The 57,671-nt window shown below is 33.6% G+C and carries 42 protein-coding genes and 5 pseudogenes (1 of these 47 running past the window's edge); 25 read left to right on the top strand and 22 right to left on the bottom strand.

The window, feature by feature from the left end; translation table 11 throughout:
* The 3 genes from nheB to BAU28_RS20255 all read left to right on the top strand — a co-directional run.
* Positions 1-1,086, top strand: partial view of a non-hemolytic enterotoxin subunit B gene (gene nheB, locus BAU28_RS20265; RefSeq protein ID WP_071719746.1) — the 3' portion only. The gene continues 69 nt to the left of window position 1, outside the view; only the last 1,086 of its 1,155 coding nucleotides appear in the window; the start codon falls outside the window, past its left edge; the stop codon is at positions 1,084-1,086.
* A gap of 273 nt (positions 1,087-1,359) precedes the next feature.
* Entirely contained in the window at positions 1,360-2,508 is a 1,149-nt protein-coding gene (gene nheC / locus BAU28_RS20260) for a non-hemolytic enterotoxin subunit C (RefSeq protein WP_071719745.1), read from the top strand.
* 241 nt (positions 2,509-2,749) lie between these two features.
* A complete protein-coding gene (locus BAU28_RS20255) occupies positions 2,750-3,457 on the top strand; it encodes an IS6 family transposase (protein WP_071719744.1) in 708 nt (235 codons plus the stop codon).
* An 80-nt stretch (positions 3,458-3,537) separates the two neighbouring features.
* On the opposite strand, the gene BAU28_RS30490 is transcribed toward BAU28_RS20255, so the two are convergent.
* Positions 3,538-4,182 (bottom strand): TetR/AcrR family transcriptional regulator, encoded by a 645-nt coding sequence (locus BAU28_RS30490; protein ID WP_071719743.1) that lies wholly within the window; start codon positions 4,180-4,182, stop codon positions 3,538-3,540.
* A gap of 584 nt (positions 4,183-4,766) precedes the next feature.
* Between BAU28_RS30490 and BAU28_RS20245 the strand changes: the two genes are divergently transcribed.
* From BAU28_RS20245 to BAU28_RS20200, 8 genes are all read left to right on the top strand, one after another.
* Positions 4,767-7,916, top strand: coding sequence for a bifunctional cytochrome P450/NADPH--P450 reductase (locus BAU28_RS20245; RefSeq protein WP_071719742.1), 3,150 nt, complete (start codon positions 4,767-4,769; stop codon positions 7,914-7,916).
* Between the two features lie 1,249 nt (positions 7,917-9,165).
* Positions 9,166-9,408, top strand: a complete 243-nt coding sequence (locus tag BAU28_RS20230; protein WP_071719740.1) for a hypothetical protein — start codon at positions 9,166-9,168, stop codon at positions 9,406-9,408.
* A gap of 621 nt (positions 9,409-10,029) precedes the next feature.
* A complete protein-coding gene (locus BAU28_RS20225; RefSeq protein WP_071719739.1) occupies positions 10,030-11,016 on the top strand; it encodes an FTR1 family iron permease in 987 nt (328 codons plus the stop codon).
* A 192-nt stretch (positions 11,017-11,208) separates the two neighbouring features.
* Positions 11,209-12,486 (top strand): right-handed parallel beta-helix repeat-containing protein, encoded by a 1,278-nt coding sequence (locus BAU28_RS20220; protein ID WP_071719738.1) that lies wholly within the window; start codon positions 11,209-11,211, stop codon positions 12,484-12,486.
* Positions 12,486-12,992, top strand: coding sequence for a nitrous oxide reductase accessory protein NosL (locus BAU28_RS20215; RefSeq protein ID WP_071719737.1), 507 nt, complete (start codon positions 12,486-12,488; stop codon positions 12,990-12,992). Before BAU28_RS20220 ends, BAU28_RS20215 begins: the two co-directional genes overlap by 1 nt.
* An 82-nt stretch (positions 12,993-13,074) precedes the next feature.
* Positions 13,075-13,887 carry an ABC transporter permease gene (locus tag BAU28_RS20210; protein ID WP_071719736.1) on the top strand — a complete coding sequence of 271 codons (813 nt, stop codon included), beginning with the start codon at positions 13,075-13,077 and terminating at the stop codon, positions 13,885-13,887.
* Positions 13,884-14,579, top strand: coding sequence for an ABC transporter ATP-binding protein (locus BAU28_RS20205; RefSeq protein ID WP_071719735.1), 696 nt, complete (start codon positions 13,884-13,886; stop codon positions 14,577-14,579). Before BAU28_RS20210 ends, BAU28_RS20205 begins: the two co-directional genes overlap by 4 nt.
* Positions 14,580-14,802: 223 nt before the next feature.
* Positions 14,803-16,713 carry an FtsX-like permease family protein gene (locus BAU28_RS20200; RefSeq protein WP_071719734.1) on the top strand — a complete coding sequence of 637 codons (1,911 nt, stop codon included), beginning with the start codon at positions 14,803-14,805 and terminating at the stop codon, positions 16,711-16,713.
* Between the two features lie 308 nt (positions 16,714-17,021).
* Here BAU28_RS20200 and BAU28_RS20195 read toward each other — a convergent pair whose 3' ends face one another.
* Both BAU28_RS20195 and BAU28_RS20190 read right to left on the bottom strand, forming a co-directional pair.
* The gene (locus BAU28_RS20195) at positions 17,022-17,990 is read right to left on the bottom strand and encodes a DUF4046 domain-containing protein (RefSeq protein ID WP_071719733.1); all 969 of its coding nucleotides are present in this window, start codon (positions 17,988-17,990) and stop codon (positions 17,022-17,024) included.
* Between the two features lie 563 nt (positions 17,991-18,553).
* On the bottom strand, positions 18,554-19,321 hold the full coding sequence (locus tag BAU28_RS20190) for an ABC transporter ATP-binding protein (RefSeq protein WP_071719732.1): 768 nt from the start codon (positions 19,319-19,321) through the stop codon (positions 18,554-18,556).
* A gap of 136 nt (positions 19,322-19,457) precedes the next feature.
* On the opposite strand from BAU28_RS20190, the gene BAU28_RS20185 reads away from it, so the two are divergent.
* Together BAU28_RS20185 and BAU28_RS20180 are read left to right on the top strand one after the other, a co-directional pair.
* A complete protein-coding gene (locus BAU28_RS20185; protein WP_071719731.1) occupies positions 19,458-20,129 on the top strand; it encodes a response regulator transcription factor in 672 nt (223 codons plus the stop codon).
* Positions 20,126-21,151: a sensor histidine kinase gene (locus BAU28_RS20180; RefSeq protein ID WP_071719730.1), complete on the top strand. Its 1,026-nt coding sequence runs from the start codon at positions 20,126-20,128 to the stop codon at positions 21,149-21,151. The genes BAU28_RS20185 and BAU28_RS20180 overlap by 4 nt, the downstream gene beginning before the upstream one ends.
* An 848-nt stretch (positions 21,152-21,999) precedes the next feature.
* On the opposite strand, the pseudogene BAU28_RS20175 reads toward BAU28_RS20180, so the two are convergent.
* The 5 genes and pseudogenes from BAU28_RS20175 to BAU28_RS20155 all read right to left on the bottom strand — a co-directional run.
* Positions 22,000-22,214: pseudogene (locus BAU28_RS20175) on the bottom strand (DDE-type integrase/transposase/recombinase); the annotation flags it as partial.
* Positions 22,215-22,785: 571 nt separating this feature from the next.
* Positions 22,786-23,058, bottom strand: a complete 273-nt coding sequence (locus tag BAU28_RS20170) for a hypothetical protein (RefSeq protein ID WP_071719729.1) — start codon at positions 23,056-23,058, stop codon at positions 22,786-22,788.
* Between the two features lie 20 nt (positions 23,059-23,078).
* Positions 23,079-23,759 carry an autotransporter gene (locus BAU28_RS20165; RefSeq protein ID WP_071719728.1) on the bottom strand — a complete coding sequence of 227 codons (681 nt, stop codon included), beginning with the start codon at positions 23,757-23,759 and terminating at the stop codon, positions 23,079-23,081.
* Between the two features lie 41 nt (positions 23,760-23,800).
* Positions 23,801-25,114: a putative HlyD family type I secretion protein gene (locus BAU28_RS20160; RefSeq protein WP_071719727.1), complete on the bottom strand. Its 1,314-nt coding sequence runs from the start codon at positions 25,112-25,114 to the stop codon at positions 23,801-23,803.
* Positions 25,107-27,326, bottom strand: a complete 2,220-nt coding sequence (locus BAU28_RS20155; RefSeq protein WP_071719726.1) for a peptidase domain-containing ABC transporter — start codon at positions 27,324-27,326, stop codon at positions 25,107-25,109. Before BAU28_RS20155 ends, BAU28_RS20160 begins: the two co-directional genes overlap by 8 nt.
* A gap of 242 nt (positions 27,327-27,568) precedes the next feature.
* On the opposite strand from BAU28_RS20155, the gene BAU28_RS20150 reads away from it, so the two are divergent.
* Genes BAU28_RS20150 through BAU28_RS20135 form a run of 4 tightly spaced genes read left to right on the top strand, consistent with a single transcriptional unit; the run spans position 27,569 to position 28,471 of the window.
* Positions 27,569-27,775 carry a Blp family class II bacteriocin gene (locus BAU28_RS20150; RefSeq protein ID WP_071719725.1) on the top strand — a complete coding sequence of 69 codons (207 nt, stop codon included), beginning with the start codon at positions 27,569-27,571 and terminating at the stop codon, positions 27,773-27,775.
* Positions 27,776-27,800: 25 nt separating this feature from the next.
* Positions 27,801-28,007 (top strand): hypothetical protein, encoded by a 207-nt coding sequence (locus tag BAU28_RS20145; RefSeq protein ID WP_071719724.1) that lies wholly within the window; start codon positions 27,801-27,803, stop codon positions 28,005-28,007.
* 25 nt (positions 28,008-28,032) lie between these two features.
* Positions 28,033-28,239: a hypothetical protein gene (locus BAU28_RS20140; RefSeq protein ID WP_071719723.1), complete on the top strand. Its 207-nt coding sequence runs from the start codon at positions 28,033-28,035 to the stop codon at positions 28,237-28,239.
* Positions 28,240-28,264: 25 nt separating this feature from the next.
* Positions 28,265-28,471, top strand: coding sequence for a Blp family class II bacteriocin (locus BAU28_RS20135; protein ID WP_071719722.1), 207 nt, complete (start codon positions 28,265-28,267; stop codon positions 28,469-28,471).
* A gap of 302 nt (positions 28,472-28,773) precedes the next feature.
* Here the strand turns inward: BAU28_RS20135 and BAU28_RS20130 are convergent, their stop codons facing one another.
* From BAU28_RS20130 to BAU28_RS20120, 3 genes are all read right to left on the bottom strand, one after another.
* The gene (locus BAU28_RS20130; RefSeq protein WP_071719721.1) at positions 28,774-29,280 is read right to left on the bottom strand and encodes a DUF3278 domain-containing protein; all 507 of its coding nucleotides are present in this window, start codon (positions 29,278-29,280) and stop codon (positions 28,774-28,776) included.
* 2 nt (positions 29,281-29,282) lie between these two features.
* Entirely contained in the window at positions 29,283-29,477 is a 195-nt protein-coding gene (locus BAU28_RS20125) for a helix-turn-helix transcriptional regulator (protein WP_071719720.1), read from the bottom strand.
* Between the two features lie 601 nt (positions 29,478-30,078).
* On the bottom strand, positions 30,079-31,062 hold the full coding sequence (locus tag BAU28_RS20120) for a DNA-binding protein (protein ID WP_071719719.1): 984 nt from the start codon (positions 31,060-31,062) through the stop codon (positions 30,079-30,081).
* 359 nt (positions 31,063-31,421) lie between these two features.
* Between BAU28_RS20120 and BAU28_RS20115 the strand changes: the two genes are divergently transcribed.
* Positions 31,422-32,582, top strand: a complete 1,161-nt coding sequence (locus BAU28_RS20115) for a tyrosine-type recombinase/integrase (RefSeq protein WP_071719718.1) — start codon at positions 31,422-31,424, stop codon at positions 32,580-32,582.
* 430 nt (positions 32,583-33,012) lie between these two features.
* On the opposite strand, the gene BAU28_RS20110 is transcribed toward BAU28_RS20115, so the two are convergent.
* The 6 genes and pseudogenes from BAU28_RS20110 to BAU28_RS20085 all read right to left on the bottom strand — a co-directional run bounded on the left by BAU28_RS20110 (position 33,013) and on the right by BAU28_RS20085 (position 41,612).
* Entirely contained in the window at positions 33,013-35,544 is a 2,532-nt protein-coding gene (locus tag BAU28_RS20110; RefSeq protein WP_071719717.1) for a ThiF family adenylyltransferase, read from the bottom strand.
* Between the two features lie 648 nt (positions 35,545-36,192).
* Positions 36,193-37,272, bottom strand: a pseudogene (locus tag BAU28_RS20105) (RNA-guided endonuclease TnpB family protein).
* Positions 37,273-37,277: 5 nt separating this feature from the next.
* Positions 37,278-37,679, bottom strand: coding sequence for an IS200/IS605 family transposase (gene tnpA / locus BAU28_RS20100; protein ID WP_033733370.1), 402 nt, complete (start codon positions 37,677-37,679; stop codon positions 37,278-37,280).
* Between the two features lie 511 nt (positions 37,680-38,190).
* Positions 38,191-40,374, bottom strand: a complete 2,184-nt coding sequence (gene katG, locus BAU28_RS20095) for a catalase/peroxidase HPI (RefSeq protein ID WP_071719716.1) — start codon at positions 40,372-40,374, stop codon at positions 38,191-38,193.
* A gap of 722 nt (positions 40,375-41,096) precedes the next feature.
* Positions 41,097-41,306, bottom strand: a pseudogene (locus BAU28_RS20090) (catalase); the annotation flags it as partial.
* An 87-nt stretch (positions 41,307-41,393) separates the two neighbouring features.
* The gene (locus BAU28_RS20085) at positions 41,394-41,612 is read right to left on the bottom strand and encodes a hypothetical protein (protein WP_071719715.1); all 219 of its coding nucleotides are present in this window, start codon (positions 41,610-41,612) and stop codon (positions 41,394-41,396) included.
* Between the two features lie 431 nt (positions 41,613-42,043).
* Here BAU28_RS20085 and BAU28_RS20080 point away from each other — a divergent pair, with 431 nt between their 5' ends.
* Entirely contained in the window at positions 42,044-42,277 is a 234-nt protein-coding gene (locus BAU28_RS20080; protein WP_071719714.1) for a hypothetical protein, read from the top strand.
* Positions 42,278-42,752: 475 nt separating this feature from the next.
* Here BAU28_RS20080 and BAU28_RS20075 read toward each other — a convergent pair whose 3' ends face one another.
* The gene (locus tag BAU28_RS20075) at positions 42,753-43,976 is read right to left on the bottom strand and encodes an alpha/beta hydrolase (protein ID WP_071719713.1); all 1,224 of its coding nucleotides are present in this window, start codon (positions 43,974-43,976) and stop codon (positions 42,753-42,755) included.
* Between the two features lie 258 nt (positions 43,977-44,234).
* A complete protein-coding gene (locus tag BAU28_RS20070) occupies positions 44,235-46,445 on the bottom strand; it encodes an MMPL family transporter (RefSeq protein ID WP_071719712.1) in 2,211 nt (736 codons plus the stop codon).
* Between the two features lie 351 nt (positions 46,446-46,796).
* Between BAU28_RS20070 and BAU28_RS20065 the strand changes: the two genes are divergently transcribed.
* Positions 46,797-47,357, top strand: coding sequence for a TetR/AcrR family transcriptional regulator (locus BAU28_RS20065; protein ID WP_071719711.1), 561 nt, complete (start codon positions 46,797-46,799; stop codon positions 47,355-47,357).
* Positions 47,358-48,430: 1,073 nt separating this feature from the next.
* On the opposite strand, the gene BAU28_RS20055 is transcribed toward BAU28_RS20065, so the two are convergent.
* Positions 48,431-49,858, bottom strand: a complete 1,428-nt coding sequence (locus tag BAU28_RS20055; protein WP_071719709.1) for a serine hydrolase domain-containing protein — start codon at positions 49,856-49,858, stop codon at positions 48,431-48,433.
* A gap of 1,835 nt (positions 49,859-51,693) precedes the next feature.
* On the opposite strand from BAU28_RS20055, the gene BAU28_RS20045 reads away from it, so the two are divergent.
* The 3 genes from BAU28_RS20045 (at position 51,694) to BAU28_RS20035 (ending at position 52,651) form a co-directional block, all read left to right on the top strand.
* Positions 51,694-52,110 (top strand): DUF2178 domain-containing protein, encoded by a 417-nt coding sequence (locus BAU28_RS20045; protein WP_071719708.1) that lies wholly within the window; start codon positions 51,694-51,696, stop codon positions 52,108-52,110.
* 13 nt (positions 52,111-52,123) lie between these two features.
* Positions 52,124-52,324: a helix-turn-helix transcriptional regulator gene (locus BAU28_RS20040; RefSeq protein WP_071719707.1), complete on the top strand. Its 201-nt coding sequence runs from the start codon at positions 52,124-52,126 to the stop codon at positions 52,322-52,324.
* Positions 52,325-52,438: 114 nt separating this feature from the next.
* On the top strand, positions 52,439-52,651 hold the full coding sequence (locus BAU28_RS20035; protein WP_071719706.1) for a hypothetical protein: 213 nt from the start codon (positions 52,439-52,441) through the stop codon (positions 52,649-52,651).
* Positions 52,652-52,786: 135 nt separating this feature from the next.
* Here the strand turns inward: BAU28_RS20035 and BAU28_RS20030 are convergent, their stop codons facing one another.
* Positions 52,787-52,921, bottom strand: a complete 135-nt coding sequence (locus BAU28_RS20030; RefSeq protein ID WP_276327757.1) for an aspartyl-phosphate phosphatase Spo0E family protein — start codon at positions 52,919-52,921, stop codon at positions 52,787-52,789.
* 713 nt (positions 52,922-53,634) lie between these two features.
* Here BAU28_RS20030 and BAU28_RS31455 point away from each other — a divergent pair.
* A pseudogene (locus tag BAU28_RS31455) lies at positions 53,635-53,978 on the top strand (hypothetical protein); the annotation flags it as partial.
* 237 nt (positions 53,979-54,215) lie between these two features.
* On the opposite strand, the gene BAU28_RS20020 reads toward BAU28_RS31455, so the two are convergent.
* Positions 54,216-56,429, bottom strand: coding sequence for a M60 family metallopeptidase (locus BAU28_RS20020; RefSeq protein WP_071719704.1), 2,214 nt, complete (start codon positions 56,427-56,429; stop codon positions 54,216-54,218).
* Positions 56,430-57,428: 999 nt separating this feature from the next.
* Here BAU28_RS20020 and BAU28_RS20015 point away from each other — a divergent pair.
* A pseudogene (locus tag BAU28_RS20015) lies at positions 57,429-57,530 on the top strand (helix-turn-helix domain-containing protein); the annotation flags it as partial.
* Positions 57,531-57,671: the final 141 nt, after the last annotated feature.

Genomic DNA, 57,671 nt, shown 5'->3' with positions numbered 1-57,671 from the left:
CCATCATTTGCCTCGGCAGCGGAAAATACAACAAAACCAGCACCTATTTATGCAGATGCAGAAAATAACTACCCTGAGTATTCACTTGGACCAGAAGGACTTAAAGATGCGATAGAGAAAACTGGATCCAATATGTTGGTAATGGACCTGTATGCTTTAACTGTTGTTAAACAAGCAAATGTTAATTTTGATGGTTTAACTGTAATTAACAATGATTTACAAACAAGCATTAAGGGCAACCACGATGCTTCTAGAAATAATGCAAAGCAATGGTTAGATGGTTTGAAACCGCAAATAATCCAGACGAATCAAAATATTATCAATTATAATACACAATTTCAAAATTATTATGATGTTTTGGTAGAAGCTGTAGATAATAAAGACAAAGAAACACTAAAAGCTGTTCTTACAAGTTTAGATGATAGTATTTCAGAGAATAAAGATGCAGTTGACAAGTTAGTGCAAGATTTGAAGGCCTTTCGCGGCAAATTAGAACTGGATACACAAAATTTAAAAACTGATGCTGACAAAATCGCAGTTATTTTATCTGGTCAAGATGCTGGAATTCCATTGATGCAGAAACAAATTGAAACAAATCAAACATTAATTGATGAGAATAACAAAGTTTATATTGGATCGTCGGTTGCAACTGCTCTCGGTGCATACTTAACTGCTACAGTTGTCTTTGCGCCTATTGGTGCAGGTGCATTAGGAGGCGGGATATACGGAGTTATTACATCGAAGCAGCAGATAAACGCAGCACAAGAAGAGATTAAAAAGCTAACAGAAAATATTTCCATTGCAAAACAACAGGTAGCTCAGTTAACGATCTTGAAAAATAATACTAATAATTTAACAGGAACAATTGATGCAGCTATTACTGCCCTTGAAAATATAAAGTATAAGTGGGTGACAATGGGGACAAAATATAAATCACTGAATAACAATGTTGACAGAATTAACCCAGACAAGCTTAACCTTATAAAGGCAGATCTGAGGACAGCTAAAAATAGCTGGGAACAGGTTAACATGTATGCTGAAAATATGCAAAAGACTGAGATTTCATTCGTAGCAGAGAAAAAATAATATTACTTCAAGAAATTTCCGAAGTAATGAAAAATATAATATACCGAATTTCCCTTTTGAAGAACACATAATGTGAGTCTCCTGTTCAAGTTTGAGCAGGAGATTTCCTATATAGTTATGAAACTTGATAAAGATTATAGAATAAGAAAGTATGAAAATCTCTATTTTAATATGTTGTTTTATTTGCAATGATTGTAATTCATTTGAAGTAAATAATAGAAGCTTATGAATTTAATAAAATACGTGATACATTTGAGAGAATAGGTGAAAAAGGTGAATAAAAAATTGTATAAGAAGGTTATTTTATCAACGATCATTACTGGGATGGCAGCGAGTAATGTAATCCCACTTCATACTTTTGCAGCAGAACAAGTTGTACAAAATAGAGTGTCCCAACAGCAAGAGGATAGTAAGAGCTATGATTTGGGTCCTGATACATATAAAGAAGTAATCGAGAAAATGGGGACAAGTATCCTTACAATGGATTCATATGCTCAAACAATCCGTAATCAACAACAGACAGATTTAAGTAAAATAAGTTCTATAAATAGTGATTTCAAAGCAAACATGATTCAGCATCAAAAGGATGCACAAACGAATGCAATATATTGGTTAGATGATCTAAAGCCTCATATTATGAAAATGACTCAGAATAGTGTAAGTTATAATGATACCTTTCAAGCGAGTTATGATCAATTACTAGCTGCTATAGATAAAAAAGATATAGTGACATTTAAATTTAGACTGGTGAGGCTATATCGTAGTATTTTGGAAAATAGTCAAGAAGTGGATGGACTACTAGAAAAGTTGAAAACATTCCGAAATAAAATGGCTGAAGATACAAGCAGTTTTAAAAATGACTCAAATCAATTGTCAACTATTTTAGCGAGTACAAATGCTGGGATTCCACTTCTACAGAAGCAAATCGATGAATATAATAATAGAATTAAGAAAAATAATGATATGGTAATTTTCGGTGGAGTCATGGCTTTCTTTACTTTCGGGACTAGTGCAGCAGCGATTGCTATCGCTAAAAGCGATATTGCATCTGCAGAGCAAGAAATAGAACAATTAAAGTCCAGAATTTCTGGAGCAGAGGCTGAATTAGTTATTTTGACAGATGCCAAAAATAAAACGGAACATATGACTGCAACAATTGATACAGCTATTGATGCTCTTGAAAAGATATCGAATCAGTGGCATACAATCGGAGCAAAATATGATTCTTTACTAAATAATGTTGACAGAATTAATCCAGACCGTCTTGCTTTATTAAAAATAGATTTGAAGATAGCGAAGGATAGCTGGCAGGACCTTAAAAATTATGCAGATAAATTATATGAAGGTGTACAAAATGGAGAGATTGTCCAAGTAGGACAACCACAAATAAGACAACCACAAATAGGACCGGATTGCACCTGAATACATGTAAATAATATTAAAAACATACAACCTTATATTTGTTGGTAAGGTTGTATGTTTTTTTATAGAAATGTAACAACTTCAGGTACCTTCAATATTTTTGTGTAAATAAGGAATTCCTTTTCTTGTAGAGGAAAGGGTACTTTATTTGGTTCTGGTGCAAACACTCCAAAACGCTTGTAAGTAACCTCCTAAACTTGGACATATTGATACTAGTACTCTAAAAAAGGATATGATTGGTATGGAAAAGCAAAATCTATTCAAATGGAAACAGTATCAACCGGATATTATTTTATCAACCGTGAGATGGTACCTACGGTACAACCTCAGTTTTCGTGATTTAGTCGAAATGATGGAAGAACGCGGGCTATCCCTTGCTCATACAACTATCATGCGATGGGTTTATCAATATGGTCCCGAATTAGATAAGCGAGTACGACGTCATCTTAAGTCAACCAATGATTCTTGGCGAGTCGATGAGACGTATGTGAAAGTCAAAGGTCAATGGATGTACCTATATCGTGCTGTTGATTCAAAAGGAAATACAATTGATTTTCATTTAAGCAAAACAAGAGATCAGAGGGCTGCAAAGCGTTTTTTCAAGAAAGCTTTGCAGTCTTTTCATGTTTCAAAGCTCCGTGTGATTACAGTAGACAAAAATCTGGCCTATCCTATAGCGATTGAAGAGTTGAAGACAGAGAAAAAGATGCCTGTAGGTATCCAAATAAGGCAGTTAAAATATCTTAATAACATTGTAGAGCAAGATCATCGTTTTATTAAAAAGAGGGTTCGTTCAATGTTAGGATTGAAATCTTTTCGTACAGCTAAATCTATTCTTTCAGGAATAGAAGCGATGCATATCATTAAAAAAGGCCAACTTATTTTACGGGACAAGTCTGTCCAAAATGAAATGAAGTTTATTCATCAACTATTCGGAATGGCTGCATAAGAATAAATGCAATCTTTGCACCAGAACCTATGAGCCAGGGATAGCCCTCATTCCTCCATCATTTCCACCAATCATTAAATTCAGATGTGGTGGTTTATTTTTTGAATCACTACCGTATCCTTTTCAGATCCAATGATATTCACTTTATAAGGATGATTTGTCAGGATATTCATTAATTGATTGGCCATATATTGAGGGGTGTAAACTAGGTCGTTTTTAAACCAATAAACCAGCATTCCTAAGATGGAATAGGCTGTATAATAAGAATTTATTTCATGATTAATATGATGGTTTGGATTTATTCGTACCGCTCTTAAATTTTTTAAAAAATGGTTATTGATTGTTTCACACAAATACTCTTGAAAACCTGAATACACATGCTTATTCAGCATTAATTGATAATAATCAACATTATTCCAAAAGTGCGTAAATAGCGCCATTGCCGCAGAAGACATTTCTTCAAATAGGATATCCTTGTCGTTTGGGTATGAGTCAACTAATGCTTTAATCAAGTCTTCCATCTTTTCTTGAACTATTTCTTCTAATAAATTTTCTTTGCTTTCGTAATGGAAATAGAATGTTCCTCTATTACAATCCGCTCTTTCTGCGATCTCCGTAATGGATATTGACTTTAAATCTTTTTCTGCCATTAATGAGAAAAGAGATTTTTTTAAAGCTATTTTTGATCGCTTAATTCTTCTGTCCGTTTTCGGATTATTTTCCATCAAATTCCCCTCCAATGTTCAATATTTCATAAAAAAAAGACACATACAAATGATTTGGTTGATACTAGACAATACTAGATTTTTTGATTATGGTCATACTCTGTTCTCGATATTATAATATAACTAACAATTGAACAATAACAAACAACTGATTGATAATCAACAATTGTTTGTTATTGCAAATTTCAAACAAGAAAGAAAGGAAAGTACATGAGTACAAAACGAATACTATCACGTTTACGAATTCTCGACCAATTAACAGATATAATTGAATCCAATCATATTACTACCTAAAGTAATGAACGCTTATAATTAGGGTTTTGTGACTGATTAACGAAAACATATCTAAAACAGAAGTATACACAATGAATACAAAGCTAAAACTTCCAACGACAATGAAAACTTAGTTGTTTGAAGACGTTAGAAAAAATGAAATCTTGTTTGGAAGTTTTATGGAGATTTGTGAGCTCATTGAAAGCAAAAAGGGAGAATTAACAGACCAGTTGGTTCAAGATGTTGAGGACAGTTTATGGATAACTATCAGCAACAATTCATTAATTTACATAAAGGGGAGAGGGTTACAAATGGTCGTAAAGGAAATACCGCAACCTAAAACAGATGGAGATCTTGGAAATTTATTATTATTAAATAAAGAAAAACCACTTCAATCTTTAATGAAAATTGCTGATCAAATGGGAGAAATATTTAAGTTTGAAACACCTAATCAGGTTACGCGTTATGTATCTAGTCAACGATTAGTTAAAGAGGTATGTGATGAATCACGCTTTGATAAAAGCATAGGCCCAGCACTCAAAAATGTAAGAAGCTTTGCTGGAGATGGTCTTTTTACGAGTTGGTCATACGAAAAGAACTGGAAAAAAGCTCATAACATTTTATTACCAATTTTTAGTCAACAAGCAATGAAGGGGTACCATGCGATGATGGTAGATATTGCTATACAGTTGATTCAAAAATGGGGGCGCTTAAATGCTGATGAGCACATTGATGTACCAGAGGATATGACACGTTTGACACTTGATACAATTGGACTTTGTGGTTTTAATTATCGCTTTAACAGTTTCTATCGTGATCAGCCTCATCCATTTATTATGAGCATGGTGCGTGCACTAGATGAGTCAATGAGCCAATTACAACGTGTGAACCCAGATGATCCATCATATAAGGAGAAAAAATTTCAACTTCAAAAAGATATTCAATACATGAATGGGTTAGTGGATAAAATAATTGCAGATCGAAAAATAAGTGGTGAGCAAGGAGATGATCTGCTTGCTCATATGCTAAACGGAAAAGACCCGGAAACAGGAGAAGTGTTAGATGATGAAAATATTCGTTATCAAATGATTACATTTTTAATCGCGGGCCATGAGACGACGAGTGGTCTATTGTCGTTTGCACTTTATTTCTTAGTGAAAAATCCGCATATTTTACATAAAGCAACAGAAGAAGCAACTCGTGTATTGATAGATCCTGTTCCTACTTATAGACAAGTGAAGCAGTTGAAATATATTACTATGGTATTAAATGAATCCCTTCGTTTATGGCCCACTGCCCCTGCTTTTTCTCTATATCCAAAAGAAGACACTGTGCTTGGTGGAGAATATTTGTTAAAGCAGGGAGAAGAGATTAAGGTACTTATTCCACAGCTTCATCGTGATAAAACAATTTGGGGTGAGGATGTAGAGGAATTTCGACCAGAACGTTTCGAAAATCCAAGTACAATTCCACAGCACGCATTCAAGCCTTTTGGAAACGGACAGCGTGCATGTATAGGACAGCAGTTTGCAATTCATGAAGCGACTCTTGTACTTGGTATGATGTTGAAGCATTTTGATTTTTATGATCATGAAAATTACGAATTAGATATTAAAGAAACTTTAACGTTAAAACCAGAAGGGCTTACTGTAAAAGCAGTATCAAAAAAAATCCCTTTAGGTGGTATCCCTGCTCCTTACCGTGAACAACCAGAAAAAAATGTTCGTAAAGTAGTAGATAATGTTCATAACACGCCATTACTCGTACTATATGGTTCCAATATGGGGACAGCAGAAGGAATAGCACGTGAATTGGTAGATATCGCTCTTAGTAAAGGATTTGCAGCACAAGCTGCTTCATTAGATTCTCATGCAGGGAACCTTCCTAAAAAAGGAGTGGTATTGATTATCTCTGCTTCTTATAACGGAAATCCGCCTGATAATGCGAAGAAGTTTGTAGAGTGGTTGGAGAAAGCATCTGAGCATGAAGTGAAAGGTGTTCACTATGCTGTATTTGGCTGCGGCGATAAGAGCTGGGCCACTACCTATCAAAAGGTACCTTTCTTTATTGATGAACAACTTGCAATAAAAGGAGCAGAGCGTCTAACAGAGCGTGGTGAAGGAGATGCAAGTGATGACTTTGAAGAAGCTTATGAAGAGTGGCGTGAGCAGCTATGGAATGATGTAGCAGATTATTTCAATCTTGATATCAAAGGTAATGAAATAAGTGCTTCTACTCTTTCCTTTGAATATGTAGGAAGTGGAGCGGTAGCGACTTTAACAAAAGTGCATCCTACTTTTACAGCACAAGTTGACAAGAATAAAGAATTACAACAGCCATGTAGCGCAAGAAGCACAAGGCACCTTGAAATTTCTTTACCGAGTAATGTGACTTACAAAGAAGGCGACCATTTAGGTGTGATTCCAAGAAATTATCCTGAATTGGTGAATCGTGTGCTAACTCGTTTTCAGTTAAATGGGTCTCATTTTATCCGGTTAACTAGTGATAATAAAAAATTAGTACATCTTCCTTTAGGGCGCACTGTTTCAATTAACGAGTTACTGCAATTTGTAGAACTTCAGGAACCGGTCACAAGAAATCAATTACGTGCCATGGCAGCAAAAACTGTTTGTCCGCCACATAAAATAGAGCTCGAAGCACTATTAGAAAAACATGTTTATAAAGAACAAGTTTTATCCAGACGATTAACTATGCTTGAATTATTAGAGAGATACCCAGCATGCGAAATGGAATTTAGTAATTTTATAGAATTACTTCCAGCATTGCGCCCACGATATTATTCAATTTCTTCTTCGCCAAGAGTAAATGACCAGAAATTGAGTATTACCGTTGGTGTTGTGGAAGACAACGCATGGAGTGGAAATGGAAAATACAGAGGAATTGCTTCTACCTACTTAGCTCAGCTTAAAGAGGGAGATTCGATTACATGTTTTATTTCAAATTCACAGTCTGGCTTCGAACTTCCGAAAAATCCTAAAACCCCGATTATTATGGTGGGGCCGGGAACAGGAATTGCACCGTTTAGAGGTTTTCTGCAAGCTCGAAAATCAATGAAAATTAATGGTGAATCATTAGGTGAAGCGCATCTCTATTTTGGGTGTCGTTCACCTAAAGAGGATTATCTATATCAAGAAGAACTTGAGCAAACACAGAAAGAAGGAATTGTGGCTCTTCACACAGCTTTCTCCCGAATGAAGGATCAGCCGAAAATATACGTTCAGCATTTAATAAAACAAGATGCTGAAAAGGTGATTAATTTACTTAATCAAGGTGCGAATTTGTATATATGTGGTGATGGAAGAAAAATGGCGCCAGATGTAGAGAATACGCTTATTAAATGTTACGCTAACATTCACAACGTAAGCGAACAACAAGCAAGTGCGTGGCTACAACAGTTAGAAGAAAACCTGTATTATTCAAAAGATGTTTGGGCGGGATAATTAAAAAATGTATTAGGGTTCTGTTGCAAAGTTTAAAAAATCATTTAATTGTTCGTAATTCGAATAAAACAGGAAATAAGTTTTTTGGCTGTTCTCAATATCCCACATGTACACATACAGACCCAAATAACAAAAGAGCTGTGGTGAAAATCCAGCTCTTTTGTTATTTTTAGGAATTAACTAAAAAAATCATACTCTCATCAAAAACGGCTTCTCAGATTTCGATATAACCAATGTTTATTTAAAAGTGAATGAAATAAGACCTAAACAACAAAGGTTTTGTTGTAAGCGAAAATAAGTGGTTTAAAGTGAGTTAAGGATGTTATTAAGAATTTTCCTGTAAAATATCTGAAAAACAAACAAATAACCTTACAAGGTTATTTTATAAAGATAAGGAATGAAGAAATTGGCATGGAAGTAAGTAATCCGGCTTACTATCAGAGGTTTTGTAAAGTACTGGATGCAACAGATATGCGCTATGATTTACACATTCACGAATATGATGAGGATTCCCTAGTGGTTAAATTAGTGTAAAATACAAATGTTTTAAGGGGTTAATTTTTTTGAAGTATAAAAAGGGAATGGGGAGGATATGAAAATTGGTACATCTGAATGGCTTTCTCTTATTGACACTCCCACCCCTAAAGGGGCAAGCAGACTAACGTCAGTGGGATTCTTGCTACCAAAGGCGAAGTCCATTTCTGGTATCGCTGACGTGCAAGATTGCGGTGTGCCATCACCACTCTCACGACAGACCGTATAGGTTCGTGAGCTACGCTACTATCACCATACCGTACAGGTTCGTGTTCAGATGTTTTAGCGTCTTGTTCTTGACGGCACATATCATTTTACCGATAGCATGAATTTGGCTACCGAACTCCATATGATATCTTGTTTTCAAGGAACACAATGTCGTTTTAAAGACTTGTACTTGTCTATAGTTTCAGTATAACCAAAACACAAATGTTTTTCTATGAAATAGCGATCCTTTCATCCCATGCCTAAAGGCCGACTAAAGTACGATATGGGCTTTCCCGTATCGCAAAATCTGTAAGGATATTAAGCTGAAGTTGATCCGTTTGGCTGTCATAGATAGTAAATATAAACAAGCAAAATAAAAACCCTTCATTTGCTTAATAGCAAACAAAGGGCATAGTTAATGAGTGACTGAAGTAGAAGGAAATCTAGTCCATTTCCTTCTTTATTTATTGTAACATAAAAGGAAAAGCACAAACAAAGGAGAATTCCCATAAAAGAAATTGATAAATACATGAGACCATCTGAAGTAGCTTTTTATTGGGGGATTCCTTGTGAGACAATTAAGAATAAATATAGCACCTCTCTAATGAACGAGAAGCAAATAAATGATTTAGAGCGCATGCTACAAGAAAGTTTAGTGAAGTACTTTTTGCATCCTGAAGGGAAACGTAAGGAATGGATTATAAGCCAGCAGGCAATGTATGAATGGTTTCGAGAACCAAAGGACAAGTAAGAAAGGATGATAAAAATGCAAGAGGAAACATTTTCTCTGTGGGGCGGTTTCAAGAGTGCATTTCGTTTGATTATTTGGTTTTGGATCGTTATGTTTTTGTTATTTGGTGAAAGCTTGTTACAATAGAAACGAGCCGAAACGTAAAATACCCTTAGGCAGCTCTCATAGATTTATGGTCTATGGGGGCTTTTTTACTACGATACACAATAATTTCACGTATCGTAATAATTTTTAAAAATAAAACAACACAAAAAAGAGTTCCTACGTGTCCAAATCTCATCTCACACACGTTAGAACTCAGACCACCCTTTTCCGGCTGGATCATTAAATCCCCAATGAACTCGAGGCACATGAAGAGGTGTTGTCGAACACGCAGAATCTGCTTGGCTGTAAAGAGTGACTACTAAATCAGCATTGTTTACCCCATCCTTCTGCCATCTGGCTGCGACATGAGTTTCCTGCACAAAGATCGCCTTTTTATTTCCACAAAATGTATTAGCGTGTGATGCCCGCTTTATATCAGCAGGATCACTTATAAACATATTGACTGAAAGTTGCAATTAGTATACATTTAGCTGAGATAGATTATCAATGTCAATTATATGACTGGGAGAGACATATATGAGTAGAAAAATTTTCAATCTTAAAACCGTATTGCTCACAATTTCGATTCTTATGGTTGTAGGTGTAATTGTATGGCAAGGTATATACTTTCAAGGGAATCCTGACCCAACTGCCAAAAATATAGGTACTGGGTCAGCCATTATCAATACCGCTATTCTCGTTTTCAGGGAAGGGTTAGAAGCGATACTAGTTTTATCCGCTATCATTTCTGGATTGGTTCGCAAGAAGCAAGATGCTGTTTGGAAACCTATTGCTTTAGGATCTGGTGTTTCGTTATTAGCAACAGTGGCAACTTGGTTTATTGTTATAGCTATTATTTCTTCGGTAAATGCATCTGAATTGAATATTCAGGCATTTACAGGCTGTTTAGCAGTCATTGTTTTACTTATCATTATGAACTGGTTCTTTCATCAAATTTATTGGACTGGCTGGATTAAACTCCATAATCAAAGAAAAAAAGAAGTTACTTCTAACAGCGGGGAAATTGTACAAAAAACCACGTTTTGGTCTCTATTTGTTATCGGTTTAACATGCATTTATCGAGAAGGATTTGAAGTTGTTCTATTCCTTCAATCTCTGCGACTAGAAGTAGGCTCCGCTATCGTTTATCAAGGTGTATTAATTGGCTTCGGTTTAACGATGATTGTAGGAGTTCTCACCTTCTTAGCTCAAAAACGACTACCACATAAAAAAATGTTGGTATTTACAGGGGCATTATTAGTAATGGTTCTCGCGGTAATGGTCGGTGAAACAGTACAAGAAATGCAGTTAGCTGGATGGATAAGCACAACACCGATTCATAATCTTGTGATTCCTCAATGGATGCAAGTTTGGTTTTGTGTATTCCCAAATGTAGAATCTTTAGTTTTACAAGGGCTAGCTGTTGTGTATGTATTAGGTTCTTATTTTGCACAACGTTACATAACAAAGCGAAAAGCCATCAAGAAAAAAATCATTACAGAAACTGGAAAAGTAATAGCTTAAACGTAAGAGAGAAGCAGCCTAAGGTTGCTTCTTTTTTATCATTATGCCTTTTTTATTGAGTCAAATTTTATCTCCAGGTAATAATTTCATATGTATCACAAAAAACACGTTTATTTTTCACAAATTTCACACAAATTATTGGTATTCTCTTCTATAGTGATAACTAATAGCTTTGAGAGAAGGGAACTGTATATGAAAAAAATTTGTTCTTCTCTTCTTTTATTTTTAGTTTTTTGTTTTCCAGGAGTAAGTATTCATGCTGAGTCTACATTGCAATCAAAAATTGACGCGGCTTCCCCATATGAAACAATTAAATTAGAAAATAGAGCTTATAATGAAACGATAAAAATATCGAAACCGATTACAATACAAGGGGATAAAAATACTAAAATAATCTCTTGTGGTAAGGATCCTATTATTACAATAAAAAAGGAAAACGTTATCCTTAAAGATTTGAAAATAGAACAATGTAATGATAATACAGATCAGCCAGCGATATTTGTAGCGGGGGATAAGCACTACATCAGTGGATTGGAAGTTCACGCGTCATACATGGGGATTAAGTTAGAAGATGCTAGTAATATAAAAATTGAGAACAGTATAATTGTTGGACAAAAACGGGCCAATGGAATTGATTTATGGCAATCCAATCGTAATCTTATAGAGAATATCAAAATCCAAAATGTCCGTGATGGTATTTATTTAGAACAAAGCGACAATAACACAATAAAGGAAAATACAATCTGGCAGTCTCGTTATGGCATTCATCTTATGTATTCTGATAGAACGGTTGTTGAAAAAAATATATCAAAAGAAAATACAACAGGTGCTATGATTATGGGAACAAAGGAAACATCTATAGTAGGAAATCACTTTATTGACAATAAAAGTAATGTTCATGCACAAGGCATATTACTATATGATGCGATAAAAACAAACATTTTGCAAAATGAAATTGCTAATAATAGAGTAGGTATTTATGTAGAAAAGGCAAAGCATAATACTATTATGAGTAATTCAATTTCTAATAATTTTATCGGATTACAATTTAAGGATGCCCGTGAGAATGAATTTACTCAAAATGTAATGATAGGGAATGTTAATGAATCGCAAGCTGCACAAAGCAGGGAAAATAATATCTATAAAAATTATTGGGATGCTTCTTTAAAAGTAGATACAGACGGTTCAGGTATTAGTAATATTCCATACAAAGCAGATGCCTATTTTCTTTTGTTAACACAAGATACTCCGGAATATCAGTTGTTCTTTCAATCACCAGGGATGCGTATTTTACAAAGTTTCATAAAAATTCCAGATCAATCTTTATTGCTAGATAAAGAGCCTAGTATGAGGCCTAAAATTGTTCTGCAAAAAGGGGAGGGAATGGGATTTCAGTCTAACATTTTGGTTGTAAGTGTAGGCATATTACTAATGGGAAGTATATTGTTCATTTTAGGGAGGAAAAATTGATGAGAGTTAAGTATATGTTATTTGCTATTTGTTTATGTATGGTATTTGCCGTAGTAGGATGTGGTAAGAAAGAAACAAAACCGGTTGCTATTAATGAAAAAAATGATAAGTGTGATGTTTGTAATATGGCAGTAATGGATAATCAATTTGCAACTGAGGTTATTTTAGAAAATGGAAAAGCTTTAAAATTTGATGATATTGGTTGTATGTATAAATGGATGGATGAACATAAAAATGAAAAAACACAAGAGAAATTTGTAAGAGATTATAATACAAAAGATTGGGTTGCAGTGGATAAAGCTACATATGTATATGACAAATCAATTAAAACGCCAATGGCTTATAATGTAATTTCTTTTAAAGAAAAGAAAGATGCGGACAGCTTTGTAGAAAAACATACTGGGGAAATCCTATCTTCTAAAGAACTAGCAGAACATAAATGGGAAATGAATAAAGAAATGATGGGAAAAGAAAAGAAAGACCATGGTAGTGGACATTCTCATTAATAAGAGAGTATTGCTATGAACAAAATAGTTAGAAAAAGACAACCATAGTTGGTTGTCTTTTTCGGTAGAGAGGTGAATAGGTATGTGGAATATATTATATTCGGAATGGCGTAGTGCAGTAAGGGGTAAATTTGCATACATGTTTTTATTTCTTTGGATAACTATATTTTCTCTAATATTTGTTATGGAAAGAAATACCTTGCCTTTAGCTGGTTATACAAATGTAACAGGGACAATGGTAAACCTTATTTTATATATTGTGCCATTACTTATGTTAATTATAGGAGCATTCTCTATTGCAGGCGAAGTAGAAAATGGAAAGTGGAGACTTTTATGCACGTATCCTTTAAAAAGTACCGCATATGTAATAGGTAAAACAATTGGTCAATTTATAGCGCAAACAGCTATTTTTTCAATGAGTTTTGGAGTAAGTATAATAATTGGATTAGTAAGCGGTAGTAATTTTGATATGTTTTGGGTGGTAGCAACGTATATCTTCTCTGTTTTATTAATTTTTTTATTTTTATTACTAGGAATAACAATCGGTTCTTTTTCTATAACGAGGTGGCAAGCTTTAGCGATAAGTATTGTAGTTTGGTTCTTTCTTATTATGATGTGGCCAACGGCTTTAATTAGTGTTCTTAATTTTGTTCCATATTCAATGATTGCACCATTAATAAAAATGTTATTGTTTTGCAACCCAGCGGAATTCCTTCGAATTATATTTGTAATTCAATTAGGTGGTGGAGCAATATTTGGGCAAGTATATGATCAATTGGTAATGATTTTTCAAAGTAAAGCTGTTATTTGGATTCTACTAATATACAGCATTATCTATACAATCGTGTTCTTGTTTGTGGCGGGGTGGCAAATGGAGAGGAGAAGAAAAAAATGACAGTATTAAATCTCAACGAAGTATGTAAAAGATATAAAAAGAAAATAGCATTATCTCCAATCTCATTTCAAAGTAAAGAAGGAGAGTGTATCGTATTATGCGGTGGGAATGGAGCTGGGAAAAGTACGCTCCTTGAAATAATTGCTGGAATTACAACACCTACAACTGGTACCGTTCAATTAGGTAATATAGAATTACAGAAAGATAGAAAACAGTATGTAAGTGAAATAGGTTATATGCCAGATGATTTTCATGCACAGCAAGATATGACAGTTCAAGAATTCTTATTGTTTTATGCTGCTTTTCGTAATATAGGAAAAGAAAAAGTACAAGCGGTTATTCAAACAATAGGATTAAATGAAAAACAAAATGAACGCTTATATAGATTATCTAAAGGGATGAGGCAGAGGCTTTTATTTGGACAGGCGTGTCTTGGAAACCCTAAAATTTTGATACTAGACGAACCGACAAATGGGCTGGATCCGTATTGGGTAGATGAGTTTTTAACAATATTAAAGACATTAAAGAGAAATGATACCATGGTTATTTTTTCCACACACATGATGGATGTAGCAGCTGAAATTGGTGACCGGATACTCTTTATGAAAGAAGGAAAAATCATACAAGAAATAAAAAATGATGGAGATTTAGAAAATTTAACGATAACATTATTACAAATGCACAGAAGATAAATTGCACATTCCAAATGCTTCAGATTATAATTCAACTGGACGTATCGATCAACAATTAGCTCAAACTTCACAGTCTGCTGTAGTTCACAATCTTGTTGCAGTGAGTTATTGCAGGGGTGTTCTCTTTATTAAAGATGGGAAATACTCACTGAACTTGTAAAAGGTGAAATATACTGAGAAGATTTTTTTCAAAACTGTTTTCTTTCTGCTCTTGGAGGCAATAATGACACTATTTAGTATTACTAAAAAAAATATGCAAAGAAACCTTAAAAATTATGTATTATACTTCGCTACTATAATATTTAGTATTGCCATATATTTTGCTTTTGTATCCCTACAATACAATGAACAAATTGCAAATGAAGAATATATTAGAAGCATATTCAGTAGGGCATCTCATAATCTAATGATTTTTGTAGCAATATTTATTTGGTATTCGAACTCATTCTTCATAAAAAAAAGAAAAAAGGAAATTGCATTATATTCCTTACTTGGTCTTACAAAGCGAAAGATTGGTGCCATGTTATTTAGTGAGAATTTTATTCTGGGGATCTTTGCACTTGTAATAGGAATGGGAATGGGAATTTTATTATCAAAATTATTTGCGATGTTAGTCTTAAAATTAATGGAATTACCCACGGCTATTCCGTTTTCTATTTCTATAGATGCAGTATTGAACACTATCTGTGTGTTTGCCATTATTCTTTTTATAACTTCTTTACAGGGGTACATGATAATAAATAAATTTAAATTATTTGAATTGATTCGAGAAAAGAAAGGGGAACATATTACAAAAAGTTCTATTATTATGGCGATAGAAGGTATTTGCTTATTTGTTTTTTCTATTTGGTTTATTGAACCGGCCATGTCTCCTATAGGGATAAATGATAGTTTATACAATCAAAATATGAATATATTGTTAGGGAGTTTCATAATCGGCACATATTTCGTGACTCGCTCTTGTACAGTATTTGTATTACTTGGCCTACAAAAGTACAAAAAGTTTTATTGTCGTGGAATTAATATGGTGGGCGTAGCTCAAATATTATCAAATATTCAATCAAATGCAAAAGTGTTAACAGTCATTGTAGTATTAAGCGTGATTAAAATACATGAAATCGGAGGCTCATATGCTCATTATTATATATATAAAACAACGATTGATAAAAGAGAACCTTTCAGCTTTATGTATGTAACAACCGAAGTAAGCATAGATCAAAGAATTGAAAAGACAATTAAGAATTCTAAACATACAGTTGAAGACAAAATTTCCATTCCTTTAATAAGAGTAAATGCAAATTTAAATGTAGATGGATCTTGGCCTCTAATTTTCGAAAGAAATCAGGGGAATTTGAATGTATTAGCAGAAAGTACATTTCATAAGCTGGCTAATATAACGAAAACGGATATAGAGCTATCTCTTAAAGATACAGAAGCTATTACTCTTGATCCTAACACGAGTAATGTACATAAAACAGAATATAAAAATGTAGAACTCCAGCTTCCAAATCAAAACTATACATTACAATTTGTAGGAAAAATACAAGATAACCTTTTAAATAAATCTCTAGATAAACTCATAATAGTTGTATCAGACAAAGCCTTTTCTGACATTGCAAAACAACAAGACCCCTATACTATACAAGCTTATAAAGTATCAAATGATAAAAATATGAAAGAATTAGCAAAAGCAATTGAACAAATTGTACCAGAAAAAGAAAAATTAACAATAAAGTATACTGTTTATAGAATGTTTATACACTTCTACGGATTATGGACCTTTGTAGACATGTTTTTGGGACTTGTCTTTTTAGCCGCAACAGGCAGTGTAATTTATTTTAATCAATTAACAGAAGCGATAATGAGCAAAAATCAATATATTATCTTACATGAATTAGGTGTAAGTAAACAAATGATTTTTAGATCCATTGCAAAACAAGTAGCTGTTATTTTTATAATTCCATTCTGTATCGGGACTTTGTATAGTATTACTCTTTTAAAGACATATTTTAATGATATAGATGGAATAGATGTTTTTGTTCCAGTTTCCATTACCATTGGTGCATACACGCTTATCTATTTTGTATACTACTTGTTGACAGTTAGATCTTATAATCGAATTGTCAATAGATAGATTTTTAAAAAATAGACATATGGTTGTATGTACTATTTCCAGATAGGCGTTGTTAAATGTTTCTTTCTCAAAACAGTATTCAATTTAATTCTTTACGTAAATTAACGGATTCCTTAACGTACAGGGAATCCGTTAATTTTTGGTAGCACCACATAGCCATCAAGTTAAGATATCGGTTGTTCCCTAAAACGAAAAAACGAGTTAAATTTACATAAATAACTGCCAAGAGATAAAAATTTCGTTTTTGGGGTACTTCAAAATCTTAGCTTGATGGTGATGTGACAGTACCCCAATATGACCGAACCGTCTTATTCTAAGCGTTCATCTATAAATTCTTTAGGGTATACCTCGCTTAACATTTGTGAAGGACTTGAGTTCCAATATATATTGAAGGGAGAGGTTAATTTGTTATCTTTCATCCATTTTCGCACCCCAATTTGTGATAAGTCAGTAATGGATAACTCTGATTTCTCAATTTCATTCTTAATTATTTCTATTGTTTTTTCTTTATTTGTCCAAGTATTATTTGGAGCATCATTTAGATCCCAAGGTTTAAATTGTTCAGGAAAAGCAGCATCTAACATTTTATAAGGGCTATCATCAAAGAATTTAGTCAGTGGTGTACGGAGTCCGTGTTGTATAATCCAGCGTAATGAATAGTGTAATTTTATATCATCATTAGACATATTAAGCTCTTTTATAATCCCTTTGAAGATTTTTAAACTTATCCTTTTACTGTTCCAATAATTATGAGGAGTTTTTTTTAAATCCCAAGGTTTGAATTGTCCAGGGAAAGCAGCATCTAACATTTTATAGGGACTTGAGTTCCAATAAGTTTGAAATGGGGAATCTAAATATCTTTCTTTTAACCAATTACGATTATATGTATTCAATAATTGGTGTCGTGTTAACTTATCCTTTTCTTCAATCCAATATCGTAAACATTCTAAAGAATTCTCCCTAGTCCAATAGTTCTTTGGGGTACATTTTAATTCCCATGGCTTGAACCGATTAGGAAAAGCAGCATCTAACATTTTATAGGGGCTTTCATTGAAATACGTACCACAGGCACCACTTAACCGCCATTTTCTTATTGTTCCTAAATTCCAATTTTCTTTAATTTCTGTATCATCCCATTTCAAAATGTCATTAATTAAGTGTCGTGTTAAAAGCTTTATTAATTCTCCTTGTGTGTCCATACTCCAAGTGTTTTTGGGGAATGATTTCCTTTTTCCGGATAGTATATCTTCGTAAATTTTTATGATTGGTTGACACATTGTAATTATTATTCCTTTCAATAAATGTTGTAAATGTAATGAGAATGAATCTCTGATTTTATGGAGTAATTTGGGTCTTAAGTTAACCAAATGACCAACTTAAACAAATAGCCAAATTATAATTGGTAATTAAATGGTAAAAAAGATTAACTACTATTAGCTTACAAGGAATAAATCTGTACAAACATCGATGTATCTAACTGGAACCTTACATTTTTGTAAGGTTCCAGTTAGATATTTTTTATTTACACAAAAAAGTCTCTAAAGAATTACTGGTAAGTGGTAATTCTTTAGAGACTTTTTGATGGATAATGCGTTCATTCAAAAATCGAATGATTTGAATAAAAAAACAAATAAAATTGAAAATGGCATAAAAAGAAAAATTTGTTACAATAGTGACTGTTGTATATTTTGGAAGTGAAGAACTTGGGAGCTCATTTATTCCCGATTAAGACGGCGATAATTACATTTCCAAACGAGATAAACGTTTATTTTATGAGAAAATAAGTAAAACATATAATGTGATAACTTTTAAGATTTCTTTGCAAATTTTTTTTGTGATACTAAATGGTGTCATTCCCGCTACCTCCAAGAGCAGAAAGAATATGTAATAGTTTTTGGAAAAAGTCTTCCTGTGACATCTCGCCTTTTATAAGTTCTGTAAAAAATTTTCCGTCTTTAATAAAGAGGATGCGTTTGCAATAACTTGCTACAAAAGGATCATGGGTAACCATCAAAAGGCTGGTTAATTGTTTTTTATTTAATGCTTGTAGGCTGTTTAGTAAATCAACAGCAGATTTAGAATCTAGTGCACCTGTAGGCTCATCAGCTAAAATTAATTTCGGTTTTCCTATAATAGCTCTCGATGCTGCGGTACGCTGCTTTTGTCCACCAGAAATCTGATACGGATATTTATTTAGCAGTTCTTGAATGCCAAATATTGTTGCAATTTCATCTACACGTGCATCAATTTCTTGTGCATTCACATTTTTTAAAGCAAGTGGTAGCAGTATATTATCTTTTATCGTTAACGTATCAAGTAAATTATAGTCCTGAGAAATAAAACCTAATGTATCACGACGGAATGCAGTATGTTGTTCTTCTTTCATTTTTATAATATTTTTTCCATCAATAATAATTTCTCCTGTGGTTGGCATATCAATTGTTGATAATATATTTAATAAAGTAGATTTTCCAGATCCAGATGGGCCCATTACGCCAACGAATTCACCTTCCAAAATTGTGACATCAATATCATGGAGGGCGGTAAATATGCTACCTCTATTATTATAGGTTTTTCTTATGTGCTTTGCTTGTAACACGGGGTTCAATATGGCTCCTCCTCTATTGTATGATAAGCTTATTGTATGGTAATTTTATACCCTAAACCATAGGACAACCTTACAAATTATAATTAAAACCTTACAAACTTGTAAGGTTGTAACAGTGCTAGGAGGCAAACTCTTTATGAAAGTTTTATTAGTCGAAGATGAACCAACCATTCGTGAAACAGTGGCTGATGAGTTAGGGAAATGGGGATTTGAAGTATGGGCGAGTACAAACTTCGAACATATTTTAAACGATTTTTTGGCTAAATCTCCACAACTTGTTTTACTTGATATTAATCTTCCGTATTTTGATGGATTTTATTGGTGTAGAAAAATTCGTGAAGTATCGAAAGTACCAATTATATTCTTGTCATCTCGTGATAATCCTATGGACATGGTAATGGCTATGAATATGGGGGGAGATGATTTTGTACAGAAACCATTTTATACAGATGTATTAGTTGCTAAAATTCAGGCTCTTATGAGACGTACATATTCTTATACACAAACTGAAAAACATGTTGTTGAATATGAAGGAGTCGTATTAAATTTACAGACCGGGGAAGTAACATATCATAATCAAATATTGGAATTAACAAAAAATGAGTTTAAAATTTTACAGATATTAATGCAAAATATAGGATCTATTGTAAGTCGTGATAATATTATGCGTAAACTTTGGGAAAATGATAGTTTTGTTGATGATAATACATTAACAGTAAACGTCGCTCGTGTAAGGAAGAAGCTTGCTGAACTTGGGAAAGAGGAGCTTATTCATACGAAGAAAGGGCAAGGTTACATTATTACATGAGTATTTTTCGCTACATAAACGAACGCCGTTATTTTATGTTTCTGTACTTTTTGATTATGTTATTTATTTCTACTATGATTTATTTAAGTGATGGATTAAGTAATACAAAAGCAAATCTTTTGTATATCAATGTTGTAAGTGCAATCTTTATTCTTATCTATCTTATCATCGGGTATTTTTACCATAAAAGATTTTATACAGAGCTTTATATTTCTCTTCATTTAGAGCAGGATACGGTTATTGCAATCCCAAATCCACATACATATGAACAGGAACTGTATACAGAGATATTAAAAAAAATGTACTTAGAGCAACAGGAGAAAATGTACGTATTACATGAGGAGAAAAAAGAATATCATGACTTTATTATGTCGTGGATTCATGAGGTTAAAATACCGATTTCTGCTAGTCAACTATTGATACGTAGCGGCAAATCGGCGGATATTTTAATTGATAGATTAGAGGATGAGCTAGGAAAAATAGATCATTTCGTTGAACAAGCTTTATATTATTCACGGCTGGATTCCTTCTCAAAAGATTATTTCATTCAAGAAGTTTCTCTAGAGGCGATTACGGGAGCTAGTATGAAAAAGTATGCTAAGACATTTATTTCAAAGCGCATTCAATTTGAGCGAACCAAATTGCAACTTCTAGTAGAGAGTGATACAAAATGGCTATCTTTTATTGTTGATCAGATTGTGGCGAATTCATTGAAGTATACTGATTCGCATGGAGAAATTAAGTTTATTGGAGAGGAAAATGGAAATGAAAAGCGCCTCATTATTCAAGATAATGGTATTGGTATTAGGCTTGAAGATATTGGGCGTGTGTTTGAGCGCGGTTTTACAGGCGCGAATGGGCGAGTTCATACGAAATCAACGGGATTAGGATTATATTTAGCGAAACATCTGTCTCATAAATTAGGGCATGATATCTCTATCGAATCGAAAGAGAATAAATATACAAAAGTGACAATACACTTTCCTAAAGGCAATCAATATCATACGATTGCGAAAGCATAACAAGCATAACCCCATTCTAAATTTAGGGCGGGGTTAATATATAGGGTTCTGGTGCAAATACTCCTAAACGCTTGTAAGTAACCTCCTAAACTTGGACATATTGATACTAGTAGTCTAAAAAAGGATATGATTGGTATGGAAAAGCAAAATCTATTCAAATGGAGGGAAAAAAGAGGAGAATGGTATAGTACATTAAGTAAATGGCATCCATTTGTTTTGAAATTAAAAGAATTAGGCTGGAGATGTCAGAATAAGATCTATAAAACTGGATTGATAGCTTCCGAGTAGTTAACTATATATTCCAAACCAAGCTATATTGTTGTAACAATATAGCTTGGTTTAAGTTCTTGTAGATACCTTAAAAATAAAGGAAGAGAAACAGTTAAAAAAAACATAAAATTAGGGTGAAAATAATTTTGCTAATACACTAAAATTGTTTCTATCTCAAAAACCTAGAATACTCTTTGTTTTGAGATACAAAGATTCCAACGCCTGTATGGAACAGTTGCTTTTGTAGTGAAGCTGTGCGTGGTTAAAATAAAACTATGATAAAGTAAATCACAAGAATTCTTCAAATAAGTAAAAAAAGACTGATTAACTATAGAACCAAATAATCTAATACAATAGCTATTGATTTCCTATCTCAATAACATAAGATTACTTTTGTTATTGAGATAGATTTTTATATTTTTAATGACTAATGATAATATATGTTATGTAAACTAAAGATAAGTAAGTATGTAGGAACGTCTGTATATCAGCGGTTTCCAGCGACATACCTTTTCCGGCTCTGGTGCAAAAAGATGATAAATAAAAAAAGAATCACGAATTCCTAACGGAATCACCTGTTAAGCAGTTAATCCAAACAGCTGGTTGATAAAAATATTCTGATTTTGGACAGGCTGATTCTGTAAATCAATTTATTCTTTTTGATCATATGCATCGCTTCTACACCACTCAATATAGAGGCTGATGTTTTGTATGATTTAAATCCCAACATAGAGCGTATACGTTTTTTAATAGAACAATGATCTTGTTCTACTATGTTATTTAAATGTTTTATAGAGTAGTACTATCCAGTATGTCAAAGTTTGATAGACCATTTTCATATACTTCAAAGTTTTTTGCACCAGAGCCAAAGAAAAAGACATCCTTCCGGATGCCTTTCCACAGTTTCTAGGTTTACACATTTTGTAAATGTGATAGGACGTTAGGTTCGAATCTAACGATTAAAGAAAAAATCTGAGCAGTTCTATTACATTATATGCTAATCTGGACTAGTAATTCTATGCAATTTTACATATTAGGGGTCACAACACATCACCATCGAGCTAAGATTTTCATATACCCCCTAAATGAAAATTTTCTTTCTCTACATATAGTTATTCTGAGAAGTCGCCCATTTTTTCGTTTTTGGGGCATTTATTTTTCTTAAGTTGATGGGCATGGGGTCACCATATCAAAAAAAGAAAATTGTATGTTTAGACACAATCCGGACATATTTTGAGGTGTATGCTGTACGTTAAGACCATCTTTCTTATTAGGTTTAAAGAAAAGGCACCCTTTCGAGTGCCTGCCACTATGAGTTATGTTATTTTAAATAATATAAGCTCAAGTTTATTGGGTTGAAAATTTTATAAATTTTGATAGTAGTTACAATAAAATGTATTAAGTTTTAAAACAGCTTGTAATACTTTTTTGGGATCATCTTTTTCAAGCATTTGTGTGATTGATAAATAATATAACTTGTCATTTAATTGGTTTAATTTTATGGTCATTCTTAATCCTTTAAGTTCGTTTAACATTAAATGATATCTTTTAGCATCGTCAGGATTACTAGGAATATTTTGTTTTATAATACGCTCACAATCTAAAGCTAAACTTATAAATTCATGATGATTTGTCATGTCATCCTCCTAATAATTTTTTATTGTAACCAGCTGTTATCTATCTTATTAATCCAGTATTGCATAGCTCCACCTTCTCTATATTCTTGAACTATACTTGTACCTTTAAGGTATTGAGTTTGAGAAGATGTAATTCCTTTAAGTATTCTGGTCCCTTTAGGTACCGTGATTTTATATTGTATATTGAGCGGATTCCCCCAAGCTTCTAATACGGCTAACTCATTTCTAGTTTCTTCAATATTTCTTTCTTTATCTCCCCACCAATAACCAAGACCATATTTAGATTCTGGTTCACCAGCCTTGCTTCTTCTATATAATGTAAGTAGCTTATCAGTCTCTATAATTTCTATTTTTAATTCCTTAAATGCTAATACATCCGAATTTGTTTCTTTAAAATCAAAATTAGAAAATCCTGAAGAACGTATTACCTCTCTCTTTAAACTTGCTCGTTCCATTATACTCAGATTTAAATTATCTATTTTATCTAGGGCCTGATTCATTTCTTTAACTGGCCAATTATTCAAATCACTATTTCTAATATAGCTGATTTTTTCTCCTAGATTAGTATTATCATTAAAAACACTAGTCATTTGCTCAATATTGCTTAAATTGATGTTTTTTTCCTGTGCATATGTAACGGATAAAGGAAAATAAACCATTAATAAAATCAACATGATTATACTAGAAAAATACTTTTTCATACTTAATTCTGTCCCCTTATATGAATCTATTTTTAACTATTTCAATTGGAAATAAAATCTAATTTTCTTAAAATAAATTTCCATACCGGTTCTTCTCCTGTAATGACTGAAGCTCTACCAACCATTCCTGTATGTAGTTCTTGTTTTTCTTTTGTATCAATTGTGGCTTCTAGTTCATACATATACCCTCTCGTATTTTTATCAAAAGTAGGATATGCTGATACATATGTTATTTGTCCCATTTGTTTATCCGTTTTCTGTAACTTAAACGAATATTGTACTTTATCTCCTTTTTTTATTCCTTTTATCTCTTGAGCTGGTAATAAGATTCTTACTTTTTTTTGTTCTTCTTTTGGGATAATTGAAACAATCTCTTGGCCAGGATTAATTAAATCCCCTTGTTGCAAGATGGAAGGAAATTGTACAATCCCGTCTTTTTGTGCTTTTATGATTGTCGTTTCATTTTGATGACGCAGTCCATCTAGCTCTTGCTTTTTAATAAATAGTTCTTGTTCTAGGGATTGAATACGTTGATTCACTGAAATCATAGACTCTTCTTTATATTGATTTAAAGCATCTTTCTTTTGTTCTTGCTTTCCTTCTTTAGTAACATCAACTTTTGTTCTTTCATGCTCTAAAGTTTCTTTTCGTTGTTGGATACGCTTTTCTACACTGTTTTGTTGAGATTCTAAATTCCCTATTTTATCATTCATTACTTGTTTTTGATCTTCTAATATATTTTCTTTTGTTTTTTGTTTTTCAATTGTGTCTATTTCCCTTTGGATATTTTCCTTTTCTGCAATTAGTCCTTGTAAAACTTCATCTTGTTCGTTTGAAAATTTACTATTCTCTATTTTTTTTATTTCATTGTCATTTTCATTTTGTATAGATTGATATCTTTGATCATAAGCCTGATATTCTTCTCTTATTTTTTTATCCACATCATCAGGAAAAGAAGATTTATGAGACCGGATACTCTCTTTCAACTGCTCTAACATCCCTTTTTGTTTTTCTAAATGTTCTACAATTTGATTCGTCTGATTTTGTTTATCTGTTAATTCTTGATTTTTTAATTGAATTAAAATATCTCCTTTTTTTACTTCATCACCAGACTTAACAGCAACCATATCAACCACACCTACAATTTGAGTACGAGACACACTTGCATCTGATTTTCCTTGTATCATTGCCGTTCCCTTACTTACAATATCTATCTTACTGACATAAGCCCAGATTAAAAAAACAAATAAGCTCGTCAAAAGAAAAACAAGTAATCCAGCAATAAAACGAGGTGGTTTTCTTTCTAATAATTCCTTACTATCAGTTAACTGATCAAACGAATAAATCTTACTCATCTTGAACACCCCGCATTGCATAAGATTGAGATTCTATGTGTTCTATATGAACAGTTTGATTCTTCCACAAACGATAATACTCTCCTTTATGGAATAATAATTCTTCATGGGAGCCTTGTTCTTTAATATTTCCTTGTTCCATCACGAAAATTTGATTTGCATGCTGTATTGTACTTAATCGATGCGCAATCATAATTACAGTAACCCCTTGTAATCCCAACTCCTTTAACATATCGGTAATATGTTTTTCAGTTGTAGAATCTAAATTACTTGTCGCTTCATCTAAAATTAAAATATCTGGTTTTTTTAATAACGCTCTTGCAATTGCTAAACGTTGTCTTTGTCCGCCGGATAAATTTGACGCATTTTCTTCTAAGAGAGTTTCATAACGTAACGGTAGTTCACTAATAAACTCATGTATACAAGCTTGCTTACATACGTGTATAATCTCTTCCAAAGTAACTTGTCGTGTTAAACCAAAACATAAATTCTCATAAATAGAAGCACTAAAGAAGAATGACTCTTGAGAAACATATGCAATTCGATCTCGTAATGCAGTACGGCTTATCTCTTTGATATGATAATCATCATAATATATATTCCCTTGTTGAGATTCATAATAATGCATTAATAGTTTTGAAATGGTTGTTTTACCTGATCCACTCTCTCCTACAAATGCTACTTGACTACCTGATTCAATTGAAAAACTTATGTTATTTAATACATTTTTACGTGTTCCATAACGAAATGTAACATTTGAACATTGAATTTTACCGGATAATTGTTTAGGAGATACTTTATTATCCTCTTTTTCACTCTTTTCTTGATTTAAATCAAAAATTTCATTTAATCGTTCTCCAGCGACTAGTGCAGACTGCATGGTAGGCTGAATACCAATCAAATTTTCAATTGGATTTAAAAAGTATGCCAAAAGTGCATTATATGTAATTAACTCACCTATCGTCATATTCCCTTTTAATACTTGTATGGAACCAACCCAAAGGATGATAGTTCCACCAATTAATTCAAGTCCCATTTTAATAGAGCCTTGTAAATTTGATAGCATTCCTCTTTTAAATACATGCCTTAGTAGATTAATAAAACGACTTTCAGTTTGAAAAAACACTTCTTTTTCCGCGTTATAAGACTTTACAGTTGCAATTCCATTTAAAGATTCTACTAAATAAGAATTTAATTTTGCATTACTTTCCATTTCTTTACGATTAATGGATTGATACGGCTTATGGAAGGCAAAAATAATACCAATATAGAAAGGTATTAATAATAAAGTCACACCAAATAAAATTGGACTATGGATATATAACAAAACGGCTCCTATTGTAACCATTAATGTATCAATCATTAAAGTAACTGTTATGGTTGACAAAGCATCTCTTATTTTACTTGCGTCCATAAATCGAGAAATAATTTCGCCCACTTTTCTTGTTTCAAAGAAGTTCATTGGTAATCCTACAACATGACGATAATACCCAAGCATTAAGTGAATATCTATTCGCCTACTTAAATATAAGATTAAATGAGTGCGAAAATAAGAAAGAATTATCTTAAATATATACAATATAATAATTCCAATTGATACAATATGGAGCGTCTGTATCAACTGATTGGCCACGATATCATCAATTAAAAATTTAAAATAAAATGCTCCCAATAGCCCAAATAAATTAAAGAAAATAGAAGCAAAAAACAAAGGTATTAATAAATTTTTTTGTTGTTTTAATAATAAGAGGAATCGTGAAAATGTTCCCTTTGATTCTTTCCCTTTTTGAAAATCTTGTCCAGGAGACATTAATACAAGAATACCTGTCCACATTTGGCAGAATTCTTCTAACAAGTATGTAACTAATCCCTTTTCTGGATCAGCAATATAAATTTTATTATCTTTAACCTTATGAATTACTACATAATGTAACAAACCACCATTGACTACAACATGAGCAATTGAAGGTAATGGGATTTCTTTTAAATCTTCGGGTTTTGTTGCTTTTACAGCTTTTACTTCAAACCCCAGTTTTTCACCGGCTTCCATCAAACCTTTAATATTTGTTCCCGCTAAGTCTGTACCAGCGACTTCTCTAATCTTTGAAATAGAAGTAGTAAACCCATAATGGCGAGAAATCATCGCTAGACATGCTGGTCCACAATCTTTTAAATCCTGTTGCCTAATACAAAAAAACTCTTTTTTGAACAAAACCGTAGCCTCATTTCCTTAATATTTAGATGTAACACGTTAAATATTATATCTAAATATAATAAAAAAACAGAGAATATGTAATTTTGCATATTCTCTATTCTTCCTGGAAATAAGTGTTATTATAAAAAATGTGATTGTTATATCGCGATTAAACAATAGTAATAATAGTATTTTTATTATATTAACTAATTAATTACGTGTAATAATCAAAAATTTAATAATGAGGGGTATGAATAATTATGAAATTAGAATCACTTACAGAAAAAGAACTTTTAGAAATTTCAGCTGGTGGAGCAGGTAAATGCGTAGCAGGCATCGCTTCTGGCGCAGTATTAGGATTCCTGAATGGTGCTAGCTACACTTGGGAGCTTGGTCCTGGTGTAATTTATGGAAGTGGCGTAGGCGCTTTAGCTGGCGGCGTTGCTGGCGGAATTGGTAGTTGCTAATAAAAAATAAAAGGAGAATCATATTATGAACTTAGAGACACTTACAGAAAAAGAACTTTTAGAAATTTCAGCTGGTGGAGCAGGTAAATGCGTAGCAGGTATCGCTTCTGGCGCAGTTAGCGGATTCCTAACAGGAGCTGGATACACTTGGGAGCTTGGTCCTGGTGTAATTTATGGCGGCGGACTAGGCGCTTTAGCTGGCGGCGTTGCTGGCGGAATTGCTGGTTGCTAATAAAAAATAAAGGGAGGATCATATTATGAACTTAGAAACACTTACAGAAAAAGAACTTTTAGAAATTTCAGCTGGTGGAGCAGGTAAATGTGTAGCAGGTATCGCTTCTGGCGCGGTTGGTGGATTCCTAACAGGAGCTGGATACACTTGGGAGCTTGGTCCTGGTGTAATTTATGGCGGCGGACTAGGCGCTTTAGCTGGCGGCGTTGCTGGCGGAATTGCTGGTTGCTAATAAAAAATAAAGGGAGGATCATATTATGAACTTAGAAACACTTACAGAAAAAGAACTTTTAGAAATTTCAGCTGGTGGAGCAGGTAAATGTGTAGCAGGTATCGCTTCTGGCGCAGTTAGCGGATTCCTAACAGGAGCTGGATACACTTGGGAACTTGGTCCTGGTGTAATTTATGGAAGTGGCGTAGGCGCTTTAGCTGGCGGAATTGCTGGCGGAATTGCTGGTTGCTAATAAAATATATATCTAATAATAATTAGAATGAAAAAAGCGATTAAATTAAGTTTTTAATTTAATCGCTTTTAATTTATATAAGCTAAAGCTAGCGATTATAATATGAATCGTGAAGTAACTCCCATAAAAATGTGATTTTATGGGAGTACAAATAAAGATCATATTTTTAAAACTAATTCAATATGTATTAAATTTCTTAATTTCTAACGGTATGCCTAAAAATGTATAATATCCAATTGTAAAATTTACAGAAAGAAGGGTTTAATTCTATAGACTATATTTCACTTATATTCTAATTTCAATTAATATAACTTTTTTAAATTAAATAATGAAATTACATACATGCTAGAACCAAAGAATAAGCCTGCACAAATCCATATAATAATATTAGATAAAGAAACTGATATTTTTCCTGAGCTTAAATAAGGAAAAACATAACACATTAAAATAAACATTTCAAAGGTCCAAAGCAAACCCGCTTTAATACTAGATTTTTTAATCTGTTTTTTCTTATTAAAAAATTCTTCTTCTGTAGAGCACTCTATATCATTCAATCTATTCTTTTTTAATTTCCACATTAAATAGTTAGCGTAAAGCATATTAACCACAAAGGTAATTATAGTTCCTATGGATAAGGTGTGATTAATAGTATCAACTACTAGCATAATAAACATAGCTAATATATTTGCATACCATAACATTAACCCTGCAATAGCAAACTCTTTGTTTATTTCTTGTATTTGATATTCATCTCTTTCGCTTCCTTTGTTTATAAATCTCAAGTACATTTTTTCTAAGATATTTTTCATTGTTACGACTCCTCCCAAAATAAATCATTTAAAGTAACTCCAAGGGTTTGACAAATCTTAATACAGAGATTTAAAGATGGGTTATATGCGCCTTGTTCAATTAAACCTATTGTTTGTCTGCTAACATTTGTCAATTTTGCTAATTCTCCCTGTGTCATACCTTTTTCAAGTCGAATCCGCTTAACTTTGGTAAGCATCTAAAAACCCTCCAATACTATAGTTTACTTTTGTTATTTATATATTACATTTGTTTTTTATATATGTCAAGTGTCATGTATATTTATGAGATTCCATTGTGAATTTCGACATGAAATAAGCCGGGTTTTCTATTCTAAGAAAATTCGGCTCTCATTCTTTGTAGTTGATTGCTGATTTTTTTCATATTTCTTCATTATTTTATAAAAAGTATTTTTCTTCAGTTCTAATAGTTTTATAAATTGAACTTCAGTTATGTCTCTATTTTTCCACTTGGGATAAGTTTTTCTATCTTAGGGGCGAATGTATTACTATGAGGTTGTTTACATTTACAGTATTAGTTACACCTGAATCCCTGCACATTGTGTGGGGATTTTTTTCATAAAGGGGTTGCGTCAAATGCCCATCAACTTGAGCATTTAATAACACCAAAAAACGAAAAAACGCTCTTTAGAGAGCAAGATTTTGTACATCGAAAACGTAAATTTTCAGGGGATGATTTAAGCCACTATATGTATTATTGCATAAGAATTTGTTATTAATTCAGATTAAATCTACCTAAAGAAAAGACGCTTTAAAGCGTCTTTTCTTTATTTTTATAATTTAGTTGTCTGACGCTTGATAAGCATAAATCTTTTCACGAATAGCGGATGCAATAAATTCTTCAATAGAACCGTTCGTTTCATTTACAATCTTTGTGATTGCATGATATTCATTGCTTGTTATGGTTACTGCCTTAGTGACACTACTGCTATCTAAATACACGCTATTATTAACACGTCTTGTTAATTTTCCTTCTATTATATATGGGGTTAAACAATCAATCCATTCTATCTGCATTTGCATTGGTAATTGAATAATCGATTGACGAACATCAAAGTACCAAAAACCATCTTCCTCAGAAACCTTAATATTTCTTGGTGATACATACTGCAGTATCAAGTCAATTAAGTGAAAAATGTTACTTCGCAATTGATTTGATTTAGGGAAACGGAATTTTACAAACTTTTGGTGATGACTTCTTGGTTTATCGGATAGAACATATGCAGGCTTATACCCCACTTTACTTGCATCTTCTAGTGTCATATTGTTTCCAAACTCATCAATAAGCACAATATCCCCGCGCTTCGGAATGGATATAATGCGTGCCAATTTATTACCTTCCATAAATTTTTGGAACAATACCACATTATATTTTTGTGAGAATGTATACAGCGTATTAGCCTGATCCAATTGCTGTACCAATCCGTGTATTTCTTCCTCATTTACAAATTTAGTCTCACGATTACGATGTTTCTGTATAGTACAAGTCAAATCTCCTTCTTCTATCCACTTTTCAAGTTGATACATGCTCACATTATAATCTTTTGCTGCCTGATATAAGGTAATTCCTTCTGTTTCACGATCTTCTTTCAACTTTTCTATGTCTTCTCGCTTAAATAAAAAGCTACCATCTAAACGCCAGGTCTCTCGATTAATTGGATTTAATTGTCCTTGTTTCATAAGAGTACTAAAAATGAAGCTACTAATTCCTAAATAAGCTTTTACTTCATTCGTATTCATATTTATTTCCTGTCTTTCAAACATATCTTTTCCTCCTATGTGTAAACTTCTGTTATGTGAAATCAATAATTTTATTATGTAAAGTTAAACTGATAAAAATATATAATGTAAATTAATTATAACACAATCATAACTTAATTTATTTTTAAAAATATATGAAATGAAATTTCAGTTTCTAATTAAATTATCTTTTATATAATTATAAATTATATAAAAGATAATTTAAAAAAGTAAATAGATAATAAGTATAGAAAATAGAACATTTTCTATACTTACTCTTTACTTTCATTTTTATAAAATTTAATCTTACTATGTAAATAACTTTGAATGTAATTCGGTTATAATATTAGATATAAAAGGAATTAATATGGAGATGAGTAACAATGAAATTTGAATTGAATGCAATTCATAGTGAAACTTATTTAGAAAACATAGAGAAACAAAAACAAAATTTCGCAAACATAATCGCGTTATGGAATCAAGATTATATAAATGAAGCTGAATTTAAAAAGGAAAATAACGAAAGAGAAGATTCATATACATATGAGGGATTTTCAGATGAAGAAATATTGTATTACTTTTTAAATCGGCAAACACATTTTGACCAAGAAAAACGTATAAAGGATGCATCCAGAACTCTATATGCACGTGATTTAAGCCAATTCTATTTTTTCATCAAACAAAGTACAGAATTTCTGCAGCAAGATGTTAAAGATTATGTAGTCGGCCAAGTTTGGAGGAACTTAAGAAAGCGACATATACGTAACTATCAAAAATGGTTATCCCAGGAGGCAATCTCCTATCAATCAAAAGAAAAATACAAAGCATCTACGATTAGTCGGAAACTTGGTGTGATCCGTTCGTATTTGAAATGGCTATATGAAATTCAATATATCCAGCAACCTCTTCATGTGGAAATTCTAAGTACTACTGTTAATAAACAACATAAACCAAAACGCGAATTATCATATGAGGAAGTGAAGCAGCTGCTAAACTACTATAAGGATAACGAAATTAACTATGGATTATTGTCGGTCCTTGCTACTACAGGGTTACGTGTTGCGGAGGTGGCACATGCGAAATGGGAAGATCTTGAATATGATGCAATACGAGGACGATACTATTTAACGGTTGATACAAAGGGAGATAATGAACGGATTGTTTCTATTAATAAGGAGGTTTTTAGTCGTATTGTTGCATTCCGAATCCGGAGAAGATTACCTGTAGACATTGGGAATAAAATTGGCGGAACTATATTTCAAACAAAAAAACATACTGCTTATAGGGAGAATTACTTGTCACAATATATTTCTAAAATTATTAAAGATACCCAGTTATCCTTTACAGAGAATATTCGAATTACTCCCCACTTCTTCAGACATTTTTATGTACAGTATTTATATGATTACAAGGGACTAGCGCCTCATGTTATCGCAGCTGCAGTAGGTCATAAAAATGATAGAACTACAAAAGAAAATTATTTGAAACAACGATTAACGAAAGATAATGATGCTGGAAATCTAATTATGGAAGATGAATTCTAATTTTAACGCTTTAATAGATTAGTATTACATGTCTTCAATACTATCATTTGTAGTTATGTTATTTTTACACAATTAAAATTACCTAATCACCTGTTTATTTGTGTTTATTCTTACAAATGTTCATTAGTTCTTCGCCAATATTGCCTAAAATAAAACGCATCCTTTCTGTATATTTCTACAAAAAGAATAGCGTTTTTTCGTTTTATGGATACACTTTTTTAGCTTGATGGCGATGGGGTCTCACCACACATCCATCAACTTAAGAATTTTATAACTCTCCCAAAATAAAAAAATGTACATTTTCACCTGAAGATGTTAATTTTCTCGTTTTGGGGTATTTGCTTTTCTTAGCTTGATGGGCATATATTGTGATCCAAAATAAGAAATGTATTATTTACACCAAAACCATTTAAATTGCACCATTATATTTTTAGTTAGAATACACTCCCTCTTCTAACATGACAGACTGAAGTTTATGTAATTTTCGTAATAATTCATCCATAGCTTGCTCCATAAATTCCCCGTTTGATAGCTCTTTTGACATATAATTTAAAAACTCTTCTGTACGATATATCCCATTAAATAATGCTTCTTGTATTTGAATATCTTTTGGGATAGTTGAGTTTTCTTCACGACATAATCTAACTGAAAGTAAGTATGCAATTGGTGGCAAAACGTGATCACCAAATTCAAAGATAAAGGAAGCCTTCAAAAGAGGATTGAAATAGGAGTATGTTTCATTTTGAAATCTTATACCTTCAAATAAAGGATGCTTATTATACTCTTCTCGTATTTTCAAAAACTCTTTTATTGAGATTTCTCCATACTCCTGTACATGTTTTATTAAACTTTTTTCAAACAAATGGACGCTATATGTAGATAATACAACTTGATGAATTCTTTTCACATACTGTCTTGCGATTTCTCTCCTTATATCTCCTCTTACATCATTATTCCGTAAAATCGCTTGTACACATATAATCTCAAAATAATATGCCATCACTTCATTTAATAACTGTGTGCTATCGTCAAAAAATGATTCACCATAACTTTTATTAAAATATGCATGCCCTAATTCATGACACAATATAAATAAACTATCTACATCATCATGATAATTACATAAAATTCTACTTTCTTTTATACTTGGAAAATAATAAGTTTTATTCACTTCCACCTCATTATATATTTGTATGAGATTGTCTTGAAACATCCGTTCAATATAGTTTGTCCATCGATCTTGTCCATATTTCTTCAAACTTGTTACTATTATTTCTTTCGCCTCATCAATTGGTACTGTAGTTCTTTGTTCTTCATTATATGTTAAGAAATTAGCTTGAACTTCCCCAGATGAATTTGGAAATATAAGTGATAAACTTTTCATTATAAGATCATGAAATTTCTGCTGTAATTTCTCTTCAAACGTAAATAATGTTTCTTCCTTCACGCCAAATACTTCCATATGATAATTTGAACTTTCCATAGCTAAATATCTTTTCTTACTCTTTATGAAAAACTGAAGAATTTTATTTCCTTTGTTTTTCAAAATATCGTAAATATCTTTTTGAAGCTCTTCCTTCTGGCCATAATTTTTCAAACTACGTATCATTTCAAAGGCTTCAAATATAGAATATATCTCACCATCATAAGGAATTCGAATGCTGCGAATCATCTGTAAATATTGCTCGTATTCTTCTTCATTCCCATCTAATTCCTCTATATCGTTCATGAGTGTAACAAATTCATTATACGCCTCTTCTAGTTGTAAATGAGACAGTTGATCCATATGAATTAAAATATCAAAAGCTTGGTGCATAGATAGTATTTCAAGTTCCATTACCTTTGGCAGGTTTCGTCCTGCTGCATAATAAACATTAGAAATTTCTTTTATCTGCCTTCTTAACTTATCTGGTTCGAGTGGGATTATTGATTGTAGTGATTGTATAAATGTTTCATATTGAGGCTTAAATGTGTTATTGGTTGTAGTTTGGAAATTTATAAAGTCAAAACTATATCCATCTTTTAAATGATGTTTGTCATTTGTTATATCTTCAAATAAGATACGGGTAATAATAAGTGAAACGGCCAAACTTTGAATAATCGTCCCCCTATTTTCGCAAATTACGTAATCTGTATGATAATTTTTAAAGCTATTTTCAAGTATTACACTACCATCATTGTAGTTACTTACATTCAGTACTTTTACAAAATCATTATGATATCCCATTAAAAAATACTTCATGTTTTCTTTATCACAGTAATCCATTATATCTTTATGCAGCTGTAATGAGGCTTCATCAAAACTTCCGAAAATATAATTTACCCCGCTCAAGTCTACTTGTAGCAAATCATGAATTGTTTCTATTTTCATATCAAATCCTTGCGTCTTTACATAAGGATCCATTTTATTCAGCTTTTCCTGAATTACATCTATTTTTTTCTTATGAATATCCTCTGTTTGAAATACTGTTTGTGCTCTAATATTTTTACTCTCCACTGTATCAAAATCGATAATAATAATTTCACCAACACCAATTTTAGATAGTGTCATACATAACGTAGCACCAATCGTACCAGCTCCAATAACAACTACCTTTAGACTTTTCATCTTCTGAACAATTGTATCCGCATATACAGTACGATCATGCACACTAAAATAGTTCGAATTTCTAAAGTTAAATAACTGTTCTTCCGTCTCCTCTTCATATCGTTGTTTATATAAAAGATGATTCTCATTTATAAATTCAATAATAGTTTGTAATTCTTGATCTTCCATTCTATTCTTAATCTTCCAAGCATATATGTTTTCTAGGATATCACCTTTAGGGTTTTCTAAAACTTTTAATAACGACCACAATTTCTCAAACTCATCTATTTCGATAACTCGCTCTTCCCCATCATAATAAACAACTTCATTTTTATCAGGATACCCTCTAAAGTTCAGACTCGTTTTTAATTTCACATTCCTTCTCTCCATTCCATTGAAAAAGAAGGTGTTTACACACCTTCTTCAATTCAAAACTAGCATAATAATAAACAAACACATTGATTATCTCGTTGCGTAGCCTTTTTAATTTTCATTTTCAATTTCATGTAAAGCCCCCCTTTTTCAATATATTGGTAATACAAGGAATATATTAACAATTAAACCATCGCAACTTCAACCCATTTTGTTGTATTCAGAATTTTCAGATGTTGAGAAAACGTTTTCAAATTTCTTAATTATCGTCTGTTTTCATTTTATTTCCAAACTTTATATTACTGGCACAATAGTATTTTATATTTTATCAAGTTAAATATTTTGATTTAAAAAACATCTATTTCCTTCTCAAATAATAATTAAATATGATTCTGGTGCAAAAAACTCCAGAACTCTTGCAGGTAATCGGTATGGAAAAGGAAAATTCATTCAAGTAAAAGCATTATCAGCCTGATCTACTAACTGTAGTTCTTCTTTGAGACTCCCACGACTGAAGTCGCAAGCCCTAATCCTTACGGATTAACGGGTGGGATTCTTGAATGACTAAGCGTTCGCAGTCCATTTCTGTTTTGAACAGCCTTCAAGATGAGGGCATCTCATTGCCCCTCCTAAACCAGACCATATAGGTGCTTAGGCTGATTGACTGTTACCATCAATCACAGTTGCATAGCGAATATTCATCGCCCCAACGATATCACGATGTGTCTCAAACCCACATTTACAATTGTATTTTCTGTCTTGTGCCTTGTTCTTTTCAGAACATTTTGGACAAGTTTGACTTGTATAAGCAGGGTTCACATATTCGATCTTAATACCAACTAATGTTGCTTTGTACTCGATGAATTGTGCTAAACGATAAAATGACCAAGTATGTAGATTTTTTTCGTTTTTACGGCTTGTTCTTGCCGTCTGTCTAATATTCGTTAGTTGTTCTAATCGAATGAAAGAAATATTATTATATATTGCAAAATCAATAATTTTACGACTTACTTTGTGATCTTCGTTTTTCATCCATCTTTGTTCTTTATCATTATATTGGCGAATAGCATTCAATTGCTTACCTTCTCCTAACTGCTTGCGGACACTACGAAACTTACGTTTCATATATTTATTTCATCTTCCGTTTCCGAAGAAACGAACCTTGTCACCGTCTGTTATTGCAACAGCGGGAACTTTTAGCCCTAAATCGACACCCATTATCTTTATTCCTGTCTTTTCGGTTGTAGGAATTGTAACAGATATTTGAGCAATCCATTTGTGAGATTTTTTTGTGATGCGGAGTGTACCTAACCTGTGTTTTAACAAATTATAGTTACGATTATTCTTATCTACTAATAAAGCACGTATTTTCCAACGAGTTGATTTTCCATTCACCATAAATGGAATCGAGATGTGTGTGAAGTTAAATGAATAATTTTGGTTATTCCATACGCAAACGGGTTTCTTTAAAATCGGAACGATTTTGTATTTACTTTTTTTCACCTTTGTAGAAAACACACTTTTCGCTTCTTTAATCGCTTGATTCTTAACCGCACTTGGTAGGTTAGCGAGAACATCTTTTGTACTTTTCTTAGTGCTTTTCTTTAACTCAACCATTTCAGATACAAGTTCATTAATGACTCTGATATATTCGTGGCTACTTTGTTCCAATAAACAGATTTGTTCTTTTGTTGGAAGCAATTTAACTTGAACTGTTATGGTTTGCGACATAAGTTTCACCCCCTTGTTTTTTGATTTTCAACATAATGTTTTATTGTCTCACTTGATACATTTCCAGCAGTAGAAACAAAATAGGAACGTGTCCATAGACTTGGCAAGTGCATAAGGTGAGGAAATTCTTCCCTCAAACGCTTTGATGTCACCCCTTTAATTTTTGCCATTGTATCGGCGGGACTAAGTGTTGGCATTGTATTTAAAAACAAGTGAACGTGGTCTGTATCACATTCCATTGCGATAATAACAATATCCAGTCCGTTACATATTTCTTGAACCAACATTTTGAAACGTTCTTCTACTTTTGTGTTTAGAAAAATCTTTCTTCTGTATCGTGGACAAAACACAAAATGATAGTTAATGAATGATACGGTTGTTTTAGTTCTTCTATAATCGTTTATCATGGTTATAACGTATCAGTTTGTTTGTTAAACCGCAACAAAAAGGATAAAAAATAACAGATACCAGCACTTTGGATACTTAAAGTACCACAAACCTTTCGATTTTTAATGGTACTCCGTATACAACCTCACTATCATCCCATGCCTAAAGGCGATGGGCTTTCTCGTTCGGAAATGGCTGTAAGATTTGCATTCTTTGGTGTGTTGCACGTAATCCATGTTTTTTTAAAATAGCAATCTCTTTTGAAAAAAGTTTCTCTTTCATAATATTTAACCTCCTTACTTGGAGATAAAGAATAGGTATTCGCCACAGAACAACGAATACCCAACGTGAATAATGGTTGAGAATAAATATGAGAATAGTTTTATAAAAATATCTTTATCTATTCGTTAATTAGTTTTTTGCTTTTTTAGTAATCGTTATGATCATAGGCAATACTTTCAGCTAAAATGGACACCTGAGAAGACTGCTTGCTTATCTCAGGTGACTCTTTCTTATCAATCGTAATAACAGTTAATTAAGGTCAAAACGATCTGCATTCATTACTTTAACCCAAGCAGCTACAAAGTCACGTACAAACTTTTCTTTGTTATCATCTTGTGCATAAACTTCTGCAATCGCACGTAGAACGGAGTTTGACCCGAACACGAGGTCAACTCTAGTTGCTGTTCTTACTACTTTACCTGTGTTGCGGTCACGTCCTTCGTATACGCCTCCGTCTACAGGCTTCCATTCTACACCAATGTCAAGTAGGTTCACAAAGAAGTCGTTAGTAAGTGTGCCTACACGATTAGTGAATACACCCTGTTTTGTGCCGCCATAGTTTGTACCTAAAGCACGCATACCACCAATAAGGGCAGTCATTTCTGGTGCAGTAAGGCCTAGTAGTTGTGCTTTGTCTACAAGAAGCTCTTCTGGACTAATACTGTACTCTTTCTTTTGATAGTTACGGAAACCATCAGCAACAGGCTCTAGCACGTCAAAGCTTTCTGCATCAGTTTGCTCTTCAGTTGCATCACCACGTCCTGGAGCGAAAGGAACAGTTACATCAAAACCTGCTTCTTTAGCCGCTTTTTCTACCGCAGCAGTTCCACCTAGTACAATTAAGTCAGCAAGACTTACATTTTTCTCAAGATGACTTTGAATGTCTTCTAGTACTGAAAGGACTTTTGAAAGCTGTTCCGGTTGGTTCACTTCCCAATCTTTTTGTGGAGCAAGACGAATACGTGCACCATTTGCGCCACCACGATTATCTGAACCACGGAATGTGCTTGCTGAAGCCCAAGCAGTTGTAACTAGTTCGCTGATTGTAAGTCCAGAGTCAAGAATTAGTACTTTAATTTTTTCTACTTCTTCTTCTGTTAATTCATAATCAACAGTTGGAACAGGATCTTGCCATATAAGATTTTCTTGTGGAACCTCTGGACCGAGATATCTTGCTTTAGGACCCATATCACGGTGTAAAAGTTTAAACCATGCGCGAACAAATGCATCAGCAAACTCATCTGGATTTGCATGGAAACGACGTGAAATCTTCTCATAGATTGGGTCATGACGGAGTGCTAAATCAGATGTAAACATAACTGTCGGAACTTTCTTGGATGAATCTGCTGCATCTGGTGCAAGGTCTTTTTCATCAGGGTCTACAGCCATCCACTGATATGCTCCTGCAGGACTCTTAGTCAACCACCATTCATATCCGAATAATAAATCAAAGTATCCGTTATCCCATTGTGTTGGGTTAGCAGTCCAAGCACCTTCAAGACCACTAGTGATGGTGTCGCCACCTTTCCCACTTCCATATGAACTTAACCAACCTAAGCCTTGTGCTTCAATTGGAGCTGCCTCTGGCTCTGGACCAATTTGTGCAGCATCTCCTGCACCATGTGCCTTACCAAAAGTATGTCCGCCTGCAATTAATGCAACTGTGTCTTCATCATTCATCCCCATACGTCCAAATGTTTCGCGAATGTCGTGAGCACTTGCAATTGGATCTGGCTTACCGTCTGGACCTTCTGGGTTAACGTAAATTAGACCCATCTGAACGGCAGCAAGTGGATTTTCAAGCTCCCTTTCACCAGAGTAACGGTTAGTCCCTAGCATTTCTGTTTCAGTACCCCAGTAGATGTCTTCTTCTGGATGCCAAATGTCTGCACGTCCACCTCCGAAACCAAAAGGCTTAATACCCATTGATTCAAGAGCAACGTTACCTGTTAGAAGCAATAAGTCAGCCCAAGAGATCTTGTTACCGTATTTTTGCTTGATTGGCCATAGTAATCTACGTGCTTTATCAACGTTCGCGTTATCAGCCCAGCTGTTTAGTGGAGCAAAACGTTGGTTACCAGTTCCGCCGCCTCCACGTCCGTCACCAGTACGGTATGTTCCTGCAGCATGCCAAGACATACGGATAAACATTGGACCATAGTGTCCATAGTCAGCAGGCCACCAATCTTGGCTGTCTGTCATTAGATCGTGAAGATCTTTTTTAAGAGCTTCATAATCTAGCTTTTTAAATTCATCAGCATAATTAAATTCTTTTCCCATAGGATTAGATTTTTGGTCATGCTGATGAAGAATGTTCAAGTTCAACTGGTTTGGCCACCAGTCTCTATTAGTCGTAGCACTAGATTTGTTACTAGTAACACCACCGTGAATAAATGGGCATCCTCCAGTATTAGCATTGGTATTAGTGTCCATATTTGTTTCCCCTCTCCATTTCAATTAAGCAGCAAATAATTTGACTAACTTATTGAAACAAATTAACATATTTGATTTTTGCTCACTTCTCATCACCTCATAGGAGTAAAAGTTAAGCGTAACTAAATGATAACACCTTTCATTTGAAAGTCAATGTTATTTTATAATAATTATCAATAAATAAACTATATCAATAAATTCACTTGTAAGTACTTTGAAAATAAAGAGAAAAAAAGAACATAAAAAAATGAGGAGGGGTCCCTCCTCTTCATAATGAAGTACTATCTGTAAAATTGCATTTTGAATTTTATTCATCTTTTCTTCTAACTCTCAGTGCTACTATTGATCTTCTCCAATCTGGCCCTATAATGTGCCCTTTTCTGGACTGGTTTTATGTACAACTTCACCTTATATTAGGCCATCTACATTATCCACTTTCATTATTTCTCCAAAATATAATATCAATTGAAATGTTGATTCTAAACATCCTTGCTGCCGTGTTCGGTCACATCAAGGGCAATCGGTAGTATCGCAGATTTTCCTTATGGGGTCTCGATAAAGTACATGTGGAGTTTGGAATTGTGGTATCTGCCTGGCAACTTCAGAGAAAAACTACAAGATAAAAGAAACTGAGGAAAAACATTTCGTTTCACCTCAGTTTCTTTACTGTTAGAGGCTTATCGGACATCCTCTTCTAACAGTACCTTACGTTCACTTCCTAATTAATAAGGATCTGCTTCATGTTTTTTTACAGCATCTTTTGTTGCTTCATTTGCATCTAATGAGCCTAGTCCATATTTTGATTGACCAGATTCACGACCTGGAACTTCATCCTTGCTCATTTCTTTCACTTCTTTCATTTTCATTTCGATACCTTCCTTCACACGACGGCCATAATCTTCATCAGCTTGTGTGAAGTGTTCAATCATTGCAGCTGCATTGTAAGTTGGTTGATGTGGTGCTATCCCAAAAAAAGACTGTCGAAGTAAAGCCCCAGAAATCCAAAGGTCTCTGGGGCTTCATTGTATATTTATCTCTTTGTGCTTTTTGGTTTGTTTATGTCTATAAAGGAATTTACGACCTGTTATAGAAATCAGTAATAAGATCAGTATTAGTACTAAAAATTGCATATATGATAAATTAAAATATTTAGCACCTGTAACAATTAAAAGTGTAGAAATCGTACCTTTTACAATGAAAAAAATAACAATCCATAACCCGCCTTTTTTCCAGTTCATTTTTATTTTATCCCTTCCTAAGTTTAAATTCATAAAAAAAATCAGTGATAATTCTTGAAAGTGACACTTTAATGGAATTACATTAATAAAAAAGTAGACTTTTTTTATAAAAATCATCTCCAATTAAATGTGACGACTTCATATTAAGTGAAAATGATATTCATTGTCAATTTTATTTAATATTTTTAATTCCGAGCGTCTCATTATAGCGGATAACCATGAAAAATATAATCCAGGACCTAAAAAAGAACACGATATGTATGAGTGTAGAGTCCATAACGGTTGGTCTGTAAGTCCGCAAGCCATGGCTGATAATTTAAGGAAAGATATTAGCAACGGACTATTAAATATACTAGTTATCAGTATGATTCTGTAAACCGGTCACTCTGGTGGACAAATCAATAAACAATTAATTTGAGGGGAACTGAATTATGAAACGAATTTATATGCTTTTTTCGGGATTTACACTTATATGTTTATGCGCGGGTATAACCATATACTATAATCAATATACAAATAATGAATATATCATTTTCAGTTCATCAAAGAATCCTATTTTGATTGAAAAATTAGAAAAAAATAATACCCCTTACAAACTCGATAAAGGTGGTAATGTGAAAATCATGGAAAAAGATACAAACAGAGCCACTCTTTGTTGTACCTAGCCCATGATAATATCCACATAAAAAAAGTAATACTCATTTAAAATATCTCATGTCTGATTCTCCTAGACCCTGTTTTCTAGAGTATAGATTCATGTAGAAAACTTTGCAACAGAACCAAAAATCTTATATATTCCCCCTTAAATCAAAGTTGTGATTTGAACCATAACTTTGCCGTTTCGGCAAGGTTATGGTTCTTTTTGTTTGTGGCAAACTTATGCTTCCAAAAATAAAAGATTTTAAACCGTATCTTTATTATCGTCTACTTGACAGGGAAATGGCCACCTTACGTGTATATGATATTCATTGAATTTCCACAATTTAAAAGTACAATTTGAACCCATTGATAAAATTACTAGATTTATACTAAAAACACGCATTTTGATTAAGTTTTTTCAAAATGCGTGTTTCATTTATTTTTATATTTTACAATGATGCAAACAAACCTTCTTAAATTGTTCTTACCTATATTTATTAATTAATTATATTTTTGAAGAAAGGCTTTTACTTTTTCAAAAGCAAATTGCGTATTTAAGCTACCTGATTTTGCATCAAAAACGTGATCAGCTCCTGGAAGAAGATAGAATTCATGTGAAACGCTATTTTCTCTCAGCTTCCTGTCTAAAGATTTACCTTGTTCATCTGGGACAACTCGGTCACTTGTTCCATAAAATGAAATAGTAGGAGGTGTATTTTCATTAATGTAACTGATCGGAGAGAGTATTTTGTAACGATCAGGGAATTGTGAAGGTGTACCCTTTATATACTTTTTCAATACATCTTCCGCGTAGTCAGGACTTCGTTTATTCTTGTAAAACTCTGTCATATCAGACGGACCGTATATATTAATCACAGAGTTAATAGGTACCGGTGAAATGCTAGTAGAAGGTGGTAACTGTTCATCCCCCATACTATAGGCGGCTAGCATAGCTAGATTTCCCCCTGCTGATTGCCCCATTACATTTATTTTTTTAGGATCAATTTTGTAAGTATCCGCATGTTCTACTACCCATCCTATTGCTGATTTTACATCACCTACTTCATCTTTCCATCCCGCATGAGGTGGCATACGATATTGTACATCAAAAACAGTATATCCTAATTCACTAAGTCTTTGATACCAATGAGGTGAACCACCTTTATCACCTTCAACCCAGCCGCCTCCATGTAACATGATAACTGCGGGGTGAAGTGATTTTTTTGAGTCTCCATGAGCTGGCCACACATCAAGCTTTAATTCCACACCATCAGAGGTTGTACCGTATACAACGTCCTGTGTGACTTTTGATGTTATCTCTGTCTTACCAAAAAAATGAGAACTAAGCGAAACGGAAACATTCTCGTTTTTAGCATAGTTTAACGTCTGAGTAATTGGCGCTATTATTAAAAATAATACTAGTAATAATTGAGGAATCAACAATGCTCGAGCGATTAAAGCTTTTTTCCATACAGCTAATATTAATAGTACAATTATAAATAATGTTAGAATTACTAAAAACATTGGCATTTGCAATGCAAACATTGCCAAAAGACTCATTATATTAGAAATTCTTAATGTGACATTAAAATCTGATGGATTCCAAATATAATATGCCAAACTACCAATAAAAGCTAATGCTAGTACTGTAAGAACTGTCAGAAACCATTGAATAAAACCTCTAGGACGCCAAGAGGTTGATTGTTTTTGTTGTTTCTTTTTCACTTTTTTATATTCCTCCATAACAAAAAATCAATTTTAAAATGTTTAATATAAATTGTATCTGAATATCCCTCCCTATTTATAACTTGAAAAATGGCGGTAAATCCCCAATGGGAGACAAAGGAAATGGCACACATTTACAGCAATCATGTCCTTTTATATATTTACATAATTAGCGAAGGAAAATCTATACTTTCTCTAAAAAACCGCTTCTCTTTTATAGGGAAGCGGTTTTTTTATGAATACAACTATGAATTAACTTTAACTGTTCTGTTTATATATCTTTTCACTTTTGTTTTCCATGTGATGTATAATGCTTTCTCCTTCAACATCAATGTTAGGCAAAATTTTATCCAGCCATTTTGGCAAGTACCAGGCTGACTTACCCATGAGAGCCATGACCGCAGGCACGATTGTCATTCTCACGATGAATGCGTCGAAGAAAACACCGAATGTAAGAGCCATGCCTATGGATTTAATGATGCTATCAGGTGCCAACATGAATCCAGTAAATACAGACATCATAATTAATCCTGCTGAGACTACGACTTTACCGCTCTCTCGCATTCCTTCTAAAATAGCTCTCTTTGGGTCGCCTGTATGCGTATATACTTCCCGCATCTTGCTCACTAGGAACACCTCATAGTCCATGGCAAGTCCGAACAGGATGCCAATCAGAACAACAGGCAAGAAAGCTAAGATTGGACTGGCAGCTGGGAAACCAAATAAATTTTGGAAATGCCCATCCTGCACGAAAAATACCACGGCTCCCAACGTAGCACCAAGAGAAAGTAGAAACCCTAATACTGCTTTTAATGGAATGAGCAGAGATCTAAACACTAGAACTAAAAGTACATATGCAAGTCCCACAATAAGAGCAGTGAAAACTGGCAAGGCATCACTCAGCTTTTGCACAATATCAATATTCATCGCTGCTGTGCCCGTTACCATTAGTTCAATTCCATTTTCTTTCTCGGTCTGGTTCGATTTGTCCCGAATCGCATTTACCAAATCCTTCGTCTTTGTATCGTCAGGTCCTGTTTTTGGTGTGACGGAAATCATATAAATCTTTCCAGAAGGCCCAGGGATAACTGGTGTCACACTTTTCACGTCAGATAGGTTACCCAATTCTTTTGCAATAGTGTTCATAGCATTTTGCGTTTCAGCTGTTGCTTCCTCAGATTTTGCCACTACCGCTAAAGAGGCATGGAATCCTTCTCCATATGCTTCCGTCAATAAATCATATGCTCTTCGTTCTGTCGTTTCTGTGGACTTTGATGTTCCATCAGAAATCAGCCCAAGGTTCATATGGAAAAATGGAATCGTAATCACTACAAGTAGTCCGATTGCGAAAATCGAAACAACCAGAGGACGTCTTACGACAAATTCTCCCCATTTATTTGAACCAGTGCGTTTCTTACCTGCACCAGTCATTTTTTGCAAGAATCGATTTTGTTTAGATGGGGCAATCTTATGGCCGATAATTCCTAATATGGCCGGTAATATGACGACGGAAACTACCACAGCCAGTAACACAGTAAAAGCAGCGGATACGCCCATCGCTATTAGGAATGGAATCTTTGTAACAGACAGTCCCAAAAGACCAATAATAACAGTTAATCCTGCAAAGATTACGGCACTTCCCGCTGTTCCCGTTGCAATGGCAACAGATTCTGGAACAGAATCTCCTTGTGCGAGCTGCTGTCTAAAGCGATTGATAATGAAGAGCGCATAGTCAATGCCTACTGCGAGTCCCAGCATGGCAGCTAATGTTAAGGAAACAGATTGGATTTCCACATAATTGGTTCCAATCATGATTCCTAGCATTCCAATCGCTAATCCGATTATCGCAGTGAGAATCGGCAGTCCAGCTGCTAGGAAAGACACAAAAGTAAATGTCAGGACTACGAAGGCAACAAGTACTCCAACAATTTCAGTCATACCTGAAGTCTCTGAGTCGGAAAACTTAATATCGCCTCCTGATAGCTCCGTTTGAATGCCGGCATCCCTTGTTGTTTCAATACTATCTAAAATCTTATCCTTAGAAGCTTCTGTGACCTTTTCCGCTTTCACTTTGTACGTAACAACTGCATATCCGATTTTCTTATTTTCACTAAGGTTCTGCAGTTGCATCGGTGCTGCCACAGAATCAACAGCTGAATCTTTTTTAATCTCACCTAGAACTTCTGCAATTTTCTGTTGTACTTCCGCTGACTCCAAGGTTTCGTGTTTTGGTGCTTGAAATACTACTTTTACTTGTGCACCTGCTGGTTGCATCGCTTTAAACTCTTTTTCAATTACTTTTCCTGCTTTATCTGCCGGTGTATTCGGAATGCTCATCTCATCATTGAAAGAGGAACCCATGTTGACTCCAATAAGCACAAATGCAATCAGAATTGCGAGTGCACTGGATACAACCTTTTTTCTATGATTTACTGCCCAATGGCCTAACTTATACAAATATTTCGCCAATTAAACCTCACCCTATTCTTGTCTAAAATTTTTCTTGTTCTTACGTTGTAATTTAGAAAAGCACAAACACTAAAATTAAATATTATTCATATATAAAGATTTTAAAATCTTTATTATAAATTATATCTGAATATCCCTCCCTATTTATAGCTTGCAGAATGGCGCCGAATTGCCAGTAGGAAACAAAGGAAATGGTACACATTGACAGCAATAATGTCCTTTTATACAATGACGTTATCACTACGCTAACAATTGTACTTACATGTGTAAGTATAGCAGGGGATTTTCATCTTTCAAGCACTATGTGATGATTTCCACTTAAAACGAACAGAACGAAGGGATGTGTTAGCTTTGAGAAAGTCAAGAGAAGACAGTATACACTCTCAGACATACATTAAGGAGGCATTAAGCGCACTGCTGCATGAACATAAACTGCAAGATATAACCGTAACAGCTATTTGCAAAAAGGCTGGAGTTGCCAGAGTCACATTTTACAAATACTACCGCAACGTTTACGACGTCGTACAAGCATCTGTGGATGAAATTGTTCAAGATTTCTTGAAAGAAGTTGATAGTTTGGATCCATATGAAAGTATGCAGCTAATTATTGAATATATCATAGAGGGATTTGTGTCCGCACAGAAACCGTCAGGAAAGTTAATTGATGCAAATATATCTAGTATGATGCTTGATTATTTGAATTACACAATGGAAAAAGTCTTTCAAGCGGATATTACGCGCAATCATGGCATGAGCAGAATGCAAATCCTGTTTTTAGCAGGCGGTATCTATAATATTGTTAACGATTGGATTAAAAGAGGGGCAAAGGAATCTCCCCAAGCACTTGCTGCAAAAATATACGAGATTCTTCCATATGGGACAACAGATACAAGGAATTTGGCAAATTCATGATGCAACTGTTCTACCTTTGATTACATCTAAAAAATGGGCATCACATAAATAGCTGTGAGTAGTTCATCTAACCATAAACGACCGTTTTGGGTTAAAAGAACAAAACTTTCTTTCATATAAAATTTTCTTAACGTTGTTGAAAGCGGAGGAATCGTCAGGAAAATGGACTTAGCGTTGTAAATCCGCATTTCCCTGACGGTACCCCTAAAAGCAATTATGCTTAGAAAGCAAAGGATATCATTACAAACACTTTTATCATTAAGCCTATATAATAAAACTCCGTTGTTAAAGTTATTGAACTTGTCGTATAAAAGCTCTAATGAATAAAATAGTAAGATTAAATGCCTGATGCTGATAATAGGTATTTTTATTTTTCTTGTTGTAACATTCACTGCAAGTTTATGGGTTAATAATTAACCCACGGCAAAGTTATGCTTTCTTTAGCAGCAACTTTATGGTTCTTTTTGTTTACGGCAAAGTTATGCTTCATTTAGTGGCAACTTTATGGGTAAAGTCACAAACTTGTGATATGAACCATAAGTTTGCCGGAACGGCAATCTTATGGTTCTTTTTGTTTGCGGCAAACTTATGCTTCCAGGATTTGAAGAATATTTTTAATGTCGCTTTTAAATAAAGTCACAGTGTTTATAAAAAAGACGCGATGTTTTGTCCCTTTGGATCTGTTTATCTAAAGGGATGTTTTTATAGTGAAAAGAAGATCTGAACTGAAAAGCGGATTAAGGAACTGTTGAGTAGCAATAAAGTTACTCCACTAAAGGGCCAGATTGTTGAATAACAGTCTTTTAAGAAATGTTATCTAACGACGCTTGTGCAAAAATAATATTGTTGTTTAATTTATAATAAAGTCATTTGAAAAATAATATTAGTTGTTTAAAAATCCTTATTCCACAAACGGAGCAGGTTAGTGGAAGCGATAGTAATTAGGTTTGACTGGGAAAATTGTCGATGATATTAAAAAAGACACCGAAGTGTCTTATGTTTTTTAAATTAAGCATACCGATAAATTGAAATTTAATTACTTAACATTATGTTTATCTTGGGAGCAAGGTATTTTATCGGTGAGTGTATACAAACCATGTAATGCTTGCTGTTAATAATGCTGACGAAATCAAAGCTGTAAGAACACTATATGTTTGCCAAATAAGTATCGTTGACCAATCGAAAGCACAGCACAGTATACCCAGGGCAATCGTAGCGATCAGGAAAATAACTGTTACGATTATTCTCTTTTTTGTCATTGGCTGCCGCTCATTCGTTTTCCTTCTGCGTAATCCTAAGAGAAATAGGAGAACGGCCAATAGGCAAAGAATAATAGTGATAGACGACAAAATGATATCCAAAAGCTGTGTGCCGCTTATTTCATATGACTGAGTTAGATTGCCGTCTAGTATATCTTTAACTTTTAGTACCAGGTTTATATTGGTATTTGCGCCGTTGCTCAGCAAGCAGACGGCTGTTCGTTCATTTAGCAGTATGACTACTTCGGTTCTGAAATTTGGATTGCCCCCAGTGTGTTCTATAATCGTTTGGTCGGCGTTTACCGACCAGCCTGCCGCATAATACATATCGTTGACAGCCGAAACAGACATATCACCCCTATGTGATTTTTCGATAACCGTGTAAAATATTTCGGGTATGTCCTGCACAATACCCATCTGTATGCCCATCCAACGCGCCATATCTTTTGTATTAGAAATGATGTAGCCTGCGGGCTTATTCCCAGCATAATCCGGAGCTTTAAATGGAGTTGTCATAAAAAAGGAAGAACGGTAGCCCTGTGCCAACTGTCCAGTGGCTTGAGCATCTTCTTTATAAACATACGTCTGGTGAAGACCTAACGGCTGAAATACCTGTTCCCTCATAAAGTCTTCATAGCTTTGTCGCGACACAATCTCAATAATCAAACCCAATACGTCATAATTAACGGTTCCATAGTTATGCTGTTCACCGGGAGGGAACGCCAATTCAGCATCTACGAGCATTTCCACAGTCTTTTGCAACATATCCGGTGTATTGCCTTGTGGAATACTTTGAGTATGCCTAATATTTGTTAGACCACTGGTATGGTGAAGAAAGTTATTTAGTGTAAGGCTTTGCATATCAACAGGTTTCCCTTGATACTTTAACGTAAACCAAGGTAAATATTTTTGGACAGGGTCAGTCATTGAGAGCAGCCCTTGCTCTTCCAATAGCATAATACCCATACCGGTAAAAGCTTTACTGACCGAGGCTAACTCATAGAGTGTATTTTCACTTGCAGACAACCCCTTTTCACGGTCAGCATACCCTGAAGAAAAGTAGAACACTTCATCATCAGCAAGTATTGAGATTGACATTCCCGGCACACCTGATATACGAGAGGCATCATCTAGCAACGCTTGTATTGCCGCAGATTTCGAATCAGACAACGCATAACTTTGTGTTGCGAATCCTGAGATTAATATAAATATCGTTAATACAAAAACAATAATCTTTTTCATAAACTCTCCTTTTTGAAAAATTATAATAGAATAATATAAATAACCTACTTTTACAACTACTAAACTAAATTTTAATTTATCTTTCTATTCACCTATATAATATCAAGTAATTGTGAAAAGTTACACTTAACGAACAGATGCGTTAGTTCAATAAGAAAAACGATCTTCAACAATCGGGCGCGATTGTTGAGCAAACACAGGTAGAAAAATGATTAAACTTTTTTATAAAAAATTATTCACTAGCAACAAATAACCCAAGCATTTTGATCAAACTTTTTTCGAAATGTTTGGGTTTCTTCTGTTGAAAAATCAATTTTTGTAGCATGCTTTTGATCAAACTTTATTACAAACCAACAGCATTCACGGCAAGCTTATGGGTTAATAATTAATCCACGGCAAAGATATACTTCCTTTCCCCTCGAATAATCAACTAAATCTCCTCAAAAACATGTGATTTCCGGCAAAGATATGCTTCCTTTAGCGGCAACTTTATGGGTAAAGTTACAAAAGTGGAAAACATAAGATTTCTTCAGATCACGCAATATATTCTTTTAAATCTCCTTTGTTAACTTTTTGTTACCTTCAGATAAGCTATCTATATGTTAAAATTAATCCGTATCCCACTAATTAAGTTAGTTAGTGAAGTTCTCTCTCAAAGAGCCCCTAGGGAATAGGGGCTCTTTTTATTTTATAGACCTATTATTCTACTTCCTCCCTTTTATCTATAAAGTAAATAAAAATCTTATGATAAAACTTCGTATGCTTTGCATGCCCACGGATTATCATCCTCAACACCATTGTCCAAGAATATTTCCACTTTCAGCTTTTTCGGTTCTCCATAATCATAATTCTTTTGTAATAACCCTCTATATATTCTGTTTTCTCTTCTTCTGTATCAACTAATAGTGGTCATCATACATGCCCATCAACTTAAGAAAAGTAAACATCCCAAAAACTAAAAATGAGCGAACTTCTCAAAATAACTAACTGTGGAGAAAGAAAAATTTCATTTAGGGGGGTACTTCAAAACCTTAGCTTGATAGCGATGTAGTGCTACTACATAATGTGATTAAACTCTATTTCCGTTCTTGTTCAACTACTACACAGACCCCTAATATGAATCCGTTAAAAACATGTGTGACGCCTTATTTTCTTGTTAAAGGCCTCACTTCATTCAAATAACGATTTCATTGAAAAATACATAACAAAAAAGTAACAAATTATTCATCAAGTTATATATTACCGAGCACTATGCTAAAATAAAAAAATAACTCCCAATGCTAATGGGGGCTATTTTTAAAATATTGCATAGGAACATCTCTATTCCTAATCCCGTTCCTATGCAAACATAACCTCCTTATGATTAACTCCAGTAACCATAAGGACACTATAGCGCTGTTGATTGCTTATAAACAAATAATAAAAGGTAGACACCTCTTATGAAAGAGATGTCTACCTTTTATTGCTTTAAAATATAACGAACTTTCGAAACATCCATATCCCTTTGCTCTGCAGTAAGAAGCCCTCTCGTTTTCAACTTCCCATTTCCCTTCGTATAGTATTTAGTATAGAATACAACGATTTCTTATAATTTAAATTTCAAAAAAATTAAATTACTTCTATAATAATCAAATTTAGCAATTACCACAAAAAATACAAAATCGTTTAAAAAGGTATAGTCTATAGAATCATACGGGGAAATCTGTATTCTTGTTCTTCATTATATATTTGCAACAGAACCAATTAATGCTAGACATCCTCTACAAGGCAGTGTAATATGAAGATGACTTCACGTGAAGTAAACTTCATATAAAGTTTTGTTAGGAGGGATTTGTTTGAAGAATAGATTTAAAGAACTTTATTTATGTTCATTTGCAATTATTACAATGGGTTTTTTTGAAATAATTTTTGATCATACTGAAGCCGCGTTTGCTGAAGGGTTTTATTTGGGAAATTTAAAGATACTTACGGGAGTATTACTTTTAATTTTTGCTTTAGTTTCTCAAACTAAATATAAGACTAATCGTAAACAGTTAGAAAGAGAGCTATCAAAGGAATATGATGAAAGGGATGATTTAATAGAAGGAAAAGCTGCACATTTTACCATAAGTATTCTTATGGTTATGATTCTTCTTACGATGTTTCTTTCGAAATGGATTATAATTCCGATTAATACTGGGCTATGTCTCATTATAATATGCTGTCTAATTACGAATACATTAGCTAAAAAATATTATAATAGTTTTCTTTAATTAGGAGATTTCTATGAAAAATAGAATAAAAGAGTTGCGTTTAAAACATGGAATAACACAACAAGAATTAGCGGATAAAGTATTTGTATCTTCAAGAACGATTATTTCGTTAGAAAAGCAAAAGTATAATCCATCTGTTTTACTAGCATATAGAATATCTGTTGTTTTCAACCTATCAATTGAAGAAGTTTTTATATTTGAAGAAGATGACTAATAGTAGTAAACAAATATAATTGACAAGAAACATTCAAACAATATAGCAAAATACAAATAATGAATATAAATAGGGGGAAATCCATTATTTGTATAATAAATGGAGGTAAATATAATGGTGTTAAAATTATTTGGTATCGTTTTTGGAGTGGTATTAATCTTATGGGGCTTATATAGAATGAAAAAAGATGATGCATTTGTAGGAAAGACCCAAACAAGAAAAAATCTTTTCAATTTATTAATTCTTGGAGAGGCTTCTGGATTAGGACAATTCTTAGGTGGAATTCTGCTTGTCATTTTAGTAATCGTATCCTTTATAATTAAATAATTTGCAAATAAGAGGAGCTAATATCTATAGTTTAGCTCCTTTTGTTTTGATAAGGTCTTTAAGCAAGAACGAAAATTTTTTCGAAATGGATATAGTCTATAGAATCATAGATGGTACTCGTTATCAATAAATTGCTTAATAACCATTTCGTAACATGTTCAATAACTTATCTAATTCTTGACTTACTTGAATGACTTCCGGAGAAGTGAGAAAATAGCGTTTTGTTAGTTGAATCATTTCTTCTCTCTTTTTCTTTACAGAATTTACGATACGGGAAAGCCCACGCAGGACTTTAGTCCGTCTTTAGACGTGGGATGCAAGTATCGTTTTTGCGTAGCAAAACATGGTATACTTTATTCATAGTCATGCAAAAGACTTTAAAACGATTGTTCTCTGAAAACAGAATACATATGAGGTTGGGGTAGCAAATTCTTCTACTCCGTAAAATGTATTAAGTCGTCATGCAAAAGACGTAAAAACATTTGAGAACCAACAATCTGTACGGTATGGTCACAGTACCGTAGCCCACGAACCTATATGGTCTGTTGTGGGAGTGGTGATGGCACACCGCAATCTTGCACGTCAGCGATACCAGAAATGGACTTCGCCTTTGGTAGCAAGAATCCCACTGATATTAGTCAGCTGGCCCCTTTAGGGGTGGGAGTGTCAACAGGTATCTTAGTGTTGTACTATTCATTTCGGCATTCATTAGACAACCCACCTTTTCTATGAAAATTCTCTATTTTACACGATTCGTTTTTAACGATAAAATTCTATATGTCACATGTATTATTTTTTGTTACCTTTTGTTACCTTTTGTTACCTTCGGATAAGGTAGCTATATGTTAAAATGTTAAAGTATTCACACCCAACCTATGTAAAGGGTTACCACTAAAGAGTCCCTATTCCCCTAGGGACTCTTTACATTTTAAATGTCTGGTGATATTCCGAAACAAGCCTAACTTCAAAAAACTCCTCTTTCTTTTATCTGTTTTGGAGCTATCATATATGATGTGATTTTAAATAAAGAAGTGACATCACTTGGTATTCTAGCCCTAATTATTCTTCTAATAACATCATTTTATATAATTATAATGATGCGTACAAAAAAATATACTTACGTTATGCAAATAAAAAAACATTGATACGAAATTCGATATTTTCAGGCTTTATTTTCTTTGTTTTATATACTTTATTCACACATTTATCTGGAAAAACAATTACCATGAGAGACCTTACTGGGAACAGTATAGGCTGCGTTTTTTGTCTATGCATGTATGGATATAGTAAATATAATAGTAAAAAAGCGGAAGAAGATGAACTATAATATTAATTCAAAACACCCTTCATTAGTCATTAATGAAAGGTGTTTTTATATTTAAATTATCTTTATTGATATAGTGATGAATCCTATTGCATTTTCTCTTTAATAATTGGTACCTGCTACATAATCATTAGGTTAAACTTTTATAATGCCCTCAAAACGAAAATTTTTTATCATTTTGGGGGCAACACGTTCTGGTAAGTTGATAGGCATGTATAGTGACCCCATATAGGGTGACTCCTAATAACCCCAAATATCTACTTCAGCCGCAGAAGCAAATCCATTCTTCCCATCCGTCACTTCTACTTTTACATATTTTGCAGTAACCTGGTTGAATTTTGCAGATTTTTTATCTGCATTATTTTCCCATGTTCCTGAAGTTACTTTTTCATAATTAACGCCATCCACACTCGTGTAAATATTGTAGTTTAAAATACGGCCATTTTCAGATCCATCTTGCCTTGGAAGATAGTCTACTTGTGAAATCGTTTGGTTTTTATCAAGCTCCAGCGTTAAATTATATGGATATTGATTTGGTGTCCAACTGCTATGCCAAAATGTATCTGCTCTTCCATCGATTGCCTTACTAGCTGAATCTTGTGATTCCACACTATTTGCACTTACTTTCATCGTGTTTTTAGGTAATAAATATGGTTTAACAGATGTAGAATCAGTTAGAATATCTACTTCAGCTGCTGAAGCAAATCCATCCTGTCCATTTGTCACTTCTATTTTCACATATTTCGCAGTAACAGGATTAAATGTTGCCGTTTTCTTATCTTTATTATTTTCCCATGTTCCAGAAGATACTTTGTCATACTTAACGCCATCTACACTCGTATAAATATTATAATTTAAAATACGGCCATTTTCCGACCAATCTTGTCTTGGTAGATATGCTAATTGTGAAATGGTTTGCGTTTCACCCAGCTCTAGCGTCAAATTGTATGGATATTGATTTTGTGCATCCCATTTACTATGCCAAATTGTATTAGGGTTTCCATCGATTGCATTACTTGCCGGATCGTGCCATGATTCCTCACTATTTGCACTTGCTTTCATTGTTTTTTTCGACAATGCAGCTAGTGGTTTTATAGGTTTAGAGTCAGTTGCTTCCCAGATAGGAGCAACCAATGTCGGTTTATTCAAAGCTTCTACTTTTTGTCTTGTTTCTGGCGTTGCCTTCAGTCCCCATTGATCAAAGAACGGAAGTAAATTTTGTTTCGCTACTTTTGATGTATTGTATATAAACGCTTGGATTTTCTCTTCGTCTGTTTGAGGAAGTTGTTCATTTGGTAATTCCCTATATAGTTTGTGAAGATTCGGATAAAAATCTTCCCCATACGCTAAATGAAGCTGCCAAATCATCACAAGTTTCACAAACAAGTCGTCAATATTTTTGTAATCTTTATCAGTTTGTTTTAAATACGCAAAGGCTCTATCATAATCCCCCTCTTTTTCTAAACGTGTTTGTTGATCAGGGAATAATTGCTTTTGTGCAGCCAAAGAATATAGATTAACAGTTACTTCACCCATTCCTCTAAGGTCATTCCACGTCCATGGGTGCTGTTGTCTTGCATGTCCCGCTTCATGCATTTGTCCCCATCCAAAAGCATTTATATCTAAAGTACTTTTAATTGCTTCACCAGCAGTAGTAAATACGGCTCCATCCAAACTTGCATACATACCCCAGTCTTGTTTGTTAGGATTTTCTACAAAAGCCCAAATGCGCTTAGTTGAACGATGTAACGGATTAGAATTTGTTTCAGATAATCCCGATATCTTATCTTGTGCTTGAATCATTGCATCGTATTTTTTTAATAGAGGAATAGGGTCTTGATTCACTATATATTTCTTAGCACTGTCACGAGTAACAGTAAGTACTGCTTTCTCTGATTTTAGTTGAACAGCATGCGCATCTGGATACTTGTCCATCATCGCAACCCAGTCTGCTTTCGTATGCTTTCCTAGTTCGAAAAATGGAACAGGACTCCCACCTTGTGTGACTTTCACCTTAACTGTTCCTGTATCTTGATGATTATCAAACCCTAATAAACCACCATTTGGGGAGGAAATAGTATTAGAACCAGGAGAAAGATCAATTTCTTTTCCCCATTCTTTATCATATTGATGTGTCCCAATAATCGCTCTAATCTTTTGCGTTCCCGATACTTCAATTGTAACTTGTTCATTTGGTTTTACGTAGATGCCTGTTGGCATATAGGTTTTTTGCTCGCCTCTTCTCTCTCTTTTCCCTTCATCCCAATAACTCCCCGTAGCTGGAAGATCAAACTCCCTCTGTTCATATTGATTTACAGCTTGTGCGGCAACTGTTTCAGCTTGTACATTTAAATTATTTGTCATAACAGGTGTAAATAACGTAGTTGCCAAAATAGCGGATGTTGCAAGCACCTTAATTGGTTTTTGTAATCTACGTTTCTTTCCTTTGTTCATATAGACCAACCTTTCTTCTTAAAAATTTTGACGAAAACGCTTTCGATAAATTGATAGAATAGCATATTACTTCTGATATATTCCAAGTATTTTTTAATCGGCAGTCCCATGTACACAATACAAAATCTACTCCAACCTGTATAGAAAGCATATCAGTCAGCTTCTGTTGTTCTGAAGAAGTCATACTCATTTTTGATTACCGAAATAAGGAAATTAATTCTGTGTGAAAATGTGATACTTTGCTAATTCTAGATTCTACTCAAAATATACTAATTATTCAGAAAATTAATTTGACATAATGTTAATTGCAACTTTACTCTACTTTTATTAGTATCTTTCCCCCTTCTTAGTGAATAATCAATTACACCTTTATTAAAACATGAGATTATTAATGCGTAAATAATAGAATTTTGTCGATTTATATTTAATAATCAACTATTACATATTGGTGTGAGAGAAAATATTATACTTCTAAAATCACTGCTCAATTTCACTTAAGTAATTATAATAGTTACAACTTGATATGGATGGTTTTTCGAAAAAATTATTCAAATTCATTCAAAATTAAATAAATTTTGGATATTATCAATATAATTTACTCATACTCTGTATATCACTACCCTTTGTTTTGATATGTAAAATTACATATCAAAACAAAGGGTTGAATAAGCCCCCCCTTTATAAATAACTAGCTGAAGATTTCATGTACGGGGTATATGAAAACCTTAGCTTGATGGTGACCCCTTGAAAGGAATCTTCGGACTTTTTGTGCGAACTAGCAATACGCTTTATATTCATTTCTCCAATATCATCAATGGTACTTGCAAATTGAACAGATAGTAATGAGACAGCTAATGTGTATCTTTTATCGTTTTCTGACAGAATAGCCCTTCCTCAAGCGTGTGAAGAGTGCTAGCCTAACGGTAGGTGAGAGATGAATATCAAGCCTACGCTTTTTTGTATACTGTAGATATCCTGTAACAAAATGAAGTGCAACCTATGTTAGTAAATAAAGTATATAAATTTCGTATCTACCCAAATAAGAAACAAGAAATATTAATTGCTAAAATGATCGGTTGCTGCCGCTTTGTACGTAACCATTAAAAAATCAGTAATAGCTAAATGCATTACAGATTTTGCGATACGGGAAAGCCCATATCGGACTTTAGTCGGCCTTTAGGCATGGGATGAAAGGATCGCTATTTCATAGAAAAACAGTTGTATTTTGGTTATACTGAAACG

Origin of the sequence: Bacillus paramycoides (assembly GCF_001884235.1) — a bacterium.
Classification (GTDB): Bacteria; Bacillota; Bacilli; order Bacillales; family Bacillaceae_G; genus Bacillus_A; species Bacillus_A paramycoides.
Note: the sequence above shows the minus strand (reverse complement) of the source record. Positions and strands in the feature narration are given on the sequence as shown.

Bases quoted from the DNA above. Each gene is read 5' to 3' on its own strand.
- BAU28_RS20255 (WP_071719744.1), top strand. From the start codon at position 2,750: ATGGAAAAGCAAAATCTATTCAAATGGAAACAGTATCAACCGGATATT.
- BAU28_RS30490 (WP_071719743.1), bottom strand. From the start codon at position 4,182: ATGGAAAATAATCCGAAAACGGACAGAAGAATTAAGCGATCAAAAATA.
- BAU28_RS20245 (WP_071719742.1), top strand. From the start codon at position 4,767: ATGGTCGTAAAGGAAATACCGCAACCTAAAACAGATGGAGATCTTGGA.
- BAU28_RS20225 (WP_071719739.1), top strand. From the start codon at position 10,030: ATGAGTAGAAAAATTTTCAATCTTAAAACCGTATTGCTCACAATTTCG.
- BAU28_RS20220 (WP_071719738.1), top strand. From the start codon at position 11,209: ATGAAAAAAATTTGTTCTTCTCTTCTTTTATTTTTAGTTTTTTGTTTT.
- BAU28_RS20215 (WP_071719737.1), top strand. From the start codon at position 12,486: ATGAGAGTTAAGTATATGTTATTTGCTATTTGTTTATGTATGGTATTT.
- BAU28_RS20210 (WP_071719736.1), top strand. From the start codon at position 13,075: ATGTGGAATATATTATATTCGGAATGGCGTAGTGCAGTAAGGGGTAAA.
- BAU28_RS20205 (WP_071719735.1), top strand. From the start codon at position 13,884: ATGACAGTATTAAATCTCAACGAAGTATGTAAAAGATATAAAAAGAAA.
- BAU28_RS20200 (WP_071719734.1), top strand. From the start codon at position 14,803: ATGACACTATTTAGTATTACTAAAAAAAATATGCAAAGAAACCTTAAA.
- BAU28_RS20195 (WP_071719733.1), bottom strand. From the start codon at position 17,990: ATGTGTCAACCAATCATAAAAATTTACGAAGATATACTATCCGGAAAA.
- BAU28_RS20185 (WP_071719731.1), top strand. From the start codon at position 19,458: ATGAAAGTTTTATTAGTCGAAGATGAACCAACCATTCGTGAAACAGTG.
- BAU28_RS20180 (WP_071719730.1), top strand. From the start codon at position 20,126: ATGAGTATTTTTCGCTACATAAACGAACGCCGTTATTTTATGTTTCTG.
- BAU28_RS20170 (WP_071719729.1), bottom strand. From the start codon at position 23,058: ATGACAAATCATCATGAATTTATAAGTTTAGCTTTAGATTGTGAGCGT.
- BAU28_RS20165 (WP_071719728.1), bottom strand. From the start codon at position 23,759: ATGAAAAAGTATTTTTCTAGTATAATCATGTTGATTTTATTAATGGTT.
- BAU28_RS20160 (WP_071719727.1), bottom strand. From the start codon at position 25,114: ATGAGTAAGATTTATTCGTTTGATCAGTTAACTGATAGTAAGGAATTA.
- BAU28_RS20150 (WP_071719725.1), top strand. From the start codon at position 27,569: ATGAAATTAGAATCACTTACAGAAAAAGAACTTTTAGAAATTTCAGCT.
- BAU28_RS20145 (WP_071719724.1), top strand. From the start codon at position 27,801: ATGAACTTAGAGACACTTACAGAAAAAGAACTTTTAGAAATTTCAGCT.
- BAU28_RS20140 (WP_071719723.1), top strand. From the start codon at position 28,033: ATGAACTTAGAAACACTTACAGAAAAAGAACTTTTAGAAATTTCAGCT.
- BAU28_RS20135 (WP_071719722.1), top strand. From the start codon at position 28,265: ATGAACTTAGAAACACTTACAGAAAAAGAACTTTTAGAAATTTCAGCT.
- BAU28_RS20130 (WP_071719721.1), bottom strand. From the start codon at position 29,280: ATGAAAAATATCTTAGAAAAAATGTACTTGAGATTTATAAACAAAGGA.
- BAU28_RS20125 (WP_071719720.1), bottom strand. From the start codon at position 29,477: ATGCTTACCAAAGTTAAGCGGATTCGACTTGAAAAAGGTATGACACAG.
- BAU28_RS20120 (WP_071719719.1), bottom strand. From the start codon at position 31,062: ATGTTTGAAAGACAGGAAATAAATATGAATACGAATGAAGTAAAAGCT.
- BAU28_RS20115 (WP_071719718.1), top strand. From the start codon at position 31,422: ATGAAATTTGAATTGAATGCAATTCATAGTGAAACTTATTTAGAAAAC.
- tnpA (WP_033733370.1), bottom strand. From the start codon at position 37,679: ATGATAAACGATTATAGAAGAACTAAAACAACCGTATCATTCATTAAC.
- katG (WP_071719716.1), bottom strand. From the start codon at position 40,374: ATGGACACTAATACCAATGCTAATACTGGAGGATGCCCATTTATTCAC.
- BAU28_RS20085 (WP_071719715.1), bottom strand. From the start codon at position 41,612: ATGAACTGGAAAAAAGGCGGGTTATGGATTGTTATTTTTTTCATTGTA.
- BAU28_RS20080 (WP_071719714.1), top strand. From the start codon at position 42,044: ATGAAACGAATTTATATGCTTTTTTCGGGATTTACACTTATATGTTTA.
- BAU28_RS20055 (WP_071719709.1), bottom strand. From the start codon at position 49,858: ATGAAAAAGATTATTGTTTTTGTATTAACGATATTTATATTAATCTCA.
- BAU28_RS20040 (WP_071719707.1), top strand. From the start codon at position 52,124: ATGAAAAATAGAATAAAAGAGTTGCGTTTAAAACATGGAATAACACAA.
- BAU28_RS20035 (WP_071719706.1), top strand. From the start codon at position 52,439: ATGGTGTTAAAATTATTTGGTATCGTTTTTGGAGTGGTATTAATCTTA.
- BAU28_RS20020 (WP_071719704.1), bottom strand. From the start codon at position 56,429: ATGAACAAAGGAAAGAAACGTAGATTACAAAAACCAATTAAGGTGCTT.